The sequence below is a fragment of the Aquirufa ecclesiirivi genome, assembly GCF_011250515.1.
In the GTDB taxonomy this organism is placed as follows: domain Bacteria; phylum Bacteroidota; class Bacteroidia; order Cytophagales; family Spirosomataceae; genus Aquirufa; species Aquirufa ecclesiirivi.
Genome location: NZ_JAANOP010000001.1, coordinates 692,057 through 749,727, shown reverse-complemented (window position 1 = coordinate 749,727; position 57,671 = coordinate 692,057). Strand labels below are relative to the sequence as shown.

General features: G+C 37.7%; 53 protein-coding genes and 1 tRNA gene (2 of these 54 running past the window's edge). 36 read left to right on the top strand and 18 right to left on the bottom strand.

Annotation, left to right across the window (positions count from 1 at the left end):
• Positions 1-689: the 5' portion of an NADH-quinone oxidoreductase subunit D gene (locus G9H65_RS03230; RefSeq protein WP_166373882.1), read on the bottom strand. The gene continues 526 nt to the left of window position 1, outside the view; the window shows 689 of its 1,215 coding nt (coding positions 1-689); it begins with the start codon at positions 687-689; the stop codon falls past the left edge of the window.
• A 175-nt stretch (positions 690-864) separates the two neighbouring features.
• On the opposite strand from G9H65_RS03230, the gene rpmG reads away from it, so the two are divergent.
• The 3 genes from rpmG to ftsY all read left to right on the top strand — a co-directional run bounded on the left by rpmG (position 865) and on the right by ftsY (position 2,296).
• Positions 865-1,047 (top strand): 50S ribosomal protein L33, encoded by a 183-nt coding sequence (gene rpmG / locus G9H65_RS03225; RefSeq protein WP_166229754.1) that lies wholly within the window; start codon positions 865-867, stop codon positions 1,045-1,047.
• Positions 1,048-1,065: 18 nt separating this feature from the next.
• A complete protein-coding gene (locus G9H65_RS03220) occupies positions 1,066-1,218 on the top strand; it encodes a DUF4295 domain-containing protein (protein WP_166373881.1) in 153 nt (50 codons plus the stop codon).
• Between the two features lie 100 nt (positions 1,219-1,318).
• Complete coding sequence (gene ftsY, locus G9H65_RS03215; protein ID WP_166373880.1) at positions 1,319-2,296, top strand: signal recognition particle-docking protein FtsY; 978 nt, start codon at positions 1,319-1,321, stop codon at positions 2,294-2,296.
• 29 nt (positions 2,297-2,325) lie between these two features.
• Here the strand turns inward: ftsY and G9H65_RS03210 are convergent, their stop codons facing one another.
• Complete coding sequence (locus G9H65_RS03210) at positions 2,326-3,993, bottom strand: glutamine--tRNA ligase/YqeY domain fusion protein (protein ID WP_166373879.1); 1,668 nt, start codon at positions 3,991-3,993, stop codon at positions 2,326-2,328.
• A 248-nt stretch (positions 3,994-4,241) separates the two neighbouring features.
• Here G9H65_RS03210 and G9H65_RS03205 point away from each other — a divergent pair, with 248 nt between their 5' ends.
• On the top strand, positions 4,242-6,719 hold the full coding sequence (locus G9H65_RS03205) for a T9SS type A sorting domain-containing protein (RefSeq protein ID WP_166373878.1): 2,478 nt from the start codon (positions 4,242-4,244) through the stop codon (positions 6,717-6,719).
• Positions 6,720-6,773: 54 nt separating this feature from the next.
• Positions 6,774-7,823 carry a beta propeller repeat protein gene (locus tag G9H65_RS03200; protein WP_166373877.1) on the top strand — a complete coding sequence of 350 codons (1,050 nt, stop codon included), beginning with the start codon at positions 6,774-6,776 and terminating at the stop codon, positions 7,821-7,823.
• Here G9H65_RS03200 and der read toward each other — a convergent pair.
• Both der and era read right to left on the bottom strand, forming a co-directional pair.
• Positions 7,803-9,125: a ribosome biogenesis GTPase Der gene (gene der, locus G9H65_RS03195; RefSeq protein WP_166373876.1), complete on the bottom strand. Its 1,323-nt coding sequence runs from the start codon at positions 9,123-9,125 to the stop codon at positions 7,803-7,805. The genes G9H65_RS03200 and der overlap by 21 nt on opposite strands.
• A gap of 10 nt (positions 9,126-9,135) precedes the next feature.
• The gene (era, locus tag G9H65_RS03190; RefSeq protein ID WP_235927448.1) at positions 9,136-10,038 is read right to left on the bottom strand and encodes a GTPase Era; all 903 of its coding nucleotides are present in this window, start codon (positions 10,036-10,038) and stop codon (positions 9,136-9,138) included.
• 96 nt (positions 10,039-10,134) lie between these two features.
• On the opposite strand from era, the gene G9H65_RS03185 reads away from it, so the two are divergent.
• A tRNA-Met gene (locus tag G9H65_RS03185) sits at positions 10,135-10,207 on the top strand.
• A 1,418-nt stretch (positions 10,208-11,625) separates the two neighbouring features.
• Entirely contained in the window at positions 11,626-11,940 is a 315-nt protein-coding gene (locus G9H65_RS03180; RefSeq protein ID WP_166373874.1) for a LytR/AlgR family response regulator transcription factor, read from the top strand.
• A 45-nt stretch (positions 11,941-11,985) separates the two neighbouring features.
• Here G9H65_RS03180 and G9H65_RS03175 read toward each other — a convergent pair whose 3' ends face one another.
• The 6 genes from G9H65_RS03175 to atpD all read right to left on the bottom strand — a co-directional run bounded on the left by G9H65_RS03175 (position 11,986) and on the right by atpD (position 17,700).
• Complete coding sequence (locus G9H65_RS03175; RefSeq protein ID WP_166373873.1) at positions 11,986-12,885, bottom strand: OmpA family protein; 900 nt, start codon at positions 12,883-12,885, stop codon at positions 11,986-11,988.
• A 102-nt stretch (positions 12,886-12,987) separates the two neighbouring features.
• Positions 12,988-14,778 (bottom strand): acyl-CoA dehydrogenase family protein, encoded by a 1,791-nt coding sequence (locus tag G9H65_RS03170; protein ID WP_166373872.1) that lies wholly within the window; start codon positions 14,776-14,778, stop codon positions 12,988-12,990.
• A 60-nt stretch (positions 14,779-14,838) separates the two neighbouring features.
• On the bottom strand, positions 14,839-15,297 hold the full coding sequence (locus G9H65_RS03165; RefSeq protein ID WP_166373871.1) for a MarR family winged helix-turn-helix transcriptional regulator: 459 nt from the start codon (positions 15,295-15,297) through the stop codon (positions 14,839-14,841).
• A gap of 104 nt (positions 15,298-15,401) precedes the next feature.
• Positions 15,402-15,938 (bottom strand): hypothetical protein, encoded by a 537-nt coding sequence (locus G9H65_RS03160; protein WP_166373870.1) that lies wholly within the window; start codon positions 15,936-15,938, stop codon positions 15,402-15,404.
• A gap of 4 nt (positions 15,939-15,942) precedes the next feature.
• Positions 15,943-16,173, bottom strand: a complete 231-nt coding sequence (locus tag G9H65_RS03155; RefSeq protein WP_109324192.1) for a F0F1 ATP synthase subunit epsilon — start codon at positions 16,171-16,173, stop codon at positions 15,943-15,945.
• A gap of 9 nt (positions 16,174-16,182) precedes the next feature.
• Positions 16,183-17,700, bottom strand: a complete 1,518-nt coding sequence (gene atpD, locus G9H65_RS03150; RefSeq protein WP_166373869.1) for a F0F1 ATP synthase subunit beta — start codon at positions 17,698-17,700, stop codon at positions 16,183-16,185.
• 217 nt (positions 17,701-17,917) lie between these two features.
• Here atpD and G9H65_RS03145 point away from each other — a divergent pair, with 217 nt between their 5' ends.
• Both G9H65_RS03145 and rpsJ read left to right on the top strand, forming a co-directional pair.
• Positions 17,918-20,122 (top strand): tetratricopeptide repeat protein, encoded by a 2,205-nt coding sequence (locus tag G9H65_RS03145; protein WP_166373868.1) that lies wholly within the window; start codon positions 17,918-17,920, stop codon positions 20,120-20,122.
• Between the two features lie 188 nt (positions 20,123-20,310).
• Positions 20,311-20,616 (top strand): 30S ribosomal protein S10, encoded by a 306-nt coding sequence (rpsJ, locus tag G9H65_RS03140; protein ID WP_130895342.1) that lies wholly within the window; start codon positions 20,311-20,313, stop codon positions 20,614-20,616.
• 138 nt (positions 20,617-20,754) lie between these two features.
• Here rpsJ and G9H65_RS03135 read toward each other — a convergent pair whose 3' ends face one another.
• From G9H65_RS03135 to G9H65_RS03125, 3 genes are all read right to left on the bottom strand, one after another.
• Positions 20,755-21,531 carry a glycosyltransferase family 2 protein gene (locus G9H65_RS03135; protein WP_166373867.1) on the bottom strand — a complete coding sequence of 259 codons (777 nt, stop codon included), beginning with the start codon at positions 21,529-21,531 and terminating at the stop codon, positions 20,755-20,757.
• 196 nt (positions 21,532-21,727) lie between these two features.
• Positions 21,728-22,579, bottom strand: coding sequence for a hypothetical protein (locus tag G9H65_RS03130; protein WP_166373866.1), 852 nt, complete (start codon positions 22,577-22,579; stop codon positions 21,728-21,730).
• A 570-nt stretch (positions 22,580-23,149) separates the two neighbouring features.
• A complete protein-coding gene (locus G9H65_RS03125) occupies positions 23,150-23,401 on the bottom strand; it encodes a type II toxin-antitoxin system ParD family antitoxin (RefSeq protein WP_166373865.1) in 252 nt (83 codons plus the stop codon).
• Between the two features lie 297 nt (positions 23,402-23,698).
• Here G9H65_RS03125 and rpmH point away from each other — a divergent pair, with 297 nt between their 5' ends.
• The 5 genes from rpmH to G9H65_RS03100 are packed head-to-tail and all read left to right on the top strand — an operon-like array spanning position 23,699 to position 27,176.
• Entirely contained in the window at positions 23,699-23,854 is a 156-nt protein-coding gene (gene rpmH, locus G9H65_RS03120) for a 50S ribosomal protein L34 (protein ID WP_109324196.1), read from the top strand.
• Between the two features lie 60 nt (positions 23,855-23,914).
• Complete coding sequence (rnpA, locus tag G9H65_RS03115) at positions 23,915-24,319, top strand: ribonuclease P protein component (RefSeq protein ID WP_166373864.1); 405 nt, start codon at positions 23,915-23,917, stop codon at positions 24,317-24,319.
• Entirely contained in the window at positions 24,300-25,970 is a 1,671-nt protein-coding gene (locus G9H65_RS03110) for a S41 family peptidase (protein ID WP_166373863.1), read from the top strand. Before rnpA ends, G9H65_RS03110 begins: the two co-directional genes overlap by 20 nt.
• 1 nt (position 25,971) lies before the next feature.
• The gene (gene tsaB, locus G9H65_RS03105) at positions 25,972-26,667 is read left to right on the top strand and encodes a tRNA (adenosine(37)-N6)-threonylcarbamoyltransferase complex dimerization subunit type 1 TsaB (protein ID WP_166373862.1); all 696 of its coding nucleotides are present in this window, start codon (positions 25,972-25,974) and stop codon (positions 26,665-26,667) included.
• Positions 26,667-27,176 carry a DUF2480 family protein gene (locus G9H65_RS03100; RefSeq protein ID WP_166373861.1) on the top strand — a complete coding sequence of 170 codons (510 nt, stop codon included), beginning with the start codon at positions 26,667-26,669 and terminating at the stop codon, positions 27,174-27,176. Before tsaB ends, G9H65_RS03100 begins: the two co-directional genes overlap by 1 nt.
• A gap of 114 nt (positions 27,177-27,290) precedes the next feature.
• On the opposite strand, the gene G9H65_RS03095 is transcribed toward G9H65_RS03100, so the two are convergent.
• Entirely contained in the window at positions 27,291-30,584 is a 3,294-nt protein-coding gene (locus G9H65_RS03095) for a hypothetical protein (protein ID WP_166373860.1), read from the bottom strand.
• 131 nt (positions 30,585-30,715) lie between these two features.
• Here G9H65_RS03095 and G9H65_RS03090 point away from each other — a divergent pair, with 131 nt between their 5' ends.
• Entirely contained in the window at positions 30,716-31,606 is an 891-nt protein-coding gene (locus G9H65_RS03090) for a fructosamine kinase family protein (protein ID WP_166373859.1), read from the top strand.
• Here the strand turns inward: G9H65_RS03090 and G9H65_RS03085 are convergent.
• Complete coding sequence (locus tag G9H65_RS03085) at positions 31,603-32,919, bottom strand: 4-hydroxy-3-methylbut-2-enyl diphosphate reductase (RefSeq protein WP_166373858.1); 1,317 nt, start codon at positions 32,917-32,919, stop codon at positions 31,603-31,605. The two genes, G9H65_RS03090 and G9H65_RS03085, sit on opposite strands and share 4 nt — an antisense overlap.
• A 209-nt stretch (positions 32,920-33,128) precedes the next feature.
• On the opposite strand from G9H65_RS03085, the gene G9H65_RS03080 reads away from it, so the two are divergent.
• From G9H65_RS03080 to G9H65_RS03060, 5 genes are read left to right on the top strand one after another with little or no spacing between them, the layout of a single operon-like run.
• Positions 33,129-33,743, top strand: coding sequence for a hypothetical protein (locus G9H65_RS03080; protein WP_166373857.1), 615 nt, complete (start codon positions 33,129-33,131; stop codon positions 33,741-33,743).
• A gap of 16 nt (positions 33,744-33,759) precedes the next feature.
• Positions 33,760-34,125: a hypothetical protein gene (locus G9H65_RS03075; RefSeq protein ID WP_166373856.1), complete on the top strand. Its 366-nt coding sequence runs from the start codon at positions 33,760-33,762 to the stop codon at positions 34,123-34,125.
• Positions 34,126-34,129: 4 nt separating this feature from the next.
• Positions 34,130-34,891 carry an exodeoxyribonuclease III gene (locus tag G9H65_RS03070; RefSeq protein WP_166373855.1) on the top strand — a complete coding sequence of 254 codons (762 nt, stop codon included), beginning with the start codon at positions 34,130-34,132 and terminating at the stop codon, positions 34,889-34,891.
• Between the two features lie 5 nt (positions 34,892-34,896).
• Positions 34,897-35,199 (top strand): (2Fe-2S) ferredoxin domain-containing protein, encoded by a 303-nt coding sequence (locus tag G9H65_RS03065; protein ID WP_166373854.1) that lies wholly within the window; start codon positions 34,897-34,899, stop codon positions 35,197-35,199.
• Between the two features lie 8 nt (positions 35,200-35,207).
• Positions 35,208-35,831 carry a hypothetical protein gene (locus tag G9H65_RS03060; protein ID WP_166373853.1) on the top strand — a complete coding sequence of 208 codons (624 nt, stop codon included), beginning with the start codon at positions 35,208-35,210 and terminating at the stop codon, positions 35,829-35,831.
• Here the strand turns inward: G9H65_RS03060 and G9H65_RS03055 are convergent.
• Positions 35,810-36,517, bottom strand: coding sequence for a YjjG family noncanonical pyrimidine nucleotidase (locus G9H65_RS03055; RefSeq protein ID WP_166373852.1), 708 nt, complete (start codon positions 36,515-36,517; stop codon positions 35,810-35,812). The two genes, G9H65_RS03060 and G9H65_RS03055, sit on opposite strands and share 22 nt — an antisense overlap.
• Before the next feature lie 53 nt (positions 36,518-36,570).
• On the opposite strand from G9H65_RS03055, the gene G9H65_RS03050 reads away from it, so the two are divergent.
• The 11 genes from G9H65_RS03050 (at position 36,571) to G9H65_RS03000 (ending at position 50,122) form a co-directional block, all read left to right on the top strand.
• Complete coding sequence (locus G9H65_RS03050; RefSeq protein ID WP_166373851.1) at positions 36,571-37,380, top strand: 3'-5' exonuclease; 810 nt, start codon at positions 36,571-36,573, stop codon at positions 37,378-37,380.
• A gap of 105 nt (positions 37,381-37,485) precedes the next feature.
• On the top strand, positions 37,486-37,815 hold the full coding sequence (gene nuoK / locus G9H65_RS03045) for an NADH-quinone oxidoreductase subunit NuoK (RefSeq protein WP_109324234.1): 330 nt from the start codon (positions 37,486-37,488) through the stop codon (positions 37,813-37,815).
• 30 nt (positions 37,816-37,845) lie between these two features.
• Positions 37,846-39,726, top strand: a complete 1,881-nt coding sequence (gene nuoL / locus G9H65_RS03040) for an NADH-quinone oxidoreductase subunit L (RefSeq protein WP_166373850.1) — start codon at positions 37,846-37,848, stop codon at positions 39,724-39,726.
• A gap of 22 nt (positions 39,727-39,748) precedes the next feature.
• A complete protein-coding gene (locus G9H65_RS03035; RefSeq protein ID WP_166373849.1) occupies positions 39,749-41,197 on the top strand; it encodes a complex I subunit 4 family protein in 1,449 nt (482 codons plus the stop codon).
• Positions 41,198-41,233: 36 nt separating this feature from the next.
• Positions 41,234-42,631: an NADH-quinone oxidoreductase subunit N gene (locus G9H65_RS03030; protein WP_166373848.1), complete on the top strand. Its 1,398-nt coding sequence runs from the start codon at positions 41,234-41,236 to the stop codon at positions 42,629-42,631.
• Positions 42,632-42,643: 12 nt separating this feature from the next.
• Positions 42,644-43,138: a GtrA family protein gene (locus tag G9H65_RS03025; RefSeq protein ID WP_166373847.1), complete on the top strand. Its 495-nt coding sequence runs from the start codon at positions 42,644-42,646 to the stop codon at positions 43,136-43,138.
• Positions 43,139-43,279: 141 nt separating this feature from the next.
• Complete coding sequence (locus G9H65_RS03020; protein ID WP_166373215.1) at positions 43,280-43,510, top strand: hypothetical protein; 231 nt, start codon at positions 43,280-43,282, stop codon at positions 43,508-43,510.
• A gap of 63 nt (positions 43,511-43,573) precedes the next feature.
• Entirely contained in the window at positions 43,574-44,197 is a 624-nt protein-coding gene (locus G9H65_RS03015; RefSeq protein ID WP_166373846.1) for a SprT-like domain-containing protein, read from the top strand.
• Positions 44,157-47,501 carry a type IX secretion system sortase PorU gene (gene porU / locus G9H65_RS03010; protein ID WP_166373845.1) on the top strand — a complete coding sequence of 1,115 codons (3,345 nt, stop codon included), beginning with the start codon at positions 44,157-44,159 and terminating at the stop codon, positions 47,499-47,501. Before G9H65_RS03015 ends, porU begins: the two co-directional genes overlap by 41 nt.
• Positions 47,502-47,602: 101 nt before the next feature.
• A complete protein-coding gene (porV, locus tag G9H65_RS03005) occupies positions 47,603-48,784 on the top strand; it encodes a type IX secretion system outer membrane channel protein PorV (RefSeq protein ID WP_166373844.1) in 1,182 nt (393 codons plus the stop codon).
• A 69-nt stretch (positions 48,785-48,853) separates the two neighbouring features.
• Entirely contained in the window at positions 48,854-50,122 is a 1,269-nt protein-coding gene (locus G9H65_RS03000; RefSeq protein WP_166373843.1) for a M16 family metallopeptidase, read from the top strand.
• On the opposite strand, the gene G9H65_RS02995 is transcribed toward G9H65_RS03000, so the two are convergent.
• Both G9H65_RS02995 and G9H65_RS02990 read right to left on the bottom strand, forming a co-directional pair.
• Positions 50,119-51,027: a PfkB family carbohydrate kinase gene (locus G9H65_RS02995; RefSeq protein ID WP_166373842.1), complete on the bottom strand. Its 909-nt coding sequence runs from the start codon at positions 51,025-51,027 to the stop codon at positions 50,119-50,121. The genes G9H65_RS03000 and G9H65_RS02995 overlap by 4 nt on opposite strands.
• Positions 51,028-51,037: 10 nt before the next feature.
• Positions 51,038-52,216 (bottom strand): hypothetical protein, encoded by a 1,179-nt coding sequence (locus G9H65_RS02990; protein WP_166373841.1) that lies wholly within the window; start codon positions 52,214-52,216, stop codon positions 51,038-51,040.
• 170 nt (positions 52,217-52,386) lie between these two features.
• Here G9H65_RS02990 and cysS point away from each other — a divergent pair, with 170 nt between their 5' ends.
• The 5 genes from cysS to typA form a co-directional block, all read left to right on the top strand.
• A complete protein-coding gene (gene cysS / locus G9H65_RS02985; protein WP_166373840.1) occupies positions 52,387-53,880 on the top strand; it encodes a cysteine--tRNA ligase in 1,494 nt (497 codons plus the stop codon).
• Positions 53,881-53,884: 4 nt separating this feature from the next.
• A complete protein-coding gene (locus G9H65_RS02980) occupies positions 53,885-54,625 on the top strand; it encodes a rhomboid family intramembrane serine protease (RefSeq protein WP_166373839.1) in 741 nt (246 codons plus the stop codon).
• A gap of 1 nt (position 54,626) precedes the next feature.
• The gene (locus G9H65_RS02975; RefSeq protein WP_166373838.1) at positions 54,627-55,490 is read left to right on the top strand and encodes a rhomboid family protein; all 864 of its coding nucleotides are present in this window, start codon (positions 54,627-54,629) and stop codon (positions 55,488-55,490) included.
• A 67-nt stretch (positions 55,491-55,557) separates the two neighbouring features.
• Entirely contained in the window at positions 55,558-57,510 is a 1,953-nt protein-coding gene (gene dxs, locus G9H65_RS02970) for a 1-deoxy-D-xylulose-5-phosphate synthase (RefSeq protein WP_166373837.1), read from the top strand.
• Positions 57,511-57,624: 114 nt separating this feature from the next.
• Positions 57,625-57,671 carry the start of a translational GTPase TypA gene (gene typA / locus G9H65_RS02965; protein WP_166229672.1) on the top strand. Its footprint extends 1,762 nt past the window's final position, so the window shows 47 of its 1,809 coding nt (coding positions 1-47); its start codon is at positions 57,625-57,627; its stop codon lies off the right edge, out of view.

Below are 57,671 nucleotides of genomic sequence, written 5' to 3'. Positions count from 1 at the left end.
ACACCAATATTTGCCGTTCGTTTAATAAAAATACTATTCTCCTCCACTAAATTTTTTACCTCTTGAATGGTCGCTTTTAATACGGGTACCAACTCTTTTACTCGTTCCTCAAAACCCACAGGTAAATCATAAAATAAACCACCTATCCATACATAATTATACAACATTCGTGCTCCAGATAACCATTCCAACAAACGTTGAATATGTTCTCTATCCCGCATCAGCCACAAAAATGGAGTATAGGCGCCTATATCCAACCCATACGTGCCAACCGCCACAAAATGAGAAGCGATTCGATTTAACTCTGCCACTAAGACTCGGATGTATTCTATTCTTGGAGGTAATTTGCCTTCTAAATCCAGCATCTTTTCTATCGCCATGACATAGGCATGCTCTGAATTCATGGAGGCCATATAGTCCAAGCGATCTACGTAAGGGATAATTTGGTTATAGGGCAAAGCTTCAGCATGTTTTTCAAAACAACGATGCAAATACCCCAAATGAGGGACCACATCCACGACCAATTCACCGTCGGATATCAATTCCAACCGCAAAACTCCATGGGTAGATGGATGCTGAGGCCCCAATGAAATAATCATCTCCTCAGATTTCAAATTTTCAAGCGAATACCGATTTGGGTCGGATAAGGCAAAATTCTCGGCTTGATACTGATATTGAAGGGGCTTCATAAAACAAAAATGAGAAAAAAGGACAGTAAATAAAAGCCCAATGGAGGGATTTAAGGGCGACTTATCAATATGTTTAAAATTTTACGACATATTTTATTTAAAGACTTTGCGAAAAAAAATATTTCTTCTACCTTTGCAGTCCGTTTCAAATGAGGCGAAAAAAGATTTTAATACTATGGCAAAGAAAGGAAATCGCATTCAAGTAATTCTAGAATGCACTGAGCACAAAGAATCTGGTTTACCAGGAATGTCGCGTTACATCACGACTAAGAATCGTAAAAACACGACTGCTCGTATCGAATTGAAAAAATATAATTCGGTATTGAAGAAAGTTACACTTCATAAGGAGATCAAATAGTTTTAATACTTAAGAAATATGGCTAAGAAAGTAGTTGCAACGTTAAAGAAAGAAGGAGGCGTAAAATACGCTAAAATCATTAAAGCGGTTAAAAATCCAAACACAGGAGCTTATACCTTCAAAGAAGAAATCATTCTTCAAGATGAGGTAAATGCTGCATTGAAAAACTAATTTTTCAAGCGGGGTACCTTTTTTTCGCTTAGATATTAAAGTCCCTTTGTGAGGGACTTTTTTTATTTTTGTACATTCGTTTTTATTTTCATTCAAAGCCATGGGACTATTCGATTTTTTTAAAAAGAAACCAGCACCGCAAGAACAGGAAGAGCTGGAGGCCTTGGAGAAAGGACTGGAAAAAACCAAGGAAGGATTTCTATCCAAAATGGGTAGAGCCGTTTTAGGCAAATCCAAAGTGGACGAAGATGTATTGGATGAATTAGAAGAAATTCTTTTGAGTTCGGATGTCGGGGTCCCTACTACTTTAAAAATCATTGACCGAATCGAACGCCGCGTTGAGCGCGACAAATTCGTGTCTACTGAAGAACTAGATCAAGTTTTAAGAGAAGAAATTGCCGCTTTATTAGAAGAAAACCAGTCGGCCGACTTACAACATGCCTTTGCTGAGCCTAAACAAAAACCCTATGTCATCATGGTGGTGGGGGTTAATGGTGTAGGTAAAACAACTACCATAGGGAAATTAGCTTCTCAATTTCACCAAAATGGTTTAAAAGTGGTTCTAGGTGCAGCAGATACTTTTCGCGCGGCAGCTGTGGACCAATTAAAGTTATGGGGTGAACGAGTGGGGGTTCCCGTGATTGATCATGGCATGAATACTGATCCCGCTTCGGTAGCTTATGATGCTGTTAAAAAAGGAGTAGAAATGAATGCCGACATTGTGATCATTGATACAGCAGGCAGATTACATACCAAAGTGAATTTGATGACAGAATTGACTAAAATTAAACGTGTCGTTCAAAAATTCATCCCAGATGCTCCACACGAAGTACTTTTAGTACTAGATGGCTCTACAGGACAAAATGCCTTCATTCAGGCACAAGAATTCACTAAAGCGACGGAAGTTACTGCCCTTGCCATCACTAAATTAGATGGTACTGCTAAAGGAGGCGTTGTGATCGGAATCTCAGATCAGTTCAAAATTCCTGTCAAATACATTGGCGTTGGAGAAAAAATTTCCGATCTACAGGTATTCAATCGAAGTACTTTTGTTGAATCTCTTTTTGCAAAAAAATAGAGAAGAGGCGATGCAATATCGCTTCATCTCTATTTTTGCTGTTTGGCCCAAGTATCTTTCAAAGTCACAGTACGGTTAAACACCAAATGCCCATCTTTCGTGTCTTTATCTAGACAAAAATACCCTTTACGCATAAATTGGACTGCTTTTTCAACTTGCGCTTCTTTCAAGGCAGGCTCAACGTAAACTTTATCTAGCACTTGGATTGATTCTGGATTGATGAATTTCATAAAATCATCCCCTAATTCAGAAGCATCTTCAACTATCAATAATCGATCAAAAAGACGTACTTCAGCTACTTCAGCATGAGGAATAGAAACCCAATGAATTGTTCCTTTCACTTGGATTCCGGAAGTATCTTGACCCGATTTACTTTCAGGATTATAAGTAGCATGAATCTCTTTGACAGAACCATCTTCATTCAATTCAAAGCTCTCGCATTGAATAATATAAGCTCCTTTCAAGCGAACGGAAAGTCCGGGACCTAGTCTAAAGAATTTTTTAGGTGGATCTACCATAAAATCTTCTCTTTCAATGAACAATTCTCGTGAAAAAGGTACGGACCTTTTACCAGTACTTTCGTCTTCTGGGTTATTTTCAATCAACAAATCTTCCGTTTTACCTTCTGGATAGTTGGTAATGACCAATTTCACCGGATCTAAAACAGCCATATAACGATTCGCAGATTTATTTAAATCTTCACGGATACAAAATTCCAACAAACTAATATCAATTAGGTTATCCCGTTTGGCAACACCAATTCGATCACAGAAATTTTGTATGGATGCGGGTGTAAAACCCCTTCTGCGTAAAGCAGATATTGTTGGCATTCGTGGGTCATCCCAACCTTGCACAATTTTTTCATTAACCAATTGCAACAACTTACGCTTACTCATTACAGTATGCGACAAATTTAAACGAGCAAATTCGTATTGATGGGTAGGGAAAATCTCTAATTTTTCTATAAACCAATCATATAAGGGACGGTGAACATCAAATTCCAAGGTACAAATGGAATGTGTGATGCCTTCCATGGAATCGGATTGCCCATGCGCAAAATCATACATAGGATAAATGCACCAAGCATTTCCTGTACGGTGATGTTCCACATGACGAATACGGTACATGAATGGATCACGCATGTGCATATTCGGATGTGACATATCTATTTTGGCACGCAACACCTTGGCCCCGTCTGGAAATTCTCCGGCACGCATCCGCTGGAATAAATCTAAATTCTCCTCTACCGATCGATGTCGATAAGGACTTGGAACCCCTGGGGTAGTAGGAGTACCTTTTTGAGAAGCAATTTCCTCAGCGGAAGAATCATCAACATAGGCTAATGATTTTTCAATCAATTGAACCGCATATTGGTATAATGTTTCAAAATAGTCGGAAGTATATAATTCATTGGCCCAACTAAAACCCAACCACGCCACATCTTTCTTGATGGATTCTACATATTCTGTTTCTTCTGTGATAGGATTGGTATCGTCAAAACGCAAATTAGTCTTTCCTCCAAATTCCTGAGCTAAACCAAAATTTAGGCAAATGGATTTGGCATGACCAATGTGTAGGTATCCATTAGGTTCAGGAGGGAATCGAGTGAAAATTCCTTGAGGGTATTTTCCAGCTGCCAAATCGGCCTGAACGATTTCTTCTAAAAAATTAAGGGATTTTGGTTTTAATTCTTCCATTCAATATACGTTGTTGACAATTCTGTCGTTTTTAGGGTCGAAAATGATTAATTCAATTTCAAAAATACGCAATATTTAAGCTATGCGAACAGAAAGCTGATAGAATATTCTGCTTTTGAAATTTAATTGCTGTTTTATGTGCCATTTAATAAATTTCTTGCCCTACATTAGATATTTTTAATTAATTTAGTGCCTAATTCAATAGGTAGCTTTATTGTTTAATTAATCTACTCAAACTCGTTCTTAACATGATGAACAAATTCTTCAAATTCAATTTATCCGCCATTATTATATTATTAGTGGCTTATTCCGCCTCGGCTCAACTTATCAATGGTAAATTTGGTAACCATACTACATTAGTGAAAAATGGTGAGGCTAAAGCTCTTGTTGCATCAGGCTGTCCTGCTGGTTCATATTTCGATTGGGGTTTCTATAAAAATGAACCTAATGGAGGTGGTATAACATATTATCCCATGACGGCTGATTGGGATGTTGCATATGCTGGCAATGGTGTTGCAGATAATAATGTAACTGCTTTAGCTTTAACTTTAGACAGTAAACCTGGTGGAAATATTCCTCCGTATGTATATGAGTTGAAATGTGTTACAACTCCAGGAGGTAGTACAATAGCACCTGGGACAATGGCTTCTAAAGTTACTATTGTAGTCGCAGATGCTAATTATGCTCCAGCAGTTTCAATGTTGGATGGAAGTATTGTTTGCGGTGACATCAATGACCCTAATTCGGGCTCTATTTCTTTGAAGGCTACTGGTTGCCCAGATGGAACATTATGGTATTTGCCAGTAGGTAACAAAACGGTTGAAATTGCCAATTGGGATGCCATTAAAATTTCTGGAACGGATTATATCACTGGCAGGTATAGCGTTAGTTGTATTATTAACTACTCTGATAATACTGCCGCTTTATCTACAAGTACCAATGTACCGAAGAAAGAGTACTCAAGAGCTGCAGGATATGATGTCAGAAAAGGATATGCAGTTCCAACCGTATTTGTAAACAGTGTAAAAAGTGTTTTACCAGACAATGAAACGAAAGAAGTTTGTCAAGGAACCTTGGTAGACTTAGGTATATACACCAATCCTGAAAGAAACAACACCTTAAATTTCAGTCAGTACAATCAATATTTTGAGTTCCAATGGTTTGGAAAAGACGAATATAAACCTTCTGACAACTATGGTGCAGATCGTTTCAATGCAACGGGTCAATCAACTGGTGTATTAACTGCCATTGCTGAGAAGAAATCTGTTTTGTATTACGTAAAAATGACTGACAGAGCAGGTGTATGCGGTTCGAAAGAATCCAATCAAGTTCGTATCACTTATGTGGAATTACCTAAGCCAGGTCCTATCACAGGAAATTTAGGCTATTGCATCGAAGGTTCTACTGCCTTGAAAGTTGATTCTGCTTCTTTAGTACGTAACGAAGGGTATTTATGGGGTGCTAATAAGACTCCAACTAAGCCATCGAAATTCCGTTGGTATGTTGATGGTGTTGAAACAGCTGCTTTAGGTAGCTTATCAAGCATCATTTTCAAACAAAACGCGAAAGTGAAAGTGGACTATGTATCTAATTACAACTGTCCATCTCCTGCTTCTGATGAAGTTACGGTGAAGAACTACGACAAGCCTGTTACTCCTACGATCACTGCATTAAAACCAGCAAATGGTTCATTGGTAACAGCCTCTACCGTTGGTTTTTGCGAAGGAACGCCAATTGCGGGTCAGCTTCAAGCATCATCTTTACCTAATGGTGAAGCCACTAAATGGGAATGGAGCAACGCATTAACTTCTAGCCTGATTGATTACAATAAAGTAGGATTCTACACTGTAAAAACTATCAATGTAAACGGATGTTATTCAGAATCATCTGCACCAGTTGAAGTTAAAGTTTTAGCTCTTCCTGCAGCACCAACGATTACAGCTGGTGGCGCAACGACATTCTGTGCTAGAAAAGAAGATGATTATAGCGCATTCAATGCGGTAACTTTAACTGCTTCGACATCGAACAGCATTGTGAATTGGTATGGTAATGCTAATGCTTCTCTTTCTACATTGAAAGTATTTGAAGGTATTAAAACTTCTGATACATACTACACTAGAGCAACAGATATTTACGGTTGTATATCACCTGCTTCTAACAAGATTAAAGTAAGTGTACAACAGAATCCTGTAGCTACAGATGCTAGAATCCTGAAAGAAGGAGTTTATACCTTAAAAGCATTAAACTTCCCAGCGACCGTTACAGGTGGAACAGCTAGTGATTATGAGTGGAAATTCGGAACTGCAGCTCTTCCTTCGAAAAGCTACATCACTAAGGTAAAAACCAACGGTGATTACAGTGTGAGAAGAAAGTATTTGTATGCCATCGATGGTTTCCCATTAACTTGCTATACAGATTTCACTAAATATGCTTATACATTAGATCCTGAATTTAATGGAGTTGCAATCTTCCCTAATCCAGTAACTAAGCCAGATGTTGATGGTGTTAACATTCAAATCTTAGATGATTGGACAAATGCAATTGTTACTTTGTATGACATGGTTGGTCGTCCTGTTTACTCAGGTAAAATTCCAGCATTAAATGCGACAAACCCTGAGCCAACTAACATTCTAAAATTACCAGGATTAGGAAACGGTATTTACATAGTAACTATCACTGCTGACAACAGCAAATCTTACACTGGTAAAATCATTGTAAGTAAATAAGATTTTGAACTTTATTAGAAGCCTCTCGTTTACTCGAGAGGCTTTTTTTATGCCATGAAAATACACTCATTCCTTCTTGTTTTAAGCTTGTTTGTTAATCTTGCATCCTATGCTCAATGGATTAACATTCCATTAAAGACTCAAGCCTCTTTCCGAGCAATCAGAAGTCATAAAAATCAAATTTGGATTGGGGGAACACAAGGAATGGTCGTTCACTCAAATGACGGAGGAGCAAGCTGGCAGGAGCAACAAGTACCTGGCGCTGAAAAACTAGATTTTAGAGATTTGGCAGTCATAGATAAGCAGAAAATTATATTGATGAGTGCTGGGCCTGCGGATAAAGGCGCTGCAAAATTATATTTTAGTAAAGACCATGGACAATCCTGGTCCATCATGTTTGAAAAAAAATTGGGGCCTTTTTTCTTTGATGCTATTGCATGGAATCAAAAAAAACAAGAAGGAATCATGCTATCCGACCCAATGAATGGTCAATTCCCTTTGTTTTTAATCAAAAATGGAGGAGAAAAAGTAGAAGAAATCAAGATATCATCCTTTCCAGCTTTATTACCAAGAGAAGCGGCATTTGCGGCTAGTGGTTCATCATTACTTTGGATCAATGGAAAATTAAACTTAGTGACAGGTGGATCTGCCCAAGCTAGAATCCTTCAAAGTCAAGATGAGACAGTTACAAAGTTTCAGGTCATGCACCAAAGTATTCCAGCTGATAGTAGTAGTGGCTTCTTTTCTATAAGTGCGAGAAACAAAACTAATTATTGGGTTGTGGGTGGAAATTACCTCCGATTGAATGAAAATAACATAGGCATACTGGAAAGTAAGGATGCTGGAAAATCATGGAATAAAATAAGCAATACCCCAAATTTCTATATGGAAAAGGTCCTTTGGACCGGCAAATATTGGATAGTAGTGGGACCATCTCAAAGTGCTGCTTATAACCCTAAAACCAAAAAGTGGATTTCGCTTGGCGAAACCCACTTTCACAATATGCTATTACATAAAAAACACTTATTTGCTGTAGGCTCAAAAGGCACTTTAGCGAAAATGTCCTTAACTTATTTGGACCAATTATTTCTTTCTGAAAAATAAAGAAATAGGAGTACCTTCTAGTTTAAATGCCTTACGCATTTGATTCTCCAAATAACGTTCATAACTTTCTTTAATGTATTGAGGTAAATTACAGAAAAAGATGAAAGTAGGATAAGGTGTTGAAACTTGCGTACAATACTTAATCTTAATGTATTTACCTTTCCAAGCTGGAGGAGGATAACTATTGATAACATCCAACATTACATCGTTCAATTTTGAAGTTGCAATCTTCTGAGAACGATTCTCAAAAACTTCCAACATTTTTTCAACTACCTGAAATATTCGCTTCTTTTCCATCACAGAGGTGAATAAAATCGGCATATAATTAATTGGCGCTAAACGCTCTTTAATTGCATTCTCCAGCTTGATAGCTGTATTGGTATCCTTAGCTACTAAATCCCACTTATTGACCATCAAAACAATACCTTTCTTAGCTTTATCAGCCATACTAATAATGTTCATGTCCTGAGCTTCTAGTCCTGTATTGAAATCAATGGTGGTGGCATCAACTAAAATAATGGCTAAGTCACATTCTTCCATGGCCTTGATGGAACGTAACACGGAATAATATTCGATATTATCATCAATCTTCGCTTTTCTACGAATACCCGCTGTATCCGTAATGATAAAATCCTTACCATACAGCGTATAACGATTTTGAATGGCATCACGCGTAGTACCAGCTAAATCGGTAACGATAGAACGCTCACGACCCAGTAATGCATTTAAAAATGATGATTTCCCAACATTGGGTCTACCTAGGATGGCAACACGAGGAACACCCGCTTCAGGATTTTCTACACCTTCTTCTTTGAAATGAGAAACCATTAAATCCAACATATCCCCAGTACCACTACCACTTTCCGCTGCAATGGCATAAGGATCTCCTAGACCTAACTCATAAAATTCTGCTGCGACAAATGCTTTATCATGTGTATCCGCTTTGTTGGCTACAATAATTACAGGCTTTTTTGATTTACGCAACACTTTGGCAAAATCTTTATCTAAATCGGTTAAGCCTACTTGACAGTCGACTACGAATAGAAGCACATCTGCCTCTTCCATGGCCATTTCAACTTGCTCTCGAATGGCCCCTTCAAACATATCATCTGAACCATGCACATAACCACCAGTATCTATCACGGTAAAAAACTTTCCCGTCCACTGACCATAACCATAATGGCGATCCCGAGTAACCCCAGATACGTTATCCATGATGGCCTTTTTTTGCTCAATCAATCGATTGAATAAGGTCGACTTTCCTACATTGGGACGCCCAACAATTGCTACTATATTTGACATGTTATAAAAATTAATCGAGCGAATACCCGAATGAACGCAATTTATCAGCCTTTGCACGCCAGTCTGGCTCCACTTTGATAAATTGCTCTAAAAATACTTTTTTACCAAAAAATTTCTCCAAATCTTGGCGGGCTTCAATACCCACTTTTTTGATACTTTCTCCCTTATGCCCAATTAAAATGGCCCGCTGTGAGACGCGTTCAACATAAATTTCTGTGGCGATTCGTAAAATAGTAGGCTCATCTTTAAACGATGTAACTACCACTTCACAAGAATAAGGAATCTCCTTCTTGTAATTCATGAATATTTTTTCACGGATAATTTCCGAGGCAAAAAACTTTTCAGGTTTATCTGTTAATTCCTCTGGATCAAAAAACGGAGGATGTACTGGTAACTTGGCAACAATATGTTCAAAAATTTGATCTAAATGCACCGCTTCCAGCGCAGAAATTGGCAAAATAGGCTTATCAGGAAAAATTTGTCGCCAATAATCCAACCGTTCCTGAAGCTTTTCAGTTCCGACTAAATCAATTTTATTTAATAAAACTAAAATGGGGGTATCGGTATGATCCTTCCAATTAGTCAAAAATTCTAAATCTTCATATTCATCAAATACATCTGTCACATATAAAACTACATCTGCATCCTCCAAAGAACTTTTCACAAATTGCATCATCGATTTATGCAATTCATACTTAGGCATTAAAACTCCAGGCGTATCTGAATATACGATTTGATAAGGTGTCCCTTCAAATTCCCCATTCAACATACCTAAAATCCGATGACGGGTAGTTTGAGCCTTAGAACTAACAATAGACAATCGCTCACCTACTAATGCATTCATTAGGGTACTTTTACCGACATTCGGCTTACCAATGATACTTATAAATCCAGATTTGTGAGGAGATTCCATATGAAAAACCATGCACTATTACTTAGGCATGAATATTAAAATACAAAGATACTTGTTTTTCTCGACAAAACCCTGCATCTTTGCACTCCGATATATCGCGGGGTGGAGCAGTTGGTAGCTCGTTGGGCTCATAACCCAAAGGTCGTCAGTTCGAGTCTGGCCCCCGCTACAAGTAAAAAAGCAAATCTTGATGGTTTGCTTTTTTCATTTAAGGTGGCTTCGAGAACCTCAGCCACCTTCGAGAACCTCAACCATCTTCGCAAGCATCAACCATCTTCAAGGATTTCAAGCACATTACAATCTAGCATATCAGTGTGTGAACTTCTGAACCATTAAAAAGGTGTCACAGCTACCGTAATGTAGGTGGCTTCGAGAACCTCAGCCACCTTCGAGAGCCTCAACCATCTTCAAGGATTTCAAACACATTACAATCTAGCATATCAGTGTGTGAACTTCTGAACCATTAAAAGGTGTCACAGCTACCGTAATGTAGGTGGCTTCGAGAACCTCAGCCTCCTTCGCAAGCATCAACCAACTTCAAGGATTTCAAACACATAACAATCTAGCATATCAGTGTGTGTACTTCTGAACCATTAAAAAGGTGTCACAGCTACCGTAATGTAGGTGGCTTCGAGAACATCAACCAACTTCAAGGATTTCAAACACATTACAACCTAACATATCAGTGTGTGAACTTCTGAACCATTAAAAAGGTGTCACAGCTACCGTAATGTAGGTGGCTTCGAGAACCTCAGCCTCCTTCGAGAACCTCAACCATCTTGAAAAACCTCGACTCTTTAAGAAATAAAAAACTCCTATGAGCACTATATCCTTAATATATCCATCTCCAGCAAAAGTCTAGTGCCTGAGGATCCCGAAGGCACCAAACTATAAACCTAATTCCCCACAACAATGGTGCCTGAGGCTCCCGAAGACACCAAATAATAAACCTAATTCACCACAACAATGGTACCTGAGGCTCTCGAAGGCACCAAACAATAAACCTAATTCCTCACAACAATGGTGCCTGAGGCTCCCGAAGGCACCAAACTATAAACCTAATTCCCCACAACAATGGTGCCTGAGGCTCCCGAAGGCACCAAACTATAAACCTAATTCCCCATATCAATGGTGCCTGAGGCTCTCGAAGGCACCTGAGGCTCCCGAAGACACCAAATAATAAACCTAATTCACCACAACAATGGTACCTGAGGCTCTCGAAGGCACCAAATAATAAACCAAATTCCTCACAACAATGGTGCCTGAGGCTCCCGAAGGCACCAAACAATAAACCTAATTCCCCACAACAATGGTACCTGAGGCTCTCGAAGGCACCAAACAATAAACCTAATTCCTCACAACAATGGTGCCTGAGGCTCTCGAAGGCACCTGAGGCCCTCGAAGGCTCCTCTCATTTATCACATCATCAGCTAAAAATCTATCAACCTAGACAAAACAGTTTTAACCATATGCCAATAAATTAATGAATTACCACTTAAAATGATTATCCACCGTTAGATTAATGCAGGACAGATAATCACAGTTTGTTAAGTAAATTCGTGCTACCTATTTAATAATAATAAACCTATGAAAAAAGACATTAAATTGCCGAGCATTGACCAATGCCCGGTGGACGACATTGTGTTCATTGAAGGAAAGGGAAATTACAGCATCGTATTTCTCAAGAACAAAAAACAAATTACCATCGCCAAAACGCTTAAGAAATTTGAATCTCAATTACGAATGAACCCCTTTTTGCGGGCACACAAATCGTACTTAGTAAATAGAGAGAATATTTCTGGCAAAAATTTTGAAGGTACCAATACACTGACTACCATTTTGGGAAATGATATACCCATTTCTCGTCGAAAACTCGACTTAGTCAAAAAACATTTCGCATAAAAAAAGGGCCTCAAATGAGGCCCTTTCCTTTATAATCTAATTTTATTACTTTCCTGATGGAGGAGCTAACAAATTGAAGAATTGATCTAATTTAGGAGTTACGATGATTTCAGTACGACGATTCATCTTACGTCCATCCTTACTCTTATTTTCCGCTTGTGGCTCAAACTCACCACGTCCACCAGCCGTCATACGCTCTGGATCTACCGAGAATCTAGTTTGTAGTAAACGAACCACTGAAGTAGCACGCTTAGCACTTAAATCCCAGTTATCTTTGATACAATCTGTTGAGATAGGTACACTATCAGTATGTCCTTCAACTAAGATATCTAAATCTTTATGATCATTGATTACCTTCGCTACTTTAGCTAACACAGCTTCCGCCTTAGAGTTAATCACAGAACTACCAGATGCAAACATTAACTTGTCAGAAATAGAGATATAAACAACACCTTTTTTCACTTCAACAGTTACATCTTCATCATTTACATCAGCTAAAGAGCGCTTCAAGTTCATCACCAATGATAAATTAATGGAATCCTTACGTTGGATAGTCGAGTTCAAATCCTTGATATACTTTCCTTGCTCATTCAAAGCATCCAATGACTTACGAATACTTTCAGCACCTGACTTATTAATAACTGACAAATCAGATAAACGATCCAACAAATTGGTATTCGTTCTCTTCATGTAATCCAATTGCTCTTGCAAATTCTTCAATGAAGCAGTTCTAGCTTCTAATTCACCATCTCTCTTTTTAATCTCAGCTTGTAAACTAGCTGTTAAAGATTGACAATCAGCAAGATCAGCTCTTGATTTAGCAAGCGATTGGTCACTACTAGCTTGTAGTTCTGTTAAACGTGATTGCAAATCAGCAATTTTCTTTTTGCTCGCACAAGAGAAGAAAAACGGCATCAGAGCGATTACTAAAAGTAATTTTTTCATAATGATGATTCGGTTTGGGGGTTAATGACTCAATGTTTAAACTATAATTGCCACAAAAGTATGAATGATATCGCTAAATCTTGTCCTTATTGCCATTTTTTTTTAAAAAATATAGCCCATTTTAAGAATAGCTGCCTCTGCAATTTTACGTCTAGCCTCTTTCAAATTTTTAGGATCGATTTTGGTAAAGCGCTTCAATCCCATTAACATAACGTTTAACTCATCTCCTGTAGCAAAACCAGTAATTACTTCCTTCCCATGATGATGAATTTTATCTACTGCTTCGTGCAAGTAAACCAAGGCGCATTCTTTGGCAATTTCATTGCCAGCCACGCCAGATTGTTGAATTAATTTATCCACTCGTACTAAAACAGACTCCGCAACATAAATTTCAATCATCATATCAGCCAAAGACATTAAGATTTCTTGCTCTTGCTCGATTTCGGCAGTATACTTCTGCAAAGCACCTCCAGCAGACATTAACAAGGCTTTCTTCAAATTTGCAATCACTTTGTATTCCTTTCCGAAAACACCATCTGGTACCGAAGTAGAAAAATCTGGCACACCTAAAATCTCCTTACCAACAGCCATAGCTGCCGTCATAATATCTAGCTCGCCTTTCATGGCCCGCTTGATAACAGTACCTACTGCTAGTAATCGATTAATCTCATTCGTTCCTTCAAAAATGCGGTTGATTCTAGAGTCCCGATAAGCTCTATCCATAGGAGCCTCAGCCGAAAATCCCATCCCTCCATAAATTTGAACGCCTTCATCTACAGAATAATCTAAGGTTTCCGAACCATGCACTTTCAATAAGGCGCATTCTATTGCAAATTGTTCTACTCCCTTTAATTTAGCTTCGGAATCACTCATTCCTGCTGCCTTTAACTCAGAAATGGTATCGTCAATATTTTGTCCTACTCGATAACAAGCTGATTCACTGGCATAATTTTTCACAATCATTTCAGCAATCTTATATTTAATAGCACCAAACTGATGTAAGGATTGCCCAAATTGCTTACGGTCATTGGCATATTGTACTGCCTGATCAACCACTCGTTTTCCTGCACCAATCACGGCAGCAGCTAGTTTAATACGACCGATATTTAATATATTAACAGCAATTTTAAACCCTCCTTCACGTTTGAACAGCAAGTTTTCTATTGGAACTGGACAATCATTAAAAAAGATTTGACGGGTGGAACTACCTTTAATTCCCATTTTACGTTCCTCCTCATTCATGGTAATTCCGCCAAAACTTTTCTCTACAATGAAAGCCGTCAAGTTTTTATCATCTGCTATTTTGGCAAAAACGATGAATACATCCGCAAATCCGCCATTGGTAATCCACATTTTTTGACCAGTAATCAAATAATGGGTTCCATCCTCTGATAATACAGCTTTGGATTTGGCAGCATTAGCATCTGAACCTGAATCTGGTTCTGTCAAACAATAAGCAGCTTTCCACTCACCGGAAGCCAGCTTTGGTAAATAGTGTTGTTTTTGTGCCTCTGTACCATAATACAAAATAGGTAAGGTTCCTATGCCTGTATGTGCCGATAATGCCACAGCAAAAGAATGTCCTGATCCGCAAGCTTCTGCAACTAACATGGAAGTATTAAAATCCATCCCAAATCCACCATACTCTTCAGGTACAGAAGTTCCTAATAAGCCTAAATTACCCGCTTTGTCCATCATGTCCACCATGACAGAACTATCTTTGGCTCCATCCATTTCTTCTAACCGAGGTTGAATCTCTGTCTTGATGAAGTCAATACAAGTCTGACCTATCATCTTTTGCTCCTCTGAAAACTCCTCAGGAATAAATAATTCCTCAGGTAAGAGTGGGCGAATTAAAAACTCTCCCCCTTTCATTGTTTTGTTCGTAGCCATAGTCTCAAATTTTAATTGTTGATGAATGTAATGTGGTTTGAAATTTGTTGATGAGTGTAATTATGATTTATGATTCAGTGTTTGTAGGATTTCAGTAGCATCTTCCTCCAAAAACTGATTAATAGATTGTATCACCTTAAAGAACTCCTGCGCCTGCTCTGTTCCAATTCGTTCAAAGAGCTTTTCATTAAATAATATAACGCCTTGCTTAGCCACATCTCTTTTCTTCTTTCCTAAATCCGTTAAAAATATCTTAACAACGCGCTTGTCGGCATAATTAGTCTCTCGTCGTATCCATTTTTTATCTTCCAATGTTTTCAGCATCCGCGTCAAACTTCGGGCTTCCAGACCAAGCGCTGGTGCAATTTTAGTGGCAGGAGTTCCATCTTTATCGATATGTAATAACACATAACCTATGGCCATGGACATATCAAATTGTGTAGCATAGGTATTATACATACGGCTGATGGCATACCAGGCTGATTTAATCTGGAAATCAAAGGTACTTTCTGCTTTCATGATCAAGAAATTAATTTAGTATGCTTGCATACCTTTATGTAAAAATGGGACAAAAAAAAATAGGATGCAAGCATCCTATTTTCAAAATTCCTAAATATTTCTGATTATCTCACACGATTACCTCGCATTCTTTTACTATTAACCTTTAAACCGGAGAATGAAGACTTCATAATCATCAAACGAACCTTCTTTTTATTATAAAGTAAGTATTTGTTCCCATCATAACTCAATCGAGAGAAAGTAGGACTTCCCGCATCATCAACCAATTGGTAATAATACTCTCCTCTTTCACCTACTACAGGTCCGAAGTGTAAACTTTTTTCTTCACCAGCTCCTGCCTCAAAGGAAATTAATAATTGATCGTTGGCTTGCTTCACTAAAACTCCAGGTGTCTGTTGTTCTAATGTTACACGGTTGATTGACTTACCATTGATTAAAATAATTTTCCCAGATTTAACATTGGCATCAGATGCATTTAATTCTCTTTCCAGAAAAAGGGCATTGTCATTGTAGAACTGAATCTTCTCTAAAGGAAGTTGGTTTTCTTTGATTAAGGTCATCAAAGATCCAGTCAAATAAGCCTGTTGTGAACAACTACTTAAAAGGACTACAGCAAACAAAACAATGGCTAAGTTTTTCATGGAATTAATTAACGCCTTCTGCAAGGATAAGCACTTTATTATTTAATACTTCCACAACTCCTCCCTCAATTTCAAATGATTCTTTATCGGCAGTTAGCAATCCTTTTTTCAAAGTACTAACTAAAGCTGCGTGATCATTCAAAATTTGAAAGGAACCATTAACGCCAGGTAAAGTTACCACAGAAGCCTCTGCGGAAAACACTTTACGGTCGGGTGTAATAATTTCTACAAACATATCTATTTTTTATTTAGCAGCTTCTGCCAACAATCTTTCACCTTTTTCTATGGCATCTTCAATGCTACCTACTAAGTTGAACGCTGCCTCAGGCAAGTGATCGTAAGTACCGTCGATGATGGCATTGAAACCTTTGATGGTATCGTTGATGTCTACCAAAACGCCTTTTAAGCCTGTAAATTGTTCCGCCACAAAAAATGGTTGAGACAAGAAACGTTGAACACGACGAGCACGAGATACAACCAATTTATCTTCCTCAGATAATTCGTCCAATCCAAGGATTGCAATAATATCTTGTAACTCTTTGTAACGTTGTAAAATTTCTTTCACACGTTGTGCCGTATTGTAATGAGATTCACCCAAAACTTCAGCAGAAAGAATACGAGAAGAAGAATCCAAAGGGTCCACAGCTGGATAAATACCTAATTCCGCAATTTTACGAGAAAGTACGGTAGTAGCATCTAAGTGAGCAAATGTTGTTGCTGGAGCTGGGTCAGTCAAGTCATCCGCAGGTACGTAAACCGCCTGTACAGATGTAATTGATCCACGCTTGGTTGAAGTAATACGCTCTTGCATAGCTCCCATTTCTGTTGCTAAAGTAGGTTGGTAACCTACCGCAGATGGCATACGACCTAACAAAGCCGATACCTCAGAACCTGCTTGTGTAAAACGGAAAATGTTGTCAATGAAGAATAAGATATCACGACCTTGACCTTCTCCATCGCCATCACGGAAGTGTTCAGCAACTGTCAAACCAGACAAAGCCACACGAGCACGGGCTCCTGGAGGTTCGTTCATTTGTCCAAAAACGAGTGTAGCTTGTGATTTAACTAATTCGTTTTCATCAACCTTCGTCAAATCCCACTCACCAGCTTCCATCGCATGCTTGAATTCTTCACCATATTTAATAACGCCAGATTCAATCATCTCACGTAATAAGTCATTTCCTTCACGAGTACGCTCTCCAACACCTGCAAATACGGACAAACCTTCGTATGCCTTCGCAATGTTGTTAATCAACTCCATGATCAATACCGTTTTACCTACACCAGCACCACCAAATAAACCAATTTTACCACCCTTTACGTAAGGAGCTAATAAGTCGATTACTTTGATACCTGTAAATAAAACCTCTGTCGTTGTTGCTAACTCGTCAAATTTCGGAGCAGAACGGTGAATCGGTAATCCTCCAGCTGATTTTGGCTGTGTGATACCATCGATTGCCTCTCCTACTACATTAAACAAACGGCCTTTAATTCCATCGCCAGTAGGCATTGTCATCGGTGTTCCTTTGTCAATTACCTCTTGACCACGTTGAAGTCCCTCAGTACCTTCCATCGCAATGGTTCTTACTCGATCTTCTCCTAAGTGTTGTTGAACTTCTAAGATAAGTTCCTGTCCATTGGTTTTGGTAACAGAAAGTGCATTTAGGATAGCTGGTAAGTGAGAACCTTCACCTTCAAAGCTTACATCGACTACTGGGCCAATTACCTGCGCTACTTTTCCTTTATTAACTGCGTTTGCCATTTGAAAAATAAATTTGTTAGCTTAAAAACTAAGAATTGTTATTGAATCGAATGCTATTGACATTCGGATTGCAAAATTAGTCGGTAAATTCCAATTAGCAAAACCGAAGTTTGTATTTTTTTGCTATTTTTTGTCGATATCCGCCCTTTTCTTTGAATGAATTAAAGTTTATGCAGAAATTTACGTTATATAGCCGTTGCCTATTTTTATCCCATGCATGAAACAGCGAATTGATCAAATACCCACCATCTGGTTTATCTTTTCTTCCCTAATAGGTCTCTTTTGCCTAGGAATATACGTTTGGGGCGGAATAGAGGGTTTAGCATGGGAAGAAGTCAGTGAGTTAATCCCTCAGAGCATCTCTTTATTCCCAGAATCCAATAACACGACTCAGTCCTCCATTTTTCTCGTACGTCAACATTACTATGTAAAATTAATCGCCCCTGTATTTTGGCCCATCGTAGTGGGTGCTTTCTTGGCAATTTTTGGCTTGACACTTTTAGGACAATTCCTTCAATCATGGGCCAAGGTAAATTGGCGGCAAATCCTTTTAGGTATATTAGTTTGGTGTGGCATTATTTTTTGGAGAAATATGGAACTAAGCCCAATGGAATGGTTTGGCTTTTTGCATAGTCCTTTGATAATTATCTCCGGTATTGCTGTAACATGGCTCTGCATCCTAAGCAGTTCTTCCCTACCTTCTTTTATGTTAGAAATTTCGCATGGCCCCGACAAAGCTTCAAGTCAAAGAAAGTTTGTAGGCTTATTGCTCTTTTATTTGGTCAACCTGATCCTAAGTATGGGAAACCTATGGGGCTATTGGACATCTACTTTATATGTCCCTGCATTTATTATTTTAGAAATTAGTTTTGCCCTAGGTATGTTTCGAAGTCTTCGACTGGAAGACAAATCCCAACAAAAATTATTTGCTGCCTTATTTTTACTAAGTCATTCGATTTTGATTCCCTTTTTATGGAATAATAATGAAGTAGGTATTCGGGCGATAGAAAGCTGGGGCATTATGACGCACATGGCCATGACATTACTCTTTCCCGTTTTTCTTTGGACTAATTTCAAAGAGCCTATCCAACAAAACTTAGCCATCTATAAAGTCATACATAAGGCTCATTTCATCCCCATTTATTTAATTCAAATTGGAGTATTTATTCTATGTGTTTCTTGGGTTTTCGCTCGACAAGGGACTGCTTGGCATCAAATGGTGGCTGCATATTACAATGAACAAGGCGATGCAGAACATGTTGGAGGAGGTCGAATGCTGGAGGAAATGGCCTATAAGAATGCCATGATTCACAGTAAATTGAATCAAAAAAGCAATTTGAGTCTAGCTAGAATATCACAAGATGCTGGTGATATCGAGAAACAAGCTTATTATTTACAAACTAGTCAAATTAAATATCCACAAGAGAAAAATTTTGTGGCTTTGGCTAATATCTATGGAAATGAAAACCAATGGTTTGAATCTTTATTTACACTCAAAAAAGCACACCAATTATTTCCAGAAAGCGCTCAAATTGCGACTCAATTAAGTCGTGTATATGAACAATTAAAACAGCTTGATTCCGCAGCTTATTTTGCCGTCATGGCCAAAGAATTAGCTCCCAAAACTCCGATTACTTGGGCAAATTTATTGTATTTTGATGTGCATCATGGAAGTAAAATCGTCCAGAAAAATGAAATAGCCCTTTGGTCAACAAGTTCTGACCGTGCCGTTAAAAGTAATTTACTAGCCCTTCTTTGGCAGAAAAAACAAGCATTACCCGCTGATTACAAACAAGAAGCATTGGATTTTCAACTCGATGTGAGGGATTTTGCTTACATCTATAACAGTAGCCTATATTTCAAAGGGCAGTCGACCGTTTATCCAATACAAACATGGATAAATGACCCTAATTGGTTACAAAAATTTCCAGAAATTGCCTTCCTTGATGCATGGCAGGATTTTTATCACCAACAACCTTTACGGGCATTAAATAAATTAGACCTGTTGGTTCAAAGAGAAAATGAAACGAAAGCACAAGAATACCTGTTAATTTTACACCATTGGAAACAGCAACTATTGGAAGTTAAAGCCAAGGTTCAACTGGAAAACGTTTCACAAGCTAGATCGGCCATTCAAAATTATCCATTTAGCGTGGGTATTTTGAAGCAAGCTCTTCCTTTATTGCATCAAGCCAATAAGCACCAAGAAGCCTATCAGGCTAGTTTGGCAGCAGTCCAATGGAATGAGGAGCAAGCTGAGTTTTATCCTATATTTATCAATGAGGCATTCCAACAAGGGGAAATAAGCTATGCAGAAGAAGCTATGGCTCGTTTGAAAAAATTAGATCCAGCTTTATACCAAACCCATGCTACTGCATTTTCCGTGGCTAAGGCAAAGGCGGTAAATAGGCAGAAGTTTTAGTTAATGTAAAAAGTAGAATGAAGAATGTAGAATAGATTTTGCTTCCATTCATTCTTAATTCTACCCTTTACATTCTACATTAACCTCTTTTGGCTAGTTTAAAAATTTGACTTACCTTTGCAGAGAATATTATGGGGATCGGAGTAAATGGTTCTTTCGCTTCCTATTCACTTAATGAACCAAACAACATGAATCAAAAAATTCGCATCAAGTTGAAATCTTTCGACCATTCATTGGTTGACAAGTCAGCTGAAAAAATCGTTAAGGCGGTTAAAGCTACAGGAGCTGTTGTTTCTGGCCCTATCCCACTTCCTACTAAGATTGAGAAATTCACTGTTTTACGTTCACCACACGTGAACAAAAAAGCGCGTGAGCAATTCCAATTATGCACTTACAAGCGTTTAATTGACATTTTCTCTTCTTCAGCTAAGACTGTGGACGCGTTGATGAAATTGGAATTACCATCAGGAGTTGATGTTGAAATCAAAGTTTAATGATTTCGAATTCCACAAAAAAGGTCTTTGTAGCAATGCAAAGACCTTTTTTAATGGTAAATGGCGAATGGTAAATGGTAAATGGATGTATTTTTCATGCTAAAAATTATAAATCATTTATAATTCATAATTTACCATTTATAATTTACTCCCTGCTTTTTTCTCAGAATTGAACAATTGAAAAATCTTCCGTACAGGCTTTAGAAATAAAGTGAAAAAATACGGCTGAAGGCCATTGTCTTTCCAAGCTTGTCGATCTTCCCGATTAGCTACCAAACGATGTTTCCAAGAGGCTGTACTAGTACCTCCATTGCGCATGGTCATGAGCGTTTTGGGCAAATATGCTGCCGTTTTTTTGGCTTTATATAACGCTCGCAACATCCAATCATAGTCGCCGGCACAAGTGAAGTCGGTCCGAAAAGGCCCAATTTCATCATAAACAGATTTTTTGGCATAAAAGGACAGATGCGGAGGCATCCAACCCCAGAGCCAATTGTTGCGTTGATATTCACCAGCCGGCCAAAACCGAACTAAAGCTCCACTGATAGGATCCACAAACTGAATATCACCATATACTGTGTCAGTACCTTTTTCTTGAAAACAAGTAACTACAGAAGAAATAATATTGTTAGCTGGATAAAAATCATCTGCGCCAATCATACCGATAATATCTCCCGTTACGCGAGCCAAACCCTTATTCATGGCATCGTATATGCCTTGATCTTTTTCTGAAATGTAATGAATTCGACCTTCGTAATCCTTTAAAATGGTGAGGCTGTCATCTTTGGAACCGCCATCAATGACCCAATATTCTAGATTAGGATAATCTTGAGCTAGTACACTTTCGATGGTTTGTCGGAGTGTAGCCGCAGACTGATAACAAACGGTAATGATGGAAACCTTGGGTGAATTCATAGATTTCACAAAGATAGAGAATGTCAGAAGATATTGGGAATAATTGGGGTTGAGGAAAGAATAATCGAAATTTATTCAAACCACTACCAGAAATGAATCAAATTAATCTTATAAGGTTTATCCACTTATTGAATTCAACCTGATTTAATTAATAAGCTAATTAACAGGAAATTAATACATGGCATATTGTGAATTCTTAATTGGTAATTTTAAATACACTGGATAAAATGTGTGTACTTTGAATTGGCTCATGGCCTGTGCTGATTATCTCTTTTTTCTCTATGGTTATAAATCCAAACCAAAGCATAAAACGATGGAAGGTTCTAATAGAATAACAACGATTAAACTGTCTATCTTCATTGGAAGAATCATCTTGAAAAAATGTATACAGATTCGGAAAAGCTTTACCATAAAGATCAGCATAAAACTTATCGGTTTGAGCCTCATTGCCAAATTTACCTAGTAAAATAACTGAAAATGCCCAACCAAATTGTCCAAGTGGCACTTCTGGATAAGCATCATTATAGCTCCATGGAAACTTATTAACAAAAGCTTTAAAAAACTTTCGAAACATTTGTTGCCGATTATTCGTCTCTAATAAATTAATAGCCACTTTAGTCAAAGACAATTTCCCATTTGTTTTCCTAACTAGCCCCGCCAATTCTGCCGTTAGCCTTGCACTTCTTATAGAAATACAATCTTCCTCTTTCCACAACTTATATAAACCGATTTCAATAAAATCGTCCAGTAAAAATCGTAAATCATAGAGTTCTTTGATCACCTTCCGAGGCAAAGCTCCCAGAGGTGTTAATTTAATATGTTTTTCCCGTTGAATGATTTTTATATATGCTTCCACAATTCGGAAAAGTGGCATTTTATCTAGCGTACCATCATCTATTTTATCCAGAAATTGTACTGGGGAATTCTTTTCTAGAGCATCATAAAGTAAATACGTCATATCATTGGGCGAATATCCCAAAAAATCATCTACAGGTAAGTTGTTCATAGATGAAATTATTTCTTCTATGTCATCAGGTGCTTTCACCATTATATTTAAATTTTTCTAATTTGATGAGACTATTAATTTGGTATTATTTCATTTACTGAAAAATTTAATAGTTTTTCAGTAAATGAATCTACTAAAAGGAAAATTTGTTCAAAAGTGAATTATCGGTTTATCTAATGTGGAAAATTAAATTTTCTATTTCTATAAATTGGAGAAAACGGACTCATTTATCAAAAATCAAATTCGTAAAATTTGAAAATTTAGTAAATCATTCTTGATATAAATCATTGGATTTGAGGGAATTATTAGGATAAAAATATTATGCCTCTAAAATTTACTTTTCAAATCCATTATTCCATGAAGTATTCTAATTACTTCAATTTTATTTTGAGATAATCTTAACTACAAAATCAAATGTTATCCAGATTTATATCCCAAAATATCCTTTCCTAACATTTCATAATTTCTTCCTAAGGTTGGATTAATGGCCAATTCATGACATGATGATAAAAGCAATTAAAAATATGCATCAGATTGGTTTTCTAACCAGATTTCAACGGTATATGTCCAAATGGAGATAAGTCATCTACAGCCTTATACGTAAAATAATACTTAGCCATTTGACTTCCTCCCAGCTTTGAGTAGTTGCAAATGTTTTTTAGGATCAAAATGGATAGAACGACCACTTGCTATTCCATCATTAACAGCTTTTCTTAATGCAATAACCTTGCTTTCCTCATCTTCAAGAAGGCGGAGTCCTGCCCGAATAACTTCGCTAGCATTAGTATATCGACCATCATCTATCAAATTTTGAATAAAATTTTCAAAATGATTCCCGAGCGATATTGATGTATTTCGTCCCATATATGAGGTAGTTTAATCATGATAAAACTACCAAAAATTGGTAATTTGTCAATAGGGTTAATTCCTTTTATCAATAAATCAATATAGAATTCGCTGACCTAAAAAATACTTCGTAAGTGCGCTTTATTTGATTCACATGGATACGTTGAACGAAATAAAGAGTCGCAAGAACAAAAACACTCCCCTCATCAAAAACTCTTTCATTTTTTTTAAACCGAATGCTTTGTTAAAAATATTTTTTTTGTACCTTTGCAAACCCAATTCGAATCAGTTTCGAAATATGTAAATGTTAAAGAAATGAAAAGAACTTTTCAACCTTCGGTTAAAAAAAGAAAAAATAAGCACGGATTCCGTGAGCGTATGTCTACAGCTAATGGTCGTCGTGTGTTAACAGCACGTCGCGCTAAAGGGCGTCACAAACTTTCAGTTTCTGACGAGAAGAGAGGAAAATAAGCCTTAGATCTTAGGAAAGAAGATTTCAGGTTAGCTTAGTTGTACAACAAGTTTCATGCCGTGAAGTTTACTTTTCAAAAATCCGAGCGACTTACGCAAGTCAAAATCATAGATTCACTATTCCAAAAGGATAGTCAGATCGTAGCACAACGGTTTGTCTATCCTTTTCGAGTTTTATATCAATTTGGCCCTCAGCCTTTAGAATTTCCACAAATTCTTATTTCCGTCCCAAAGCGTAAGTTCAAAAAAGCGGTCGATAGGAACCTCATCAAAAGAAGAATCCGAGAAGCTTATCGCTTGAACAAGGCCTTTCACCTAGGAGAAGGGAAAGAGAAATTACCAGATTTTCTGGCTTTTGTTTATATTGCTTCTACAATTGAGCCTTTTGATCGGATCAATAAGAAAATGCAGCTAGTCTTGCAAGAATTTAGCAATACCCAAAAAGATGCCACAAAAAACTCCTAAGTCCATCAAAAATTGGCTCATCGCCGCCCTTTCAGGTATTAGTTTCGTATGCGTCTTAGCATTAAACTCCCCAGGAGATCGTTTCTTTGAAATTGCCAAGAACCTAGATATTTACGCTTCCGTTTTTAAGGAATTGAATAAGTTTTACGTAGATGAAGTGAACCCTAATCAGGCGGTAAAGACTTCTATAGATGCTTTATTAAAAAGTTTTGACCCTTATACTGTCTTTTATCCAGAAGATGAATTAGAGGATTTTTTAACCATGACCACTGGAAAATACCAAGGAATTGGTATCATTTTGGCGGAAATCAATCAAACGTTTCGGATTTCTTTTATTGAAGAAAATAGTCCTGCCTTAAAAGCAGGGTTGGGCATTGGAGATCAAATTATTGCAGTCAATGGCATCGCACTTTCCGATAAACCTGAAGCTGATCCATCTAAACTACTAAGAGGACAATCTGGAACTAAAATTTTGGTCAAAGTCTTAAAAAATGGCCAAACCACACCACAAGAAATAAGCATCAATCGAGAGACCGTTCAAATTAAAAATGTGGTGTATTCTGGTATTATTCAACCAGGAGTAGGTTATATTTTATTAGAAGATTTTAATGCTTCCGCGGCCAAAGAATTAAAAAATGCTTTGCAAAGCTTGAAACAGGCAGGCATGAAAAAATTAATTTTGGACTTGAGGGAAAACCCAGGGGGGCTTCTGACTCAGGCGGTTGATATTTGTAATTTATTCCTACCCAAAGACTCGGAAGTAGTTTCTACTCGCGGAAAGGTGGAAGAATGGAATAAAACCTATAATGCGCTAAATCCCAGCACGGAACCTGAATTACCCTTAATTATATTGATCAATAATCATTCAGCTTCTGCATCGGAAATCGTGGCTGGTGTAATGCAAGATTATGACCGCGCTGTTTTAATTGGTCAAAAAAGCTTTGGAAAAGGACTCGTTCAAGTTACTCGAGATTTACCTTTCCGCACTAAAATGAAGATCACTACAGCTAAATATTACATTCCAAGCGGTCGTTGTATTCAAGCAATCGATTATCAACATCGAAATCCTGATGGTAGTGCGGTTGCCTTAAAAGATTCAAATAGTAAAACATTTTACACTAAAAATCATCGTAAAGTAGTCGATGGAGGAGGAATTACCCCAGATATCTCGGTAGAAAAATTAAGCACATCCCCATTCACAAATGCCCTTCAAAAGCAGCATATGATTTTTCTCTATGCTTGTTATTTTAGAAGTAAACATCCAAGTATTTCACCTGCGAAAGATTTCAGTTTAAGTCCAGCTGAATATCAGGCCTTTTGTACTTGGTTGAAAAATCAAAATTTCAAATTTGAAAGTCAAATTGAGCGACAATTCCACATAATCAGTGAGCTGGCCAAAAAGGATAAATCCTACGCTAGCATGGAACCTGCTCTTCAGAATTTCAGAAAGGAATGGGCATCCAATTTGGATCGAGAATTAACTGCTTATCAGTCAGACATCATTACTTTATTGGAACAGGAGATTGTACAACATTATTACCTTCAAAAAGGAATGAATGAATGGTCATTTTCAAAGGACCCTTCCATTCGTGAGGCTATAAAATTATTTGAACAGAATACTCGTTTTCAATCGATTTTGGCAGGAAAATAACATGAATTTGATTCTTAGTATAGAAACTTCTACCCCAACTTGCTCCGTCGCGATACATCAAAACGGAGAATTAATTGCTCAAAAATTAATTGTCGAAGATGGGGGCCATTCAAAACAAGTCACAGTTTTAATCGATTCTCTATTACAAGAAAATGGATTTAACTTATCTCAAATAGAAGCTATCGCCGTTTCCATGGGACCAGGCTCATATACTGGACTACGAATTGGTTTAGCCACAGCAAAAGGATTATGTTTTGGATTGGACATTCCTTTAATAGCACTACCTACTTTAAAAATATTAGCCCAAGGTTTTCGACAAAGCCAACAAGAATTTTCTCAGGTCCGACTCCTTCCTATGTTAGATGCCCGAAGAATGGAAGTTTATGCGGCATGTTATGAATTAGAAGATTTGCGAGAGATACAAGCATCAAAAGCTATCATTTTAGATGAAAATTCCTTTTCTGAATTACGAGGAACAACATTGCTCGCCTTTGGCAATGGTGCTGAGAAATGGCAAAGCACTTGCCGGCATCCTGATATTCAATTTGTTAATAATCCTTTATTTCCTGAAGCTCAATTCATGGGTGCTTTAGCCTATGATGAATATTTGAACAAAAACTTCCAAGATTTGGTTAGCTTAGAACCGGATTATTTGAAAGAATTCATGGGAACTCAGCCTAAAAATAAAGCATTGTAATGGAAGAAGAAATCATCAATCGAGTAAAACAAAGTGGTTTAATTCAATTGGATCTGGAAGAAATGCGAATCCCAGGGGAGCGAATCTTTTTGGACATTAAACCCCAGTTATTCATGGAACTAGTTTTGAAAGAAAAAGACTTTCGAAATTTCATTTCAGAACATGATTGGGCAAATTATCAAGATAAGCATGTAGCGGTGGGTTGTAGCAATGATGCGATCATACCAACTTGGGCTTTTATGCTTTTAAGTATTCAATTAAGTCCATATGCAAAAACGATAGTTTTCGGAACCTTGGATGATTTGGAAAAAACATTGTTCAAACAAAGTATCGATGAATTGGACATTCAAGAGCTTGTTGGTGCCAGAGTGGTGATAAAAGGTTGTTCGAAAGAATCGGTCCCGACCGATGCCTATGTGCAAGTTGCACAAAAACTTCAGCCAATAGTTAAAAGCTTGTTCTTTGGTGAGCCTTGTAGTACCGTTCCTTTATTTAAGAGGAAATCATAAAAAAGCCTTCTTCTTTCCTGACTTTTAATATCAACTTGTTGGACAATAAGTATAAAATTTCATTCGTTTTGACAACGCTGTCAAGGTTTGGAACCTTGCCAGCGTTAGGAAATTTTATTTCAATTTTTGCTTAATCTTATCCATATACTGCATCACTTTTTGTTGATAATAAGGTAAAAGGTCTACTGGAACATTTTGTAATAAATCTCGATTCTCTTTTTGTCTTTTAAGGAAAGGAGCTAAGTTGGGTGGAGGGTTTTCTTTCCATTTTTGCAAGGCCGTTTTTGATTCCCTTTTCGGATCTTCACCCTGTTCTTTTAAGGCCTTTTCCGCTTCCATCAATCTAGGCAACATTTGTTCCTGGCGCTGCTGCAACGAATTATTCAAACGCTTATTCACAATGTCCGACTCATTTTTATCCATATCTTTAATTAAGTCTGATAAGGATTTCTGTAAACCTTGACTACCAGGTTGGCCTTGCAACTCATTCATTTTTTGCTCCATTTCCTGACGAATCTGCGCTTGCTCCTCTGCCAATTTTATCAATTCTTCATTGGTAATCATCATAGGCTGGGACCCCATTTTCCTGGCTTTTTGATTCAATTGCTGCTGCCTTTTCCCCCAATTCCCTTTTGCGTTTCCTTTCGAATTGCCTTTCTTACCAGATTTAGCCTGTGCTGCTTGATCCTGCACTTGACGTAATAAATCCGACAACAATACGGCCAATTGGTTCGTCGCAGCCATAGCTTCTTGTTGTCTTACTGGTACAATATCCCATTTACGCTCCTTCATCATACGAGAAGCTTCCTGCATTCTTTGCTTCATATTGGCCGTTTCCTTGGTGATAGTCTGGGACAAGGGCATCAACTTTTTCCCTAATGAAATCAAACTATCTTCCAAAATAGTAGCCATCTCACCCAACTTATTTTGTTCTTGAGCGATTTGACGAACGGCCACATCTCCTGCAGGAATCTTTTTATACGCTTTCATAATGCGTTCTTGATCAAAAGACAATTGCAACAAATCTTCCATCAACAAGCGTAGTTGAGCTAAATTCAGGGCCACTTCCGTAGATTCCTGTTGCTCCTGCTGCTCTTCCAATTTTTTAGCCAATTTCTTCATTTTTTCAGCAGCTTTCTTTTGATTGGTTTCGGCTTGTTTCGACTGCTTATTTTGTAAATTTTCTTGGGCATTATCCAAATTCTCCTCCATCTCCTCTTGCAATTTCTCTTCCTTATCCAAATCCTGCTCACCTGGTATCTCCTTTTTCTCTTGAGCAATCTCATCCAACTTTTTCCTTTCCTCTTCCACTTCCTTGTTTAGGGCTTCTTGTTGCTTAGCTAACTCTTGTTCATTTTTCCCGTTGTTCTTTTCACTCAACTCCTCTTGCTTTTTGGCCAATTCTTTCCAGCGAGAAATGGATTCATCCAGCATTTTTTCAACTTTCAACTCCTGATAAAACTGCTGTAATCTCTCCAATTCCCGCTCCATGTTCTTCCCTTGATTCCGCATTTGATCCAAGTGTTTTTGCCATAAAGTGGCCGACTCCTTTTCCCAATTTTTCAACAGCGCATCGCGTCGTTTCTCCATGTCAGGATCCCAAAGCTGAGAAATCATTTTCTGCAAGTTTTCCATCTTCTTCATCCAAGTTGGGTCCATTTGCTGAAAGCTCATTTGCTGACCCATCCATTGTTCTTGCATCTTTTTAAGCTCCTCAATCGTCTTTTTCAGTGCCGTTTCTTTATCCAATACTTCTTGTAAAGCTTTCAAATCCACTTCCTTCCCAAGCTGAACTCGCTTGGTTAGTTCGTTGATCTCTTGCTTCATATCTTGGGCCTTTTGAAGAGAATTTAAGACTTGTTTTTCAGCCTGATCTGCTTGCTGATCCATTTTCTTTTCCAAACGCTTTATCTCAGGATATTCCCAAATTTGCATACTTGTCTGTGTCCATTTTGGACCGTGCAAGCCATCTTGATCGGAAACCTCCACTCGATAATGAATTTGATCTCCCGGATGTAATGCCAATGAATCAACGCGCCAGATATACTCCACTTCCATGCGCTTTGTTCCAGCCTGAATTGGAATTGCCTGGGTTTTTTTGATTGAAAATCCTTTGGCATCTTTCCGCTTAATTTGATAGGATAAGCGCATTTGACCTAAAGCATAATCATCTTCAATCAAAGCATTTAACACCCTAAAACGGTAATAAAGCGTATCCTCCAACCACTGGGTTTGCAAACTTGGTTTTTGGTCCAAAATGACCTCAATAGGTTGTATGACACTTTTTTGAATAGGCATCTGCGCATTTTGTGCAATAACTTGATACGTACTATTTTGACTGATTATACGTGTCAAAAGATATTTCGTTTTTAAGAAATTGGGGCTTGCCCAATCAACCGATGATTTTTGTTGAAACTGAATACCTAATTTTTCCGCACTAGAAGTAGTCATTTCCCAATGAACGGTAGTTCCTTCAGGAACTTTTAAGGGAATCGCTTGATGTATCGTCTCGCTAGGCTTTTTTAAATAGCTTGGATAAATCAGCTTCATCGTCATTTCTTTTAAACCTGGCCTGCGCACTAGGGGTAAAAGCTGCGGTTCAGAAAAATATCCACCTGCCTCAAATTGCAGCCATTTCTCCGATTGAATCGCTGGAATTAATCCCCTAAACTGATTTGCCTTTTCTGTAGGACTTAAAGGGATTCGCTCCCCATCCCAAAGTAAAGTCACTTCGCTTGGTAAATTTTTACCCCTTAGCTCCATTAAAAATTCGGTGTTTTCGCCTGCAACAGCTTGGAAGGGTTTATTTAAAACCACAAATTCAAAAGGTAAATCCTTGGGGTAATGAAATGAATAATTCCAAATTCGTAAACTCGGCTTACGGAAAAGATTTGGGAAGGTCAATTGGCCGATTCCCAATAAAGCAAAAAGTGCTAGGAACAATAAAAAGGGTTTCTTTAATTCCCTTATCTGAACAAAATCCTCCCAATGATACTGCTTCAAAAAGGATTGTTTTTCTTCAATGGCAGCCTGCCACAGTTCTAATGAATTATCAGGTACTTGATTTTGTAATTGAAGTACATTAATTAACGCATCTGCATGTTCAGAGGGCAAATATTTACCCAAACTAATGGCCAGTCTATAATAATCTTCTTGATTCAAAGGACGCATTAAATCCCAGATGGGTCTTCGAACAAATAATATCAGAATTCCTATTGAACTTATAAAAAATGCGTATAAAAATATTCCTCGAATGGCTGATGAAAACCAAGCTAGGTATTCCAATAAAATCAAGAAAAATGCTACACTTAAAATCCAAATAGCAGCAAGTATCAAGGATTTCCACAACTCTTTCCGAGAAAGTTGTCGATGGTAGTTTCGTAATTGGTTTTGAAGCGGATTGTACACGGGTTTTGCTAATCAGAACAAGTCAGAACTTGAAAATACGAATTTTCAAACGCATACCATTCATGATAGGTACAAAATAAAATTGCCCATGAGTTTCTATTTTGGTATTTTTGAAGAATATTGACTCCAGCATGTCCCAACAATCACAAGAACAGTATCAATTTATTGAAAGTATACTCCGCCAAAATTTAGGCGAAATTGGCACTATTGAGGACTTTCAATTTTTTTATGGAGGAAATTTTAATTTAGCTGTACGTGTTAAGCTAGCACAAGGAGAATATTTCATCAAATGGAATCAAGGTGATCACCTAGGCTTGTTCCAAGCAGAATCAAAAAATTTGGCTTTGATAGCCTCCACCAACACCATTCCTGTTCCACAGGTATTGGGTGTAGGGCAATTGGATGAAAAAGAATACTTGGTGATGGAGTGTATTCCATCTGCTGAAAAAAAAGAAAGCTACTGGAGTGATTTTGGTATAAAACTGGCCCATTTACATCAAACGACAACTTCTCAAGGACATGGATTAGACTATGACAATTTCATTGGTGCAGCGAAACAAGTTAATACTTGGAACTCACAAGGAGTGGATTTTTTCATTCAAAACCGATTAAAATATCAAGTCGATACCGCTTTATATCATAGAAAAATTGATGGTGCAACGAATGAAACTTTTGAAAAGTTATATGATAAAATTCCTTCCATTATCCCCAACGAACAACCTGCTCTAATTCACGGAGATTTATGGTCGGGAAATGCCATGGTCAATCAACATGGTTTAGTCAGCTTGGTGGATCCTTCCTGTTATTTTGGTTTGAGAGAAGCGGAAATAGCTTTCACCACCATGTTTGGAGGCTTTGAAAAGGAATTCTATGAAGCTTACCATGAAGCTTTCCCTATTTTAAAAGGATTCCATGAGCGAATTCCTCTATACAATTTATACCCTTTATTGGTACATGTAAACTTATTTGGCGAGGGCTATCTTCCAGCTGTCAATAAGATTCTTGATTCGTATTTGAATTAGTTCTGAGCTAAGCTCCAATTTTCAACCACCTCATTTACATCCTTTGATTCGGGGAAAAAGGAAACCAATTTTCGAAGTATTTCTTCAATGACAGCATCAGGGCAGGAGGCTCCACAAGTGAGTAGAACGCGAACTTTGGCCTTTTGAGGAATATACCCATGGATTAAAACTTCTTCTTTATTTTTATTATCAAAATGAAGAATCTCCTTTTCTGAAATCAGTTTTTCAGCTGATTTTATGAAATAAGAAGGCAGTTTTTCCTGACATAAATCTACTAAATGTGATGTATTGGAGGAATTATACCCCCCAGCAATGATGGCAAAATCTGCCTCCTCGGCTATTAAACCATAGGTGGCACTTTGATTATCGTTGGTTGCATAGCATAAAGTATCACGAGTATCAGCAAAATGGGAAGTTATTTGATGTGGCTCCAATTGATAAAATTGAACAATTTCAGCTTTCAAATATTCCACTATTTCTTGGGTATCAATCGCCAACATCGTCGTTTGATTCACCACGCCAATTCTTTGTAAATCCTTATCTGGGTCAAAACCTTGTGAGTATTGTCCCTCAAATTCCTCATAAAACTCTTGAGACGATTTTTCCTTTCGAATGTAGTAGGCCAAGCGTTTTGCTTGTTCTAAGTCTTTCACGATCAAGGTTGGTGTAACTACTTGAGAATGGGAAAAAGTAGCCTTGGTTTCCTCATGACTAGGTTTTCCATGTACCACTACGGTATATTTATTTTGACCTATTTGATTGGCTCGATTCCAAACTTTTTCTACAAAAGGACAAGTTGTATCATAGGCATATAAATCAATACCGATTTTATCTAAAATGGCATGAACTTCTAGCGTTGTTCCAAAGGCCGGAATGATCACAATATCTTCTTTAGTCAAGGTATCCCAAGCTACCAATTGATTACCATAGGTATCCTGAACAAACTTCACTCCTAAATCCAACAAATCGGCATTGACAGCTGGATTATGAATCATTTCAGAAAGTAAAAATATGCGTTTTTGAGGATTGTCTTCTATGATTTTATAGGCCGTTTCCACGGCATTTTCCACTCCATAACAAAAACCAAAATGCCGTGAAAGTAATATTTCTACCGAGCCAAAATCAAAAACAGAAGGCTTGAAATTCTTTTTGAGCTTATCGCTTAATCGGCGAACTTCCTTGACTCGACTAATCAAATCGCTTTTAAATAAAGAAGGAATAGAAAAAGATTTCATTTTTTTAAAATTTCTTTTTTCAGTTCTACCATTGGCGAACCGATACTTTAGAATAGTTTGACCGATATCCTCTTTCATTTACACAACCTTAATAACTAATAAATTGATTAACAGTTTTCAAATTTACCAATTGATTTACAATTCCATTCACTATAAAAAAAATAACCACTTAATAAATCACACATTAAATAATTGACTAAATCTTGGCAAATCAGTATAGTTATAATATTTTTGTAGCTGATTTTCTTCTCAACATTCCGGTTTCTACCTGTTAAGCCAAAAAAAGTATGAACAAATCTACTTCATCGAAAGTCCGATTTTGGCAGAAAATTGATAAAAACCCCATTGGTGTTTTCTTCATTTCCTTTGTAAAATACCCCATTAATATCCTGTATGCGGGTTTAGGAATCATTGTATTTATGTTTAGTTATCAATCTTCATTTTCCGAAAAACCTATTGAGCCTGGCTTTTTTGCCGGAAAAATTGTTTTTGATGATGAAAATTATCACCGCATAGAAACCAAGAATATTGAGGCTCAAGTAAAAAATGAAATGGGTAATCCCGTCCTAACACTGACTTGTACTCAAGAAAAAAACCTAGAATCGGTTTATTTAAAGATCTACAAGGTTAAGGGGCCAGGCACTTATTTTATACCAGGAGATGGAGAAATCTCCAATATTGGAAATTTGATTAAAAACCTGGATAATTACCAGGATAAAAATAATTTCTTTGAATCTAGCTTGCCTAACAATGAAGGGGTTAAGAATGGCGTGGGTCGTGTCAATATCACAAAAATAACGTCGAATTTCGTTGAAGGTGAATTAATCTTAATCGCCAATAACCCAAAAGGTCAGCAAGCTGTGCTTGAATCTGCCAAATTCAAAGTAGCTTTGCAGAATTAAATGTTTCTGCTTACCCATGGATTTTGAACCTAGCATCGTTTCATCTGAATGGAATCAAGTTCTTGATTTCCTTGAAAATCAATTTAATAAAAGACCTGCTGATGTTGACTCCGTTTTGTTTTTGATCGGAGTTCAAGAATTGGGAAAAGGTCACGCGACATTTACTAAGGAGCAAAAACAAGATTTAATGCACATTGCTACCTGTAAAGTATTGAGCTTCAGCGGATTTTACACCTTGGAGGGTTTAGATGCAGAAGGGTGGCCACATTGGAATTTAGTACAGGCGGTACCACAAATGCCCCTTAAAGAACAGGAAATTCTCATAAAAGCCCACATCATTCAGTACTTCAAATCAGAAGTATTTAATCCAGAACAAGCTTAAGCTCATGAAAATTATTTCGTACAATGTTAACGGTATTAGAGCCGCTATTCAAAAAGGATTTATTGATTGGCTGAAAGAAGAAAATCCAGATGTGCTTTGCTTGCAAGAATTGAAAGCTGACATTGAGCAAGTGGATATTTCTACCATTGAGGCATTAGGCTATCAAATCTATTGGCACTCAGCCCAAAAGAAAGGGTATTCTGGAGTAGCCATTTTTTCAAAAGTTTCGCCAAAGTCCGTCACGATTGGATGTGGGATTGAAAAATACGACGCAGAAGGACGCGTCATCCGAGCTGATTTTGAGGATTTTTCCGTGATGAGTGTGTACATGCCTTCTGGGTCAAGCGGAGATGAAAGACAAGGTTTCAAAATGATTTGGCTAGCTGATTTCTACCAATACATTGATCAATTAAAAAAAGAAATTCCTCATTTAATTATTTCCGGGGATTACAATATTTGTCATAAAGCTATCGACATTCACAATCCTAAATCCAATGCAAATAGTTCTGGGTTTTTACCTGAGGAAAGGGAATGGATGGAAAATTTTATTAATTCGGGATTTGTGGATTCTTTCCGACATATCAATGCTGAACCTCATCATTACAGTTGGTGGAGTTACCGAGCCGGTGCTAGAGGGAAAAATTTAGGTTGGCGCATTGATTATCATTTGGTTAGCGATTCCTTACGTGAACGAATTTCCCATGCCCAAATTTTACCCGAAGTTAAACATTCAGACCACTGCCCAGTGGTTTTACATTTAAACTAATTCCAATGCATTACGAAAAACACGTATTTATTTGTACCAACGATAAGCCTGCGCCAAAAAAATGTTGCGGATCTGAACATGGAATGGCTTTAGTCGAAGCATTCAAAGCCCAATGGGCAGAAACAGGTAGTGATCAAAAAATTAGGATTCAAAAAGCAGGTTGTTTAGATTTCTGTGGAAAAGGACCCACCATGGTGGTATATCCAGAAGGTGTATTTTACGGCAATGTTCAGTTAGAAGATGTCGCTGAAATTACAGAAAAGCACTTAATTGGAAACGAGATTGTATCTCGACTTGAAATTGGATAAATTGCAACATGCTGTATCGTTTATACCCTACCCTACTCAATTCTTACGCTTTATATCTTAATCAATCACGCGATGGAAGTGGCAAGATTATTGTCGATGAAATTGAAATGATTGAGCGCATTAATCGGGTTAAAAAACCGACTACGGTAGCACAAAAAAAGGGTGTGGATTTTGAACGTGCTGTTACTCTAGGTGAAGGGGAAGAATTATTCCAAGAAGGGGTCATTGATAAAGCACGAGAATTATTACCGAATAAGTATAAAACTCAGTTTTATGTGGAATCCCGCTATAAAAATGCCATGATTTATGGTTATGTGGACGGTGTGGGAGACAAAACAGCTTTTGATTTAAAAAGCACCTCTTTTTATGAACCTGGCCGTTTCGTTAAAAACCACCAAAACCTTTATTTACTTGGTCTTCAGAAATACGGTATTGAGCAATTGGATTATGTGATTACGGATTTTAACGACGTATATGTAGAATCCTACCACTTGCAATCTGTGGATTTCAATCCTTTATACCAGCAAATTGAGAGTTTCATTTCTTTTTTGGAAGAAAATAAAAAATTCATTCGGGATAAAAAGATATTTGACCGCAAGGCAAATGATAATCAATTATCCTTATTTGAATAAATTTCCAAGTGATTTTTCACATGTTTCAAGTCCGATATTTGCCAAATGGCCTCTGAAGCATCCGACAAATTATAATGTATAGCTGGGATTCCTGCTTGATTCGCTCCATGAATATCCGCATGCCAATTATCCCCAACCATCAAGGCTTCATGTGCTTGGCAATTTGCACGTTGGAGGGCATGTTCAAAAAAGGCTAATTCAGGTTTTTTTGCCCCGACACCTTGCGAAGTGATCAATTCCTTAAAATGATGACCTAGTCCTGAAGAGGTCACTTTTATATGCTGTATATCCTCAAAGCCATTGGTTAAAATATAGAGAGGGTAGTGTGGTGAAAGAGCTTCTAACAATTCTTGGGCTCCTTCCATCAAATGGGTTTTACGAGGTGTTCTGAAAAGAAATTGTTCTGAGAATGTATCGGCAGGCCCTTGTACTTGAATGGCTTGAAAAAAACGCAAAAAACGCGATTCGCGCAATTCATTTTGTGATATTAAACCCATTTGATAATCATCCCATAAAGCGGTATTGATTTGTTGATAAGTCTCCCAAATAGAGGAGACCGGTAGTGGACTTTGTTTGTCTAAGCCAAATTCTTCCACCAACTCTATAATAACTTCTTGAGAATTGCGGTCATGGTCCCATAAGGTATGGTCCCAATCAAAAAAAATGGCTTTAGGCTGAAATATCATCCAACAAAGGTAATAATCATTTACCTTTGCGAAGCCTTTATGAGCAATATACTATGGAGCATCAACTGAAATTAACCAAACCGCTTGCCTTCTTTGATTTAGAAACAACCGGAATACAGGTACAAAAAGATAGAATCGTGGAGATTTCCATAGCTAAGGCAAATATTGATGGCACGGTTGATATTAAAACCCGTCGGGTAAACCCCGGGATTCCTATTCCGCTAGAAGCATCTTTAGTTCATGGTATTTATGACGAAGACGTGAAGGATGAGCCCAATTTCAAACAGATTGCTAAGTCCATGGCCTCTTTTTTAGAAGGATGTGACTTGGCTGGATTCAACTCGAACCGCTTTGATGTACCGATGTTGGTGGAGGAGTTCCTTCGAAGTGATGTTGATTTCGATACAAAAAACAGACGTTTGGTGGATGCTCAACGGATATTCCACATGATGGAGCCCCGTAATTTAACTGCGGCATACAAGTTTTATTGCCAAAAAGACCTGATTGGTGCTCACGGTGCTGAAGCAGATGTGTTAGCAACGTTGGAAGTTTTAAATGCCCAAGTAAAGCACTATGAAAAAACTGCTATGAAGGATACGGAAGGAAACGAATATTTCCCTATTCAGAATGATGTGGCTGTTTTACATCAATTAAGTGCTTCCAATTCCATTGATTTTGCTAATCGAATGGTGTACAATAAAGACCAAGTGGCGGTATTCAATTTTGGCAAACACATTGGTAGGCCAATCGCTGAAGTGTTAAAATCAGATCCATCCTATTACGATTGGATGATGAAAGGGGATTTTCCGATGGACACTAAACGGAAATTGACTGAAATTAAATTAAAAGGATTTCAGCGTTAGACACCTAGATAATTTCTATTTTGTCAGTTTATTTCCTATTTTTGCCCCGCATAAAAGCATTCGTTTGAATAGGCAATTTGTTTATTTGACTCTTACATTTTTACCATGCAATCCATACCAGAAATAATTCGTACCATTCCATTGACCAATTACATCATGCTGAGCTCAGCATTGTTTTGTATTGGAATCTTGGGTGTGCTAACTCGCCGAAATGCCATCATTGTTTTTATGGCAATCGAATTGATGCTCAACGCGGTGAATTTATTGCTAGCGGCGTTTTCTTCGTATTATTCGGATCCATCGGGTCAAATATTTGTCTTTTTTATTATGGCCGTAGCTGCTGCCGAAGTGGCTGTGGGATTGGCGATTATCGTTATGATTTATCGTAACATTCAAAGCATCGATATTGGTGTGCTTAATAAGTTAAAAAATTAATTTCAGCACAATTTCATCGCATATTCGACTATGTCATTACTTCTATTAATTCCTCTTTTACCACTGATTGGTTTTGCCATCAATGGTTTGGCTTATCCGAAATTATCGAAATCAATCGCTGGAATCGTGGGAACCATCCCTCCTTTGGTAGCCTTTGTGATCTCCCTTCAACTATTTTTAAATTTTGACGGTCAGACACAAATCATTCAATTAGCGGATTGGATCAAAGTGGCAGATTTAAGCATTCCATTTGCTTTCCAGATCGACGCCCTATCCATCATGATGCTTTTGGTTATTACTGGAGTAGGCACCTTAATTCACTTGTATTCCATGGGTTACATGGCTCATGATGCAGGATTTGGCAAGTTCTTCTCCTTCTTAAACCTGTTTATCTTCTTTATGTTGATCTTGGTTTTAGGAGCTAACTTCACCGTCTTATTCATCGGATGGGAAGGGGTTGGTTTATGTTCATATTTATTAATCGGATTCTGGAATCAGAAAAACAGTTATGGGGATGCCGCCAGAAAGGCCTTCATCATGAACCGTATAGGTGATTTGGGTTTCTTAGTCGGTATCTTCTTATTAATTCAAGAATTTGGAACGACGGATTATCAAACGATTTTTTCAACGATTAAAGACGGCACAGAAGTAGGGAATATGGGTCTTATCGCATTCTGTCTATTCATTGGTGCCATGGGTAAATCTGCCCAAATACCTTTATTTACTTGGTTACCAGATGCCATGGCTGGTCCAACACCGGTTTCTGCATTGATACACGCTGCTACCATGGTTACGGCAGGTATTTACATGGTTATTCGTGCTAATGCCTTATTTGAATTAAGCCCAGAAGTTTTACATTTTGTCGGTTGGATTGGCTTAGCGACAGCTTTATTAGGTGCTGCCATTGGTCTTTTCCAAAATGACATCAAAAAAGTATTGGCCTATTCAACTGTTTCTCAATTGGGATATATGTTCATGGGTCTAGGAGCATCTGCTTACACTGCTTCATTTTTCCATGTAATGACTCACGCTTTTTTCAAAGCTTTGTTGTTCTTAGGAGCTGGATCGGTTATCCATGCGATGTCGGATGAACAAGACATTCGTAAAATGGGAGGATTAAAAAGTAAAATGCCCATTACCTATTTGACTTTCCTATTAGGTACTATTGCGATATCTGGTATTCCCCCTTTTGCTGGATTCTTTTCTAAGGATGAAATCTTAGCTGCATTATACCACCATGATTTTGCCATGTGGTGTTTAGCTATTTTAGGTTCGGCTTTGACTTCCTTTTACATGTTCCGCGTATTCATTCTAACTTTTTGGGGTGATTTTAGAGGAACAGAAAAGCAGGCTCATCATTTACATGAATCACCTTGGAGCATGACGATCCCTTTGATCATCTTAGCGGTATTCTCTGTAGGAGGAGGTTTCATTAATCTGCCTCATTTTGCAGGTGGTAATGAGTTCCTAGCGCATTGGTTAGCCCCTATCTTACCAGAGCCACACACCGCTGGAGAGGTTTCATTCTTCAGTTTAGAAATGGGCGCTCCTTTATTAGCGGCATTCCTACCCGCCATTTTTGCTATCTATTATTTCGGAATTCAAAAAGCGGTTCCTGGAAATGATGAGTCGATTCAAGGCATTCAAAAATTCATTTATCGTAAGTTCTATATTGATGAATTATACGATTTCGTATTTGTTCGTCCGATCCAAGTATTATCCACCTTCTTTGCGCAAGTGGTTGATTTCTTGGTGATTGACTTAATTGTGGAAGGTGTTGGAAAAACAGTTAAAACGGCTTCAGATGAAATTAGAAAAGCTCAAACTGGAAATGTAGGTTACTATATTTTTATGATGGTTGTATCTATAGCGCTTATCTTAGTTTTAACACTTCGTTCACGAATATTATAATTCATCTTTGAAATAATAAGGTATGTCATTACTATTTATACTCTTTTTCCCACTTGTTATAGGCGCCATTCTTTTGGTTGCAAAGCCTAAACAGGCGTTTGCGATCTCTTTGATAGCGTCCATCATTGAATTAGTTGCTACCCTATTGGTATTAAAAGATGCCGCTGCTGCTGAAAATGGTTTAGTATTCACCAAACCATGGATTGAAGAGGCAGGTATTTCATTTTCTCTTTGGGTAGATGGGGTAAATGGCATTCTAATAGCGCTATGTGCCTTGATGGTTCCCTTCATTGTGGCCACTACCGCTAATTCGGATAAAGCCAACAATTCCCAATACCAAGGTTTAATGCTCGCTATGCAAACAGCCTTAATGGGAGCATTTCTTGCTAAAGATGCCTTTTTATTCTACTTTTTCTTTGAAGCTTCTTTACTACCCATTTATTTCTTAGCAGCTATTTATGGAGGAGAAAACAAAAATGCGATTACGTTCAAATTCTTTGTTTATACCTTATTTGGTTCTTTATTCTTGTTGATTGGTTTAATTTATGTGTATTTAGTTACTCCAGGAAGTCATTCATCGGATATAGAAACCTTATACCAAACGGCAATCATGTTGCCAGAACATATTCAAGGGAATTTATTCTTAGCCTTTTTTATTGCTTTTGCTATCAAAATGCCCATATTCCCTTTCCACACTTGGCAGCCAGATACGTACACGGTAGCTCCAACCCAAGCTACGATGCTTCTTTCAGGGATTATGTTGAAAATGGGTACTTATGGACTAATCCGTTTGGTATTACCCATGTTCCCTTTAGGAATCATTACTTGGGGAAATACGGCGGTTATTTTATCGGTTATAGGAATCATTTACGGTTCTATTATTGCCATTCAACAAAAAGATGCAAAACGCTTATTAGCCTATTCATCTTTTGCGCACGTTGGATTGATGTCAGCAGGTATTCTAAGCCAGAGCTTAGAAGGTATCCAAGGAGCTTTATATCAAATGCTATCTCATGGTATCAATATAGTAGGCTTGTTCTTCATCATTGAAATCATAGAAAGAAGAACAAAATCGAGAGAAATAGCACAGCTAGGGGGTATTACTCAATACTCTTACGTGTTAACGGTAGCTTTTGTCATTTTAAGTTTAGGTTCAGTAGCCTTGCCTTTAACCAATGGATTCATCGGTGAGTTTTTACTATTAAAAAGTGTTTTTGACTATGACATGATTTTAGGTATAGTGGCAGGTATCACCATTATTTTAGGTGCTGTATATACTTTACGTCTGATTCAAAAAACAATGTTTGGCAACTTTTCACGTATCACTAAAGACTTTGAAGACTTAAGTGCAGCCGAGAAATGGGTATTAATTCCACTTTGCGCATTAGTTTTAGCGGGTGGTGTTTACCCTACATGGATTTTAAATTTCACTGAACCTGGTGTTCAGGCTTTGGTTTCTTTGTTAAAGTAGAAACCACAAAATATATAAACAGCATCGCATACAATTATGACGGCTATCATTGCTTTATCTCTTTTTGGCATTAGTAATTTATTCTTAGGATTTTGGTTCCCAAGAAAAACAATACAATTGATCACCCTATTGTTTTTAGTGGTGTCCATGGCTTTGACCGTTTCCGACTGGAATCATGAATTATTATGGTTTGGAAATATGTTCCGTACCACCAATACCTCCATTAATTTTAGCCTCATCTTACAATTAGCGGCCTTTTTTGTCGTGGCATTTTCCAAAGCATTTGGCCAAGATGATGAACATACACATCCGGCAGAATATTATGCCATCATGCTATTTTCAGTGGTAGGAGCAATATTGATGGTTTCATTTGACCACATGATTGTTTTATTTGTGGGATTGGAAATCTTATCGGTAGCAATGTACGTTTTGACGGGTAGTGATAAAAGAAATCTTAGATCCAATGAAGCGGCCATTAAGTACTTCCTAATGGGATCTTTCACTACAGGCATTTTACTTTTTGGTATAACCCTCGTTTATGGTGCGACTCGATCATTCTACATTTCCAATATCGGAACCATTCTTACCAATACCGCTCCTGAATCTATTCCAAGTTTCTTATTCATTGGTGTGTTATTAGTCATCGTTGGATTATTATTTAAAGTATCTGCTGCACCTTTCCATTTTTGGACTCCTGATGTATATGAAGGTGCCCCGACCATCTTTACCATGTTTATGTCAACGATTGTGAAAACGGCTAGCTTTGCTGCCTTATTCCATTTGGTTTCTGGTATTTTTGGCAGCCTATATACCGTTTGGGTACTGCCTGTTTACTTCATCAGTATGTTAACCCTGGTCGTAGGAAACATCTCAGCTGTTTACCAGCAAAGTGTCAAAAGAATGCTTGCCTTTTCAAGTATTTCACATGCAGGATATCTCTTGTTAACCGTTAGTTCCAAGCAAATTACTACCACTTCTAGTATCCTATTTTACTCACTATCCTACACCCTTGCCACAGTAGTTGCATTTGCCGTATTGATTTTAGTTTCAGAATACCAAAGTGCGCGAGTAGAAAAACCAGAAAACTTCAGTTCATTTGAGGGTTTAGCTAAAAACAACCCTGGTTTAGCATTTTGCTTCACGATTTCTATGCTTTCTTTGGCAGGTATTCCATTAACGGCTGGTTTCTGGGGTAAGTTTTTTATCTTCTCAGATACCTTTAGTAGAAATATCATCTACCCCGTTATTTTGGCCATCTTAATGTCGGCTGTAGGTATTTACTATTATTTCAAAGGCATTATCGCTGTCTACTTAAAAGCTGGCGAGATCGAAAAAATAGAAATTCCTGCACTATTCAAAATGGCACTTTGGGCTTGTACGTTGGGTACCATCATCTTAGGTGTTTACCCTAGCTTAGTAAAAAGTGTATTCTAACCTTCCGCCATTTTGAGCAAATCGAACTCTAAACTATTTAATAAAAAAGACCTATTCGCCTATTTCCTCATTGCAGGAACTGGAGCTGTCGTTCAACTGGTGTCAGGAGGACTTATTAAAGATTGGTTTAAAGTTTCCTACGAAGAGTCCATTTTACCTGCTTACTACATCTCTCTGGTTGTCGGTTTTATTTTAACCAAACTGTTTGCCTTCAATGCTCGGCAGTCGCAACAAACCAGAAGAGAAATGATCAAATTCTTGATGGTAGCCTCTTTTTCAGGATTTGTCACGTGGTTTTTTAGCGTGATACCTTACCGTGGATTGAATATAATCATGCATGATTTTTACTGGCAAATTCCCTATTCTGTCAAAAAAATCAACCTGACTCAAGTACTGACTACCATCAATGGGATGGGTTTTAGTTTTGTATCAAACTATGTTTTACACAAATCTTTTACCTTCAAAAGCAGTGGTTTTTACGACCGTTTCAAGGATTTAATTCGCTAAATTCATTCCATTATTACAAATACTTAAGATTTACTTAATATTCTTAAGATTCAAAAACAGGCCTATTGTGAATTAAATGGGCATTTTTCAAATATTTGCATCCCAATACTTAAAAATTTCTTAAAATTTTTGTCAAAATAATTGGTAGATACAAATCATTCCATTAGTTTTGTAGCTCAAACCTTAAATATCAAAAAAATGAAAAAAGTATTCGCTCTAGCTTTCGTTGCTGCAATGGTAACTTTGGCATCTTGTGGTGAGAAAAAAACTGAAGCTGCTGCTGACACTGTAGCTGTTGATACTGCTGCTGCTGCTGCTGTTGATACTGCTGCTGCTGACACTGCTGCTGCTGACACTGCTGCTGCGAAATAATTTCGAAGCAAAAGAGAGAAAGGTCCTTCGCTTGCGAAGGACTTTTTTTATGCCCTTTTCCCAATGGTCAAAAGCAAAAGAATACAATCCTTTTTCGATCATTTCCCTGCCAGCGTAGCTGAGTATTGTTTTCAGCTTTGGCAAGATTACTCCTTTGACTTTATCGTCAGCAAAGAACGGGGTTCCAAATTAGGCGACTACCGTTTTTCTCCCAAAAAAGGACATCAGATTACCGTCAATCACAACCTAAATCCCTATGCTTTTTTGGTTACTTACATTCATGAAGTAGCCCATTTAACAACCTATTTAGCATTTAAAAATAAAGTTTCTCCTCATGGCAAGGAATGGAAACAGGAATTCTACAAGTTGTTTGAACCAATCCTTGATCCTGAATTGCTTCCAGAGCCCTTTGTTAGGGTATTACAAACCTACCTGAAAAACCCAACGGCTTCTTCATCCATGTATACTCCCTTAGTGGAGGTTTTAAAAACATTTGATCCAGAAACACCCCTGATTAGTTTACATGAATTAGCAGAGAACCAATTGTTTTTTCTAAAAAACCTACGCCTAGTCAAAGGGAAACTTCGTAGAACACGTTACATTTGCAAAGAACAGATTAGCGGAAAACTCTATTTAGTAGCCAAAAATGCCCAAGTTAGCTTATTGGAAAACCAATCCACCGATTAATCCTGGACTTTTTTTCTTGGGTTTCATATATATTTTATTCTTCCCCTTCATTAGCTTATCACAAACTCATTCCGTCTTATCAGAAGGAACTTGGACTAAAATTGCCATAAGCCAAACGGGCGTCTATCAAATAAATAAAGAATGGCTCCGTAAAAATAAGATTGATCCTAGCCGCATCAATCCGCAAAAAGTAGTTGTCTACCAAGGTCAACGAGGTGTATTGCCCCAACTGAATACGAGTCCTAGAACAAATGACTTAGTACCTATTGCTAGCTTATTTCTGGGAGAAGAAAATGGAATTTGGGATGAGAATGAACAAATTTGCTTTTTCGCTGAGTCCTCACACGTGACTAATTGGGATAATGAACAGAAAAAATGGAAAACTTCTACCCATCCATACAGTGACTCTGCTTTCTATTTTATCCGTTGGGATAGCCCCAAAAGCAGCAGAATCAAACAAATCAATTGGGAAGCAGGCCTAGAACCCAATATCGATTATGCTTGGTCACACTTTCACTATCAACCTGATTTGACAAATGCTATTCAATCGGGAAGGCAATGGCTCGGAGATGCTTTTTATGGGAATAATGAAAAAATTATTCAATATCCCATCAAGGATTATAAAGAAGGAAAAGCGGTTCAGCTGTTCGGGCAATTAGCTTCAAGCTCGGTAAAGGAAGGTTCTTTTGCGTTTACAATAGAAAACAATACACTATCCCCTTGGACCTTAGGAAGTATTTCTGGAGATCGATATGATCAAAAAATCCAAACCAAAGAATTCTCCGTTTGGCTTTTTCCGACCGTTAAAAATAACCAATGGTCTTGGAAAATTAATTACACCAATTCTGTAGGTACAGGTTACCTCAATAGCCTTTCCCTGAATTATCCCAGATTGCTGAATGCCGCCAATGAAAATCCGTTGTACTACTTCAACAATATACAAGATTCTACCTTTAGCATTTCCATCCAAAATCTAAGCAAGCAACACCAAATTTGGTTTAAAAATGGGGAACAAGATTGGCTTAGTTTAAATAATTCAACTGCCAAAGGGGAAATAACTTCGAAACCGGGAAGTCAAATGTTATTATTTGATCCTAGTAAACTAAATACCCCCACTTTTATTCAGCATATTGAAAATCAAGACATTAAGCATGGTCCAGCCAGTGAACTGATCATCGTAACTAGTCCAGCTTTACAAGTTGCCGCAGAAAAACTTGCTGAATACAAAAACGCCAAGGCCAACATCAAAACCACCGTCATTACTAGCGAATTAATTTACCATGAATACTCCGGTGGAAAACAAGATGTATCGGCTATCCGTGATTATTTGTTTGATCAAAAAAATAGACCTGACGCTCTTTTAAAGTATGTCCTACTATTAGGGGATGCTTCTGTCGATTATAAAAACAAAAATTCAATTGCCACTGCCTCAGAAAAAGCAAGTTATATTCCTACGTATGAAAGTAGAGAATCATTCCACCCTTTACTGAGCTATGCTTCGGACGACTACTACGGGCTGCTGGCTCCCGGACAAGGGGAATGGACAGAAGGAGATTTTGCTATCAATGAAAGTCTAACTATTGGAGTGGGTAGATTACCCGCTAGAAATCCTCAAGAAGCTATGGTTTTGATCAATAAACTCATTGACTATAGTGAAAAACAAAAATCTGCTGGAGTTTCCTTTTTTCAATTTGCTTGGATTGCTGATGATGGCGATTCCAATATACATATTCAGGATGCAGAAGATTTTTCTTCAAGTTTAGCCAAAAGTAATCCCGTTTTTCCGAAGCAAAAGATTTACTTAGATCAATATCCCATGACAGTAAATAACGGAGTATATACCTCGTCAGCCACTAAATTACAGGTAAAAAAGGCTTGGGAAAAACAAGGAGATTTCATCCATTATATTGGTCATGGGGCAGAAACAGTTTGGGCAGATGAAAAAATTTGGACTACGGAGGATATTCAAAAAATGATTAATGCACAACATCTTCCCTGGGTACTGACTGCCACATGTCAATTTGGGAGATTTGATGACCCCAATGTTTTATCAGGTGCCGAATTAAGCATCATTTCAGATCGAGGTGGAGCCATTGGTCTAATTAGTACCACTAGACCTGTATTTCAAAGCAGCAATTATGTCTTTGGTCAAGCATTTTATCAACTTATTCAAGCAAATAGCCATGATATCAATTACCGAATGGGAGATTTGTTTCGAGATACCAAAAACCAAAGCCATGCAGGGGTTATCAATCGAAATATCAGTTTACTAGGAGATCCTTCTCTGGCATTACCTTGGAGCTATCAGCCCATCAACCTACCAATAGATACACTTCTGGTAGGATCTGAAACTCTTGTCACCTTGCCCATACCAGCCAATGTAGAGGAAGTAGAATTGTATTTATTCGGTCCAAAGCGTGCTCAAAAAACCTTAGGGACTAAATCTCCGGCTTATTCCTATGAAATGGATGGAGAATTATTTTGGAAAATTTCAAGCAAGATTTCGAATGGAAAGCTCTCATTTTCTCCAAAAAGTATTCCTCCAACTTTTAATAACCAACAGAATATAACTTTAAAAGTACTAGCCAAAGATAAAGCGGGAAAGGTCTGGGCTGGGGCTAAAAGCATCTATCTCAAATTCAGCAATCTGCCCATAGTAGATACACAAGGACCCAGTATTCAAATTGGCTTGGCCAACGAGCCCAATATTGAGGCTACTAGCTCAAAACCCCAAGTTGAAATTCAATTAAAAGATAATGTGGGATTTTTATGGCAAAAAATCAATGGGGAAATTAGTTATTTGTTGGTTAACGACACACTAAAAGTCCCACTACTGGAATATTTCAAACCAAAAACAGGTTCATCCAACGAAGGGACAGTGATATATCCGTTACAAAATCTACCTCCTGGGGAATACAAAATTGAGGTAAAATGTTTCGATGTAAACAATAACATGAGCGAGTCAACGTTTCGTTTTCAAGTTTCGCAAGAGAATCTTACTGCTAGTTTTTGCTTAGTTTATCCAAATCCATTTAAAGATCAGTTGACCTTCCGCCTTTTGCAAGATAAATTCTGGTCAGATTACCCATATAATTTGAAAATTATCAACCTTTTAGGTCAAACAATTGTAGAAAAAATGGGAAATTTACAAGGTAGCGGAACGGAATACATGGAACTTTCTTTTGTATTCGATGATATTGAGACAAGAAATATGGGATTAGGGGCTTATTATATACTTGAAATTAAAGATATAAGAGGCTCAAACTTTCGGAAGTACAAGGGCAAATTAGCTACCTTAAAATAAATTTTGACAAATATTTTAGCTTATAAAACAACAATTAGCGTAAAAATGCCTATTTTTGGTCTTCGCTTTACGCTGAACAGACTCTCTAATTTTTTTAAACAATGACGACAAACAATTCATTATTCCCAAAAGCCTTATTAACCTTGGTAGCAGGTTTGATTAGTTCTTATGCTTTTGGACAAGCATTAGTTTCTGGTCAAATAAATTCAGGAAGAATTCCTACACCAACCATGTTATTCTTGAATGTTGCTCCAGATGCACGTTCGGCTGGTATGGGAGATGCTGGTGTCGCTATTTCATCGGATGTAAACGCCATATATTGGAATCCTGCTAAATTAGCTACTGCTGAGAAGGACTTAGGATTCTCTATATCTTATACTCCTTGGTTGAGAAACTTGGTAAATGATATGGCTCTTTATAATATCGCTGGATACAAAAAGACAAGTAAAGATCAAGCATTTGGATTTTCAATTAACTATTTTGATCAAGGATTATTCCAAGCAACTACTTCAACAGGACAAAGTGCAGGTAATTTCAATTCAAAAGAATATGCCATTACTGCTACTCACGCTCGTAAATTATCCAACACATTATCTTTAGGTGTTAATTTAAAATACATCAACTCCAACTTATTAGGAAACTATACAGGAACGAATGGTTCAGGTGTAGCTATGAAACCTGCACAAACTGTAGCTGCTGACGTAGCTTTGTATTGGAACAGTGTTTCTGCAAAAGAATGGAAATATACTTACGGTTTAGTTTTATCTAATATCTCGGGTAAAGTTTCTTATGGTGGTGTAGACAAAAACTTCATTCCAACGAACTTACGTTTTGGTATGGCTACTACCAAAGACATTTCTGAAGGAAATCGTTTAACTTTCACCTTAGACTTCAACAAGTTAATGGTTCCTACTCCTTATTCAATCGATGCCAATGGTGCTAAGGTTGGAAATGATCCAAACGATGCAACAGCTATCGGTGGTATCTTTAGTTCATTGTTTGATGCACCAGACGGATTCGGCGAAGAGTTGAAAGAGATTACTACTTCAATCGGTGCTGAATACTTATTCAACAATTCATTTGCTTTAAGAACAGGTTATTTCAATGAAAGCGAAATGAAAGGTAATCGTAAATATTTCACCTTCGGTGTAGGTTTTAAATTAGACCAAAAATACGGATTTGATTTTGCTTACTTAGTTCCAACAGGTTCTGGTAGTCCATTAGCTAATACACTTCGTGTGTCTTTATTGGCTGCTATCAACAACGGTGCTTCTAAGAAATAAGCTAACATACTTGTTTTGATTTCAAATGACATTCCTTGGAATGTCATTTGTTTTTTACCCTAATATACCATGCTAGACCGCTCCACGCCTCCTCCTGCTTTTCCCATTGAACTTGTGAAATTTCCAAATGTAGATGTTTTTCATCTGAGCAATGGAATACCCGTATATTCCATTAATCTAGGAGAGCAACCTGTTTTTAAATTGGAAATTATTAGTTCAGCTGGGTCTAAATATGGAGCAAAGGCAGGCTTAGCTAACATGGTGGCTAATCTCATGAAACGGGGAACTCACGCACACTCCGCACAAGTAATACATGAGGCATTTGACTTTTCAGGTGCATTTTGGGATATCCATGCCAACCTTGATAATGCAACTTTTTCAGTTTATGGCTTAAATAAACATTTTGAATCACTGATACCTAGGGTAGCCGATATACTAAAGGAAGCCACTTTTAGTCAAGAGGAATACGAAAAAGAAATCGCGATTGAAATCCAAAAAAATAAACTTAATTGGCAAAAAACATCGTTTGCCGCAAGTCAATTATTCCGAGGTCAAGTATTTGGCAATCATGTTTATGGTCGACATTCATCACCCGAAAGTTTATCCGATTTAAGTCGAAATGATTTATTTGATTTCTACACCTCTACTTGGGCAAATGTCAAACCTATTATTTTCCTTTCCGGGAAAATTACTGACCAAGAATTGACTTTATTAGATCGATTTATTGGTCATCTTAGCTTTGAGATGCCATGGCCTGACAATTTACCATTGGTTAAACCACAACTTGCCAAAATCGAACACGAACGTCGTGAGGGCGCCTTACAAACCTCCATTAGAGCCGGGAAATTAGCCATTGGTAGAAATCATCCCGATTACTTTAAATTCAGTATTCTAAACACCATATTAGGTGGTTACTTTGGATCAAGACTTCAAAATAACATTCGTGAAGATAAAGGTTTTACCTATGGTATATCTTCTTCCATTGTTCCTTTACATGAATCATCGTATTGGGTTACTGGCACCGATGTCAATGGGGAAAATAGTGAACAAACCTTAGAGGAAATCAAAAAAGAGATTCGAATTTTGCAAAATGAACTGGTTCCCGAAGAAGAATTAGAACTAGTCAAAAACTATTTGATGGGAAGTTTTACTGGGGAACTCACCCAGGCATTTGATATCGCTGAAAAAATCAAAGTCATTCAGCTTGAAAACTTAGCGCCTGACTTCTACGATCAATTTCAAAGCCAAGTTATTCAATGCCAAGCTCAAGAACTGCGCGACATAGCGAATCAGTACTTGAACCTGGATGAAATACATGTGGTGATGGTAGGAGCTTAAAACCTAGCTAATTCTCTAAACTCATTCACACGAGATTCTAAGTCGGCAGGACTAATCTCAAACAAACGTTCTGTACCGAATTTTTCGACACAGAAGGAAGCCATGGCTGAACCATAGACGATGGCTTGGCGCATGCTTTCAAAAGACACATCATCTTTTTGAGCCAAATAACCAATAAATCCACCTACAAAGGTATCTCCTGCTCCTGTTGGATCAAATACTTCTTCCAAAGGCAAAGCTGGGCAGTAAAACATTTTATCTTCTTGGAACAACAATGCGCCGTGCTCCCCTTTTTTGATAATCAAGGTTTTAGGTCCCATGGCCATGATCATCTTGGCTGCGATTCTCAACGAATATTGCTCCGATAACTGACGAGCCTCCTCATCATTGATGCATAACACATCCACCATTTTCAATACACGTTTCAAATCATCCATGGCTACATTCATCCAGAAATTCATCGTATCCATGACAATCAATTTTGGACGCTTTTGCAAACCCTGAATCGCATCGATTTGTACCTGAGGAGTTAAATTTCCTAACATTAGGTAATCGCAATCTTGGTAAGAAGCTGGAATAACAGGTTGAAAATCAGCCAATACATTTAGATCCGTCACTAAAGTATCTCGCGTATTCATATTATTATGATACTTTCCCGCCCAAAAGAAAGTCTTTTCACCTTCTTTAATTTGTAAACCCGTCAAATCGATTCCCTTCTCTTCTAAGGTTTCCATATACTCTTTGGGAAAATCATCTCCCACTACGGCAACTACATTCACTTTTGGCAAGAAAAATGCCGCAGACAAACTAATATAGGTACAAGATCCACCGATAATTTTATCTGTTTTCCCGTAAGGGGTTTCTAGGGCATCAAAAGCCACTGTTCCAATTGATAATAAGCTCATTTTAAAATATTTAGCCTACTTTAGGACAACGACTAAAGGGCTGGTTTGGATTAAATAAATAACGATATGTAATGTATGTTTTATCGATGCTGGCTCCCAACTGAGATACAAATCGAAGCATTTTAGGATTAAAATCGCCCACCCAATTCATATCCATGGTTTCATATGGATAAAAAGGATTATCGCGGGCAGCTTGACGGAAACGCAGGGCTATGGCAGATTCCACCCCTTTGCCTTGATGTTCCGGCACGACACCAAAAATCACGCCACAACAGCGCGTTAGAGCACCTTTCCATTTCAAGAGTAAAAACTTGATCATTCCCCAAACGTTCATTTTACCATGGAGGTGTTTAACTATTTGGTTCAAATCAGGAATAACAATGAAAAAAGCCACAGGATCTCCCTCTGCGGTATAGGCAAACCATAATAATTGCTCATCTATGATCGGCTTCATTTTCTTGACTAACTTTTGAGCTTGTTCTGAGCTCATGGCTGTAACACCTGGAAATTTAGCCCATGCAGCATTGAATATCACTTTGAAATCTTCGGCATATTTACTTAAATCTGATTTCTCAATATGCTGAAAAACATAGTTCGGATTCTGGTAAATTCGTTGCGCTTTTTCTTCGATGGAAGGTGCTACATTCGCTGCAGAAACCGGAGAAACAAACACATACTGTTGAAAATAATCCTTGAAACCATAGCGCTCAAAAAAAGCGATGTAATATTCTTTCGTCCAAGGCATTTTATACGTAGGTTCAAATTCCCATCCTTTCACCATCAATCCCCAAAAACTATCTCGTTCTCCAAAATTGATAGGCCCATCCATGGCTTCTAATCCTCTACTTTTTAACCATTCAGCGCAGGCATCAAACAACATAAAAGCAGCTTGTTCGTCTTCGATACACTCAAAAAATCCCATACCTCCAGCGGATAATTCTCCTTCTTTGGCTGGTTTTCCATCGTGAAATGCTGCAACTCGACCAATAACTTGATTTTCTTCATTAAATAGCAACCAGCGAATAGCCTCCCCGTGTTTAAAATGTGGATTTTTCTTAGGATCAAATATCGACTCAATGTCCGAATCCAAGGGTCTAATCCAATTAGCATCAAGTACATACAAGCTAACAGGAAAGGTTAAAAATGCTTTTTTTAATTGGCTATCTTCAGCTACTTCACGTAAATACATGCTGGATTTTAAATGGAATTTAAAGATTTTAACAAAGATAATAGAATGAGTCGAGCAATCCGACCTCCCTTAAAACATTCAAGGGATATAAATCGTTTGGTGGTTTAAAAGAATCAAAGTAATTTTAGTTCTTTTACAAATAGCCCTTCTGAAAAGGGAAAATAATGACCATGCAAGCCTTAAAATTATACAATACACTCAGTAGGGAAAAAGAATTATTCACGGCCATCAATGCTCCACACGTAGGTTTATATGTATGTGGACCAACGGTCTATAATTATGTTCACTTGGGTAACTTAAGGACTTTCACTTCATTTGACATCCTTCACCGCTATTTACGTCACATTGGCTACCAAGTGCGTTATGTTAGAAATATCACTGATGTCGGGCACTTAGTGGGTGACGGCGATGAAGGAGAGGATAAAATTGGGAAAATGGCCAAGCTTGAAAAGCTAGAACCTATGGAGATTGTACATCGCTACACCCAGAATTTCCACCAAGTGTTAGAACAATTCAATTTACTTCCACCGAGCATCGAACCAACTGCTACGGGACATATCATGGAGCAAATTGAAACGACTAAGATTTTATTAGACAAAGGATTAGCATATGAATCCAATGGCTCAGTTTACTTTGATATAGAAACCTACAACAAACAAGGAGGAGATTACGGAAAACTTTCTGGTCGTGTGTTAGAGGATTTGCTGACCGAAACCAGAGATTTGGATGGTGTGGGAGAAAAAAGAAATCCCCTGGATTTTGCCTTGTGGAAAAAAGCAGCTCCAGAGCATTTGATGCATTGGCCTTCACCGTGGGGAGAGGGCTTCCCTGGCTGGCATTTGGAATGTACTTGCATGAGCCATAAGTACTTAGGTGACACATTTGATATACATGGTGGTGGAATGGACTTGAAATTCCCACATCATGAATGTGAAATTGCTCAAGCAAAAGCCACCTATGGCAAAGCTCCTGTTCGATATTGGATGCATACTAATATGCTTACCGTAAATGGCCAAAAAATGAGCAAATCATTAGGAAACTCATTTTTACCCTCCGAATTATTTAGTGGAAATCACCCTTTATTGGAACAAGCCTACAGTCCCATGACAGTTCGCTTTTTTATGCTGCAATCACAGTATAGAAGTACTTTAGACTTTTCCAATGATGCATTAAAAGCCGCACAAAAAGGATATAAGCGTATTGCGAATGGACTTAGAATCGTCAAGAATATGTCCTTTCCCGCTAATGCCAATTCTGAACTAGTCGACACGAAACACGGCGATGAAATTCAGGCAGCTGTTCAAGGATGTTACGATGGCATGAATGATGATTTGAACACGGCTGTTACAATTGCCAATTTATTCACCTTATTGAAGAAAATAAATCAATTGTATACTGCCCAAGTTTCCTTAGAATCCATAGGAGAAAAGTCCTTTGATTTATTAAAAACTAGCTATATTTCATTCTTAGAAAATATATTAGGCATTAAAGAAGAACTTCCTGATAACTGGGAAAGCATGATTCAAGGCTTACTTCAATTGTATACAGAATTTAAGCAAAGTAAGCAATACGACAAAGTGGATGAAATTAGGACAACTTTCAAATCCATGGGATTACTCATAAAAGACATGAAAACCTCCATTGATTGGGGTTACGAAGAATAAAAAAATGCTACAAAACTTAACACCTACAGTACGTACTTTATTGTTAATTAATGTGGGGCTTTACTTGATTAAGGGCTTTGGCTTTCCTCAAGAACTGCTCACATTACATTATTTTGGCGCTAGTGATTTCCGTTTTTTCCAGGTGGTCAGCTATATGTTTGTTCATGCTAGTTTCATGCATCTTTTAGGCAACATGTTTGGACTGTATATGTTTGGCTCCTTATTAGAACGCATTTGGGGTGCGCAACGCTTTCTTTTCTTTTACTTTTTTTGTGGAATTGGAGCGGGACTCTTATACATGGGCATCCAACATTTCATTGATTTTGCAGAAATAAGAAGAGCCACAGAGCTTGTTTTGTCGAATCCGAATTCAGATAATTTGATTGATTATGCCCAGCACTATGGAGTCATATCGGCTCCTGGTGGACAAATCAACATCAACTGGGTTATTTCGAATTATGAGGCCTTAATTAATATGGGTGCTTTGGGTGGAGCATCGGGTGCTATTTTTGGTATCATCATGGCTTTTGGTTATTTATTCCCCAACTCAGAAATGTTTTTGTTCCCATTTCCTATTCCGATCAAGGCCAAATATTTTGTTACGTTTTATGGCCTTTATGAGCTCTATGCAGGCATTCAGCAAAGTCAAGGGGACAATGTTGCTCATTTCGCCCACATTGGTGGAATGATTTTTGCCGTAGTTTTATTGAAGGTTTGGAAAACACAAAGAAATAATTTCTATTGAAATGAAAAGTATTTGGCAGGACATCAAGCTCGTCATTCAAAATCCAGAAAATGGGTTGTGGCGACTTATATTGGCCAATGTTTTTGTATTTATTTTTATTTCATTGAGCCATGTTTTTTTATCCTTGGCAGGAAAGGAAGATTGGTATAATCAGTTGTTGGAACAAATCGCCCTTTCTTCGCAACCCAAATTGGTCTTGTATAAACCTTGGACCTTTTTTACATATTTCTTTGCGCATTTTGAGATTTTCCATTTAGTTTTCAACATGCTATTCCTATATTGGTTTGGCAGTATCATTCATAGCTTTGTAGGCCAAAAACGCCTTATTCAAATGTATTTTTTAGGTGGATTAGCCGGTGCTATTGCTTACATTTTATTATTAAATAGCTTCTCCTATTTCGTCATGAAAGGCCCCATTTATTTAAATGGGGCTTCTGCCAGTGTTTTTGCCATAGTTGTAGGTGCAGCAACTTTACAACCCAATTATAAAGTGCATTTATTGATCTTTGGAGAAGTCGCTATTAAATATGTAGCTGCATTTTATATTTTATGGTCCATGATTGAAACCACTGGAACGAACGCCGGTGGTAATATAGCCCATTTAGGAGGAGCCTTATTAGGATTTCTTTATGCCTATTCTTATCAAAGAAGGCAATCTAGAAGACCCGTACCTGAAGAAAAAATTTATTCTTACTCCATGACTGTCCAGAAAAAAATTCAGGATTTTGTGGAGCAAAATGAAGCCGATGAGATTGAAGAGGATGAATTGAACGCAATTTTAGATAAAATTTCAACCTCAGGTTATGAAAGTTTAAGTAAGCATGAAAAGAAACGATTGTTTAAAGCAAGTCAAAAAAATGACTAGTCAGCCAAAAACATTTTTACCTTTGTATAGTTAAATCAGAACCCTTCATCAAAATTACCCTTCCAAGATGCAATTTCAAGCCGGACCTATCTTAAGCAAAATCCAATCCCCAGCGGATTTGCGCAAGTTGTCCCCTGCCGCATTACCTGCGGTTTGTCATGAATTGCGTCAATTCATCATCGATCATGTATCGGTCAATGGTGGTCATTTTGGAGCATCTTTGGGTGTTACTGAATTAACCGTGGCTCTGCATTATGTTTTTAACACTCCTGATGACCAGCTCGTTTGGGATGTAGGACATCAAGCATATGGCCATAAGATTCTAACTGGGCGCCAAGATTCATTTCACACCAATCGATTATTGGGAGGAATTAGTGGCTTTCCGAAGCGTTCAGAAAGTGAATATGATGCCTTTGGAGTAGGGCATTCATCTACATCCATTTCTGCGGCACTAGGTATGGCCGTAGCTTCTAGGTATAAAAAAGAATTTCACAAACAGCATATTGCGGTTATAGGAGATGGCTCCATGACCGCCGGTATGGCTTTCGAAGCCATGAATCATGCGGGAGATATTCCTAATAACATGCTGATTATCTTAAATGATAATTGCATGGCCATTGATCCCAACGTTGGCGCTTTAAAAGAATATTTAACAGATATTACGACTTCCCACACCTACAACCGTGTAAAGGACGATGTTTGGAATCTTTTGGGAAAGATGTCCAAGTTTGGTAAATCGGCCCAAGAAATTGTATCCAAAATCGAAAACGGATTAAAGGCTACCTTGCTCAAGCAAAGTAACTTATTTGAATCCTTAAATTTACGGTACTTTGGACCCATTGATGGACATGATGTTCAATACTTAACCACCGTATTGAATGACTTAAAGGATATTCCTGGTCCTAAAATTTTACATTGCATCACCACCAAAGGTAAAGGCTATTCCTTAGCAGAGAAAGATCAAACCCTATGGCATGCCCCTGGAAAATTTGATAAAATTACTGGGGAAATACACAAAAAGACATTTGATAATCCTCAAGCTCCTAAATACCAAGAGGTTTTTGGTCATACAATATTAGAACTGGCAGAGCAAAACCCAAAAATTATGGGCATTACTCCTGCAATGCCATCAGGTTCCTCCTTAAATATCATGATGAGAGCCATGCCCGATCGTGCATTTGATGTGGGTATTGCCGAGCAACATGCCGTTACTTTTTCAGCAGGAATGGCTACGCAAGGACTAACCGTTTTTTGTAATATCTACAGTTCTTTCATGCAAAGAGGCTACGACCAAGTGGTGCATGATGTCTGTTTACAAAAACTCCCCGTCATATTTTGTTTAGATCGAGCAGGTCTTGCTGGCGCAGATGGCCCCACCCATCACGGTTTATATGATTTAGCCTACATGCGTTGTATCCCTAATATGATTGTCGCAGCACCCAAAAATGAACAGGAGCTTAGAAATCTTATGTATACGGCTTCATTGGATAAATTCAAAGAACATCAAAAGGCCATGACAATCCGTTATCCACGAGGTTCAGGTGTGATGCCTGTTTGGAGAACTGCTTTTGAAGAAATTACCATTGGAAAAGGTCAAAAAGTATTGGATGGAGAAGAAATTGCCATTTTAAGCATTGGCCATATTGGAAATGAAGCCGAATTAGCCTGCCAAAAAGCAAGGTCCTTGGGATTGAAACCTGCTCTTTATGACATGCGATTTGTCAAACCTCTAGACGAAGAAATACTTCATGAAGTATTTTCTCAATATAATCAAATCATTACCGTGGAGGATGCTTGTATCCAAGGAGGATTTGGATCGGCTATCGCTGAGTTTATGCTAGATCATGGATACAACAAACCCATATTGCGTTTGGGAGTTCCTGACGATATTATTGAACATGGAGAACCACATGAACTTTACCAATTATGTGGTATTGACTCCGTGAATATCCTCAAAAAAATGAGCGATTTATATCCCAATAAAACCAAATCGGCTTCTCAGAAAGTAAATCATGTCTAAGATTTCACGATTTCATTATCTTCAATTAGTACTTTTCTAAGAAATTATCCCTACCTTTGCACCTTAAATTTCCTCAGGCAGAGAGATTTGATTTCATCAAAGCGCCATTATTTTATGCAAAGCATTCGCAACATTGCCATTATTGCCCACGTTGACCACGG

Excerpts from the sequence above, each read along its gene's own strand:
- rpmG (WP_166229754.1), top strand. The coding sequence starts at position 865 with ATGGCAAAGAAAGGAAATCGCATTCAAGTAATTCTAGAATGCACTGAG.
- G9H65_RS03220 (WP_166373881.1), top strand. The coding sequence starts at position 1,066 with ATGGCTAAGAAAGTAGTTGCAACGTTAAAGAAAGAAGGAGGCGTAAAA.
- ftsY (WP_166373880.1), top strand. The coding sequence starts at position 1,319 with ATGGGACTATTCGATTTTTTTAAAAAGAAACCAGCACCGCAAGAACAG.
- G9H65_RS03210 (WP_166373879.1), bottom strand. The coding sequence starts at position 3,993 with ATGGAAGAATTAAAACCAAAATCCCTTAATTTTTTAGAAGAAATCGTT.
- G9H65_RS03205 (WP_166373878.1), top strand. The coding sequence starts at position 4,242 with ATGATGAACAAATTCTTCAAATTCAATTTATCCGCCATTATTATATTA.
- G9H65_RS03200 (WP_166373877.1), top strand. The coding sequence starts at position 6,774 with ATGAAAATACACTCATTCCTTCTTGTTTTAAGCTTGTTTGTTAATCTT.
- der (WP_166373876.1), bottom strand. The coding sequence starts at position 9,125 with ATGTCAAATATAGTAGCAATTGTTGGGCGTCCCAATGTAGGAAAGTCG.
- era (WP_235927448.1), bottom strand. The coding sequence starts at position 10,038 with ATGGAATCTCCTCACAAATCTGGATTTATAAGTATCATTGGTAAGCCG.
- G9H65_RS03180 (WP_166373874.1), top strand. The coding sequence starts at position 11,626 with ATGAAAAAAGACATTAAATTGCCGAGCATTGACCAATGCCCGGTGGAC.
- G9H65_RS03175 (WP_166373873.1), bottom strand. The coding sequence starts at position 12,885 with ATGAAAAAATTACTTTTAGTAATCGCTCTGATGCCGTTTTTCTTCTCT.
- G9H65_RS03170 (WP_166373872.1), bottom strand. The coding sequence starts at position 14,778 with ATGGCTACGAACAAAACAATGAAAGGGGGAGAGTTTTTAATTCGCCCA.
- G9H65_RS03165 (WP_166373871.1), bottom strand. The coding sequence starts at position 15,297 with ATGAAAGCAGAAAGTACCTTTGATTTCCAGATTAAATCAGCCTGGTAT.
- G9H65_RS03160 (WP_166373870.1), bottom strand. The coding sequence starts at position 15,938 with ATGAAAAACTTAGCCATTGTTTTGTTTGCTGTAGTCCTTTTAAGTAGT.
- G9H65_RS03155 (WP_109324192.1), bottom strand. The coding sequence starts at position 16,173 with ATGTTTGTAGAAATTATTACACCCGACCGTAAAGTGTTTTCCGCAGAG.
- atpD (WP_166373869.1), bottom strand. The coding sequence starts at position 17,700 with ATGGCAAACGCAGTTAATAAAGGAAAAGTAGCGCAGGTAATTGGCCCA.
- G9H65_RS03145 (WP_166373868.1), top strand. The coding sequence starts at position 17,918 with ATGAAACAGCGAATTGATCAAATACCCACCATCTGGTTTATCTTTTCT.
- rpsJ (WP_130895342.1), top strand. The coding sequence starts at position 20,311 with ATGAATCAAAAAATTCGCATCAAGTTGAAATCTTTCGACCATTCATTG.
- G9H65_RS03135 (WP_166373867.1), bottom strand. The coding sequence starts at position 21,531 with ATGAATTCACCCAAGGTTTCCATCATTACCGTTTGTTATCAGTCTGCG.
- G9H65_RS03130 (WP_166373866.1), bottom strand. The coding sequence starts at position 22,579 with ATGGTGAAAGCACCTGATGACATAGAAGAAATAATTTCATCTATGAAC.
- G9H65_RS03125 (WP_166373865.1), bottom strand. The coding sequence starts at position 23,401 with ATGGGACGAAATACATCAATATCGCTCGGGAATCATTTTGAAAATTTT.
- rpmH (WP_109324196.1), top strand. The coding sequence starts at position 23,699 with ATGAAAAGAACTTTTCAACCTTCGGTTAAAAAAAGAAAAAATAAGCAC.
- G9H65_RS03110 (WP_166373863.1), top strand. The coding sequence starts at position 24,300 with ATGCCACAAAAAACTCCTAAGTCCATCAAAAATTGGCTCATCGCCGCC.
- tsaB (WP_166373862.1), top strand. The coding sequence starts at position 25,972 with ATGAATTTGATTCTTAGTATAGAAACTTCTACCCCAACTTGCTCCGTC.
- G9H65_RS03100 (WP_166373861.1), top strand. The coding sequence starts at position 26,667 with ATGGAAGAAGAAATCATCAATCGAGTAAAACAAAGTGGTTTAATTCAA.
- G9H65_RS03090 (WP_166373859.1), top strand. The coding sequence starts at position 30,716 with ATGTCCCAACAATCACAAGAACAGTATCAATTTATTGAAAGTATACTC.
- G9H65_RS03085 (WP_166373858.1), bottom strand. The coding sequence starts at position 32,919 with ATGAAAGAGGATATCGGTCAAACTATTCTAAAGTATCGGTTCGCCAAT.
- G9H65_RS03080 (WP_166373857.1), top strand. The coding sequence starts at position 33,129 with ATGAACAAATCTACTTCATCGAAAGTCCGATTTTGGCAGAAAATTGAT.
- G9H65_RS03075 (WP_166373856.1), top strand. The coding sequence starts at position 33,760 with ATGGATTTTGAACCTAGCATCGTTTCATCTGAATGGAATCAAGTTCTT.
- G9H65_RS03070 (WP_166373855.1), top strand. The coding sequence starts at position 34,130 with ATGAAAATTATTTCGTACAATGTTAACGGTATTAGAGCCGCTATTCAA.
- G9H65_RS03065 (WP_166373854.1), top strand. The coding sequence starts at position 34,897 with ATGCATTACGAAAAACACGTATTTATTTGTACCAACGATAAGCCTGCG.
- G9H65_RS03060 (WP_166373853.1), top strand. The coding sequence starts at position 35,208 with ATGCTGTATCGTTTATACCCTACCCTACTCAATTCTTACGCTTTATAT.
- G9H65_RS03055 (WP_166373852.1), bottom strand. The coding sequence starts at position 36,517 with ATGATATTTCAGCCTAAAGCCATTTTTTTTGATTGGGACCATACCTTA.
- G9H65_RS03050 (WP_166373851.1), top strand. The coding sequence starts at position 36,571 with ATGGAGCATCAACTGAAATTAACCAAACCGCTTGCCTTCTTTGATTTA.
- nuoK (WP_109324234.1), top strand. The coding sequence starts at position 37,486 with ATGCAATCCATACCAGAAATAATTCGTACCATTCCATTGACCAATTAC.
- nuoL (WP_166373850.1), top strand. The coding sequence starts at position 37,846 with ATGTCATTACTTCTATTAATTCCTCTTTTACCACTGATTGGTTTTGCC.
- G9H65_RS03035 (WP_166373849.1), top strand. The coding sequence starts at position 39,749 with ATGTCATTACTATTTATACTCTTTTTCCCACTTGTTATAGGCGCCATT.
- G9H65_RS03030 (WP_166373848.1), top strand. The coding sequence starts at position 41,234 with ATGACGGCTATCATTGCTTTATCTCTTTTTGGCATTAGTAATTTATTC.
- G9H65_RS03015 (WP_166373846.1), top strand. The coding sequence starts at position 43,574 with ATGGTCAAAAGCAAAAGAATACAATCCTTTTTCGATCATTTCCCTGCC.
- porU (WP_166373845.1), top strand. The coding sequence starts at position 44,157 with ATGCCCAAGTTAGCTTATTGGAAAACCAATCCACCGATTAATCCTGGA.
- porV (WP_166373844.1), top strand. The coding sequence starts at position 47,603 with ATGACGACAAACAATTCATTATTCCCAAAAGCCTTATTAACCTTGGTA.
- G9H65_RS03000 (WP_166373843.1), top strand. The coding sequence starts at position 48,854 with ATGCTAGACCGCTCCACGCCTCCTCCTGCTTTTCCCATTGAACTTGTG.
- G9H65_RS02995 (WP_166373842.1), bottom strand. The coding sequence starts at position 51,027 with ATGAGCTTATTATCAATTGGAACAGTGGCTTTTGATGCCCTAGAAACC.
- G9H65_RS02990 (WP_166373841.1), bottom strand. The coding sequence starts at position 52,216 with ATGTATTTACGTGAAGTAGCTGAAGATAGCCAATTAAAAAAAGCATTT.
- cysS (WP_166373840.1), top strand. The coding sequence starts at position 52,387 with ATGCAAGCCTTAAAATTATACAATACACTCAGTAGGGAAAAAGAATTA.
- G9H65_RS02980 (WP_166373839.1), top strand. The coding sequence starts at position 53,885 with ATGCTACAAAACTTAACACCTACAGTACGTACTTTATTGTTAATTAAT.
- G9H65_RS02975 (WP_166373838.1), top strand. The coding sequence starts at position 54,627 with ATGAAAAGTATTTGGCAGGACATCAAGCTCGTCATTCAAAATCCAGAA.
- dxs (WP_166373837.1), top strand. The coding sequence starts at position 55,558 with ATGCAATTTCAAGCCGGACCTATCTTAAGCAAAATCCAATCCCCAGCG.